Annotated in this window: 62 protein-coding genes, 2 tRNA genes and 1 other RNA gene (2 of these 65 running past the window's edge); 24 read left to right on the forward strand and 41 right to left on the reverse strand. The window is 54.1% G+C overall.

What is annotated here, in order from left to right:
• From leuA to rpsB, 23 genes are all read right to left on the reverse strand, one after another.
• Positions 1-585 carry the 5' end (the start) of a 2-isopropylmalate synthase gene (gene leuA / locus EUU23_RS04735; RefSeq protein ID WP_179956507.1) on the reverse strand. 1,089 nt of this gene lie to the left of the window's left edge, so only the first 585 of its 1,674 coding nucleotides appear in the window; its start codon is at positions 583-585; the stop codon falls past the left edge of the window.
• Positions 586-827: 242 nt separating this feature from the next.
• Positions 828-2,768, reverse strand: coding sequence for a potassium transporter Kup (locus tag EUU23_RS04740; protein WP_160352933.1), 1,941 nt, complete (start codon positions 2,766-2,768; stop codon positions 828-830).
• Positions 2,769-2,897: 129 nt separating this feature from the next.
• A complete protein-coding gene (locus EUU23_RS04745) occupies positions 2,898-3,557 on the reverse strand; it encodes a tetratricopeptide repeat protein (protein WP_160352934.1) in 660 nt (219 codons plus the stop codon).
• Positions 3,554-3,973: a cytochrome c-type biogenesis protein gene (locus EUU23_RS04750; RefSeq protein ID WP_343032677.1), complete on the reverse strand. Its 420-nt coding sequence runs from the start codon at positions 3,971-3,973 to the stop codon at positions 3,554-3,556. Before EUU23_RS04750 ends, EUU23_RS04745 begins: the two co-directional genes overlap by 4 nt.
• Positions 3,970-4,500 carry a redoxin family protein gene (locus EUU23_RS04755; RefSeq protein WP_160352935.1) on the reverse strand — a complete coding sequence of 177 codons (531 nt, stop codon included), beginning with the start codon at positions 4,498-4,500 and terminating at the stop codon, positions 3,970-3,972. Before EUU23_RS04755 ends, EUU23_RS04750 begins: the two co-directional genes overlap by 4 nt.
• Positions 4,497-6,425 (reverse strand): heme lyase CcmF/NrfE family subunit, encoded by a 1,929-nt coding sequence (locus EUU23_RS04760; protein WP_160352936.1) that lies wholly within the window; start codon positions 6,423-6,425, stop codon positions 4,497-4,499. Before EUU23_RS04760 ends, EUU23_RS04755 begins: the two co-directional genes overlap by 4 nt.
• The gene (gene ccmE / locus EUU23_RS04765; protein WP_160353541.1) at positions 6,422-6,871 is read right to left on the reverse strand and encodes a cytochrome c maturation protein CcmE; all 450 of its coding nucleotides are present in this window, start codon (positions 6,869-6,871) and stop codon (positions 6,422-6,424) included. The genes EUU23_RS04760 and ccmE overlap by 4 nt, the downstream gene beginning before the upstream one ends.
• A gap of 118 nt (positions 6,872-6,989) precedes the next feature.
• On the reverse strand, positions 6,990-7,121 hold the full coding sequence (locus tag EUU23_RS14270) for a hypothetical protein (protein ID WP_281346871.1): 132 nt from the start codon (positions 7,119-7,121) through the stop codon (positions 6,990-6,992).
• Positions 7,121-7,837 carry a heme ABC transporter permease CcmC gene (ccmC, locus tag EUU23_RS04770; protein WP_160352937.1) on the reverse strand — a complete coding sequence of 239 codons (717 nt, stop codon included), beginning with the start codon at positions 7,835-7,837 and terminating at the stop codon, positions 7,121-7,123. The genes EUU23_RS14270 and ccmC overlap by 1 nt, the downstream gene beginning before the upstream one ends.
• Before the next feature lie 50 nt (positions 7,838-7,887).
• Positions 7,888-8,919 (reverse strand): Glu/Leu/Phe/Val dehydrogenase family protein, encoded by a 1,032-nt coding sequence (locus EUU23_RS04775; protein WP_160352938.1) that lies wholly within the window; start codon positions 8,917-8,919, stop codon positions 7,888-7,890.
• A 111-nt stretch (positions 8,920-9,030) separates the two neighbouring features.
• Positions 9,031-9,107, reverse strand: a tRNA-His gene (locus EUU23_RS04780).
• 140 nt (positions 9,108-9,247) lie between these two features.
• A complete protein-coding gene (gene rpmE, locus EUU23_RS04785) occupies positions 9,248-9,475 on the reverse strand; it encodes a 50S ribosomal protein L31 (RefSeq protein ID WP_125230382.1) in 228 nt (75 codons plus the stop codon).
• A gap of 132 nt (positions 9,476-9,607) precedes the next feature.
• A complete protein-coding gene (gene fabZ / locus EUU23_RS04790; RefSeq protein WP_160352939.1) occupies positions 9,608-10,069 on the reverse strand; it encodes a 3-hydroxyacyl-ACP dehydratase FabZ in 462 nt (153 codons plus the stop codon).
• Positions 10,070-10,074: 5 nt separating this feature from the next.
• A complete protein-coding gene (locus EUU23_RS04795; protein ID WP_160352940.1) occupies positions 10,075-10,737 on the reverse strand; it encodes an OmpH family outer membrane protein in 663 nt (220 codons plus the stop codon).
• Between the two features lie 35 nt (positions 10,738-10,772).
• Positions 10,773-13,397, reverse strand: coding sequence for an outer membrane protein assembly factor BamA (gene bamA, locus EUU23_RS04800; RefSeq protein ID WP_246156098.1), 2,625 nt, complete (start codon positions 13,395-13,397; stop codon positions 10,773-10,775).
• A gap of 138 nt (positions 13,398-13,535) precedes the next feature.
• Positions 13,536-14,657 (reverse strand): RIP metalloprotease RseP, encoded by a 1,122-nt coding sequence (gene rseP / locus EUU23_RS04805; protein ID WP_160352941.1) that lies wholly within the window; start codon positions 14,655-14,657, stop codon positions 13,536-13,538.
• Positions 14,647-15,810, reverse strand: a complete 1,164-nt coding sequence (locus EUU23_RS04810) for a 1-deoxy-D-xylulose-5-phosphate reductoisomerase (RefSeq protein ID WP_160352942.1) — start codon at positions 15,808-15,810, stop codon at positions 14,647-14,649. Before EUU23_RS04810 ends, rseP begins: the two co-directional genes overlap by 11 nt.
• A complete protein-coding gene (locus tag EUU23_RS04815; RefSeq protein ID WP_160352943.1) occupies positions 15,810-16,502 on the reverse strand; it encodes a phosphatidate cytidylyltransferase in 693 nt (230 codons plus the stop codon). Before EUU23_RS04815 ends, EUU23_RS04810 begins: the two co-directional genes overlap by 1 nt.
• Entirely contained in the window at positions 16,499-17,167 is a 669-nt protein-coding gene (gene uppS / locus EUU23_RS04820; protein WP_160353543.1) for a polyprenyl diphosphate synthase, read from the reverse strand. Before uppS ends, EUU23_RS04815 begins: the two co-directional genes overlap by 4 nt.
• 171 nt (positions 17,168-17,338) lie before the next feature.
• A complete protein-coding gene (gene frr / locus EUU23_RS04825; protein WP_160352944.1) occupies positions 17,339-17,896 on the reverse strand; it encodes a ribosome recycling factor in 558 nt (185 codons plus the stop codon).
• A 3-nt stretch (positions 17,897-17,899) separates the two neighbouring features.
• Entirely contained in the window at positions 17,900-18,625 is a 726-nt protein-coding gene (gene pyrH / locus EUU23_RS04830; protein WP_160352945.1) for a UMP kinase, read from the reverse strand.
• A 378-nt stretch (positions 18,626-19,003) separates the two neighbouring features.
• Complete coding sequence (tsf, locus tag EUU23_RS04835) at positions 19,004-19,930, reverse strand: translation elongation factor Ts (RefSeq protein ID WP_160352946.1); 927 nt, start codon at positions 19,928-19,930, stop codon at positions 19,004-19,006.
• Between the two features lie 156 nt (positions 19,931-20,086).
• Positions 20,087-20,950: a 30S ribosomal protein S2 gene (gene rpsB / locus EUU23_RS04840; protein ID WP_160352947.1), complete on the reverse strand. Its 864-nt coding sequence runs from the start codon at positions 20,948-20,950 to the stop codon at positions 20,087-20,089.
• 207 nt (positions 20,951-21,157) lie between these two features.
• Between rpsB and EUU23_RS04845 the strand changes: the two genes are divergently transcribed.
• Together EUU23_RS04845 and EUU23_RS04850 are read left to right on the forward strand one after the other, a co-directional pair.
• Positions 21,158-21,562: a hypothetical protein gene (locus tag EUU23_RS04845; RefSeq protein ID WP_160352948.1), complete on the forward strand. Its 405-nt coding sequence runs from the start codon at positions 21,158-21,160 to the stop codon at positions 21,560-21,562.
• 178 nt (positions 21,563-21,740) lie between these two features.
• Complete coding sequence (locus EUU23_RS04850; RefSeq protein ID WP_160352949.1) at positions 21,741-21,989, forward strand: hypothetical protein; 249 nt, start codon at positions 21,741-21,743, stop codon at positions 21,987-21,989.
• 127 nt (positions 21,990-22,116) lie between these two features.
• Here the strand turns inward: EUU23_RS04850 and EUU23_RS04855 are convergent, their stop codons facing one another.
• The 5 genes from EUU23_RS04855 to ffs all read right to left on the reverse strand — a co-directional run bounded on the left by EUU23_RS04855 (position 22,117) and on the right by ffs (position 27,356).
• On the reverse strand, positions 22,117-22,389 hold the full coding sequence (locus EUU23_RS04855; protein WP_160352950.1) for an HU family DNA-binding protein: 273 nt from the start codon (positions 22,387-22,389) through the stop codon (positions 22,117-22,119).
• Positions 22,390-22,581: 192 nt separating this feature from the next.
• Positions 22,582-24,981, reverse strand: a complete 2,400-nt coding sequence (gene lon / locus EUU23_RS04860) for an endopeptidase La (protein ID WP_160352951.1) — start codon at positions 24,979-24,981, stop codon at positions 22,582-22,584.
• A gap of 154 nt (positions 24,982-25,135) precedes the next feature.
• The gene (locus EUU23_RS04865; protein ID WP_160352952.1) at positions 25,136-25,471 is read right to left on the reverse strand and encodes a YbaB/EbfC family nucleoid-associated protein; all 336 of its coding nucleotides are present in this window, start codon (positions 25,469-25,471) and stop codon (positions 25,136-25,138) included.
• Positions 25,468-27,111, reverse strand: a complete 1,644-nt coding sequence (locus EUU23_RS04870) for a DNA polymerase III subunit gamma/tau (RefSeq protein WP_246156289.1) — start codon at positions 27,109-27,111, stop codon at positions 25,468-25,470. Before EUU23_RS04870 ends, EUU23_RS04865 begins: the two co-directional genes overlap by 4 nt.
• 150 nt (positions 27,112-27,261) lie before the next feature.
• An RNA gene (gene ffs / locus EUU23_RS04875) (signal recognition particle sRNA small type) lies at positions 27,262-27,356 on the reverse strand.
• 136 nt (positions 27,357-27,492) lie between these two features.
• Between ffs and EUU23_RS04880 the strand changes: the two genes are divergently transcribed.
• A complete protein-coding gene (locus EUU23_RS04880; protein ID WP_246156100.1) occupies positions 27,493-27,843 on the forward strand; it encodes a PilZ domain-containing protein in 351 nt (116 codons plus the stop codon).
• A 2-nt stretch (positions 27,844-27,845) separates the two neighbouring features.
• Here the strand turns inward: EUU23_RS04880 and EUU23_RS04885 are convergent, their stop codons facing one another.
• From EUU23_RS04885 to EUU23_RS04920, 8 genes are all read right to left on the reverse strand, one after another.
• Entirely contained in the window at positions 27,846-29,252 is a 1,407-nt protein-coding gene (locus EUU23_RS04885; protein WP_343032678.1) for a glutamine synthetase family protein, read from the reverse strand.
• Positions 29,252-30,595 carry an aspartate aminotransferase family protein gene (locus tag EUU23_RS04890; RefSeq protein ID WP_343032679.1) on the reverse strand — a complete coding sequence of 448 codons (1,344 nt, stop codon included), beginning with the start codon at positions 30,593-30,595 and terminating at the stop codon, positions 29,252-29,254. Before EUU23_RS04890 ends, EUU23_RS04885 begins: the two co-directional genes overlap by 1 nt.
• Positions 30,592-31,818 (reverse strand): NAD(P)/FAD-dependent oxidoreductase, encoded by a 1,227-nt coding sequence (locus EUU23_RS04895; RefSeq protein ID WP_160352954.1) that lies wholly within the window; start codon positions 31,816-31,818, stop codon positions 30,592-30,594. Before EUU23_RS04895 ends, EUU23_RS04890 begins: the two co-directional genes overlap by 4 nt.
• A 15-nt stretch (positions 31,819-31,833) precedes the next feature.
• Positions 31,834-32,202 carry a cupin domain-containing protein gene (locus tag EUU23_RS14125; RefSeq protein WP_160352955.1) on the reverse strand — a complete coding sequence of 123 codons (369 nt, stop codon included), beginning with the start codon at positions 32,200-32,202 and terminating at the stop codon, positions 31,834-31,836.
• Between the two features lie 4 nt (positions 32,203-32,206).
• A complete protein-coding gene (locus EUU23_RS04905; RefSeq protein ID WP_160352956.1) occupies positions 32,207-33,553 on the reverse strand; it encodes a glutamine synthetase family protein in 1,347 nt (448 codons plus the stop codon).
• 98 nt (positions 33,554-33,651) lie between these two features.
• Positions 33,652-34,371 carry a TorF family putative porin gene (locus tag EUU23_RS04910; protein WP_160352957.1) on the reverse strand — a complete coding sequence of 240 codons (720 nt, stop codon included), beginning with the start codon at positions 34,369-34,371 and terminating at the stop codon, positions 33,652-33,654.
• Between the two features lie 359 nt (positions 34,372-34,730).
• Entirely contained in the window at positions 34,731-36,116 is a 1,386-nt protein-coding gene (locus EUU23_RS04915) for a vanadium-dependent haloperoxidase (protein ID WP_160352958.1), read from the reverse strand.
• Between the two features lie 267 nt (positions 36,117-36,383).
• Complete coding sequence (locus EUU23_RS04920) at positions 36,384-36,851, reverse strand: Lrp/AsnC family transcriptional regulator (RefSeq protein ID WP_160352959.1); 468 nt, start codon at positions 36,849-36,851, stop codon at positions 36,384-36,386.
• 133 nt (positions 36,852-36,984) lie between these two features.
• On the opposite strand from EUU23_RS04920, the gene ald reads away from it, so the two are divergent.
• Positions 36,985-38,112 carry an alanine dehydrogenase gene (gene ald / locus EUU23_RS04925; protein WP_160352960.1) on the forward strand — a complete coding sequence of 376 codons (1,128 nt, stop codon included), beginning with the start codon at positions 36,985-36,987 and terminating at the stop codon, positions 38,110-38,112.
• Positions 38,109-39,161, forward strand: a complete 1,053-nt coding sequence (locus tag EUU23_RS04930; RefSeq protein ID WP_160352961.1) for a substrate-binding domain-containing protein — start codon at positions 38,109-38,111, stop codon at positions 39,159-39,161. Before ald ends, EUU23_RS04930 begins: the two co-directional genes overlap by 4 nt.
• Before the next feature lie 20 nt (positions 39,162-39,181).
• On the opposite strand, the gene EUU23_RS04935 is transcribed toward EUU23_RS04930, so the two are convergent.
• A tRNA-Tyr gene (locus EUU23_RS04935) sits at positions 39,182-39,267 on the reverse strand.
• Positions 39,268-39,413: 146 nt separating this feature from the next.
• Between EUU23_RS04935 and rlmB the strand changes: the two genes are divergently transcribed.
• Genes rlmB through EUU23_RS04950 form a run of 3 tightly spaced genes read left to right on the forward strand, consistent with a single transcriptional unit; the run spans position 39,414 to position 41,926 of the window.
• Positions 39,414-40,172: a 23S rRNA (guanosine(2251)-2'-O)-methyltransferase RlmB gene (gene rlmB, locus EUU23_RS04940; protein ID WP_160352962.1), complete on the forward strand. Its 759-nt coding sequence runs from the start codon at positions 39,414-39,416 to the stop codon at positions 40,170-40,172.
• Between the two features lie 18 nt (positions 40,173-40,190).
• A complete protein-coding gene (locus EUU23_RS04945) occupies positions 40,191-41,303 on the forward strand; it encodes a hypothetical protein (RefSeq protein ID WP_160352963.1) in 1,113 nt (370 codons plus the stop codon).
• A complete protein-coding gene (locus EUU23_RS04950; RefSeq protein ID WP_160352964.1) occupies positions 41,303-41,926 on the forward strand; it encodes a DNA-3-methyladenine glycosylase family protein in 624 nt (207 codons plus the stop codon). The genes EUU23_RS04945 and EUU23_RS04950 overlap by 1 nt, the downstream gene beginning before the upstream one ends.
• Positions 41,927-41,935: 9 nt before the next feature.
• On the opposite strand, the gene EUU23_RS04955 is transcribed toward EUU23_RS04950, so the two are convergent.
• Complete coding sequence (locus tag EUU23_RS04955) at positions 41,936-42,445, reverse strand: hypothetical protein (RefSeq protein ID WP_160352965.1); 510 nt, start codon at positions 42,443-42,445, stop codon at positions 41,936-41,938.
• 115 nt (positions 42,446-42,560) lie between these two features.
• Between EUU23_RS04955 and EUU23_RS04960 the strand changes: the two genes are divergently transcribed.
• On the forward strand, positions 42,561-43,382 hold the full coding sequence (locus EUU23_RS04960; protein WP_160352966.1) for an SDR family oxidoreductase: 822 nt from the start codon (positions 42,561-42,563) through the stop codon (positions 43,380-43,382).
• On the opposite strand, the gene EUU23_RS04965 is transcribed toward EUU23_RS04960, so the two are convergent.
• Positions 43,369-43,662 (reverse strand): 4a-hydroxytetrahydrobiopterin dehydratase, encoded by a 294-nt coding sequence (locus EUU23_RS04965; RefSeq protein WP_160352967.1) that lies wholly within the window; start codon positions 43,660-43,662, stop codon positions 43,369-43,371. The two genes, EUU23_RS04960 and EUU23_RS04965, sit on opposite strands and share 14 nt — an antisense overlap.
• A 49-nt stretch (positions 43,663-43,711) precedes the next feature.
• Between EUU23_RS04965 and ccmA the strand changes: the two genes are divergently transcribed.
• Both ccmA and EUU23_RS04975 read left to right on the forward strand, forming a co-directional pair.
• Positions 43,712-44,323 (forward strand): heme ABC exporter ATP-binding protein CcmA, encoded by a 612-nt coding sequence (ccmA, locus tag EUU23_RS04970; protein ID WP_160352968.1) that lies wholly within the window; start codon positions 43,712-43,714, stop codon positions 44,321-44,323.
• On the forward strand, positions 44,320-44,967 hold the full coding sequence (locus EUU23_RS04975; protein ID WP_160352969.1) for a heme exporter protein CcmB: 648 nt from the start codon (positions 44,320-44,322) through the stop codon (positions 44,965-44,967). The genes ccmA and EUU23_RS04975 overlap by 4 nt, the downstream gene beginning before the upstream one ends.
• A gap of 14 nt (positions 44,968-44,981) precedes the next feature.
• On the opposite strand, the gene EUU23_RS04980 is transcribed toward EUU23_RS04975, so the two are convergent.
• The gene (locus EUU23_RS04980; RefSeq protein ID WP_160352970.1) at positions 44,982-45,815 is read right to left on the reverse strand and encodes an SDR family NAD(P)-dependent oxidoreductase; all 834 of its coding nucleotides are present in this window, start codon (positions 45,813-45,815) and stop codon (positions 44,982-44,984) included.
• Between the two features lie 99 nt (positions 45,816-45,914).
• Between EUU23_RS04980 and EUU23_RS04985 the strand changes: the two genes are divergently transcribed.
• The 12 genes from EUU23_RS04985 to EUU23_RS05040 all read left to right on the forward strand — a co-directional run bounded on the left by EUU23_RS04985 (position 45,915) and on the right by EUU23_RS05040 (position 54,459).
• Positions 45,915-46,490 carry a NifU family protein gene (locus EUU23_RS04985; RefSeq protein ID WP_160352971.1) on the forward strand — a complete coding sequence of 192 codons (576 nt, stop codon included), beginning with the start codon at positions 45,915-45,917 and terminating at the stop codon, positions 46,488-46,490.
• A 32-nt stretch (positions 46,491-46,522) separates the two neighbouring features.
• The gene (locus EUU23_RS04990; protein WP_160352972.1) at positions 46,523-47,113 is read left to right on the forward strand and encodes a malonic semialdehyde reductase; all 591 of its coding nucleotides are present in this window, start codon (positions 46,523-46,525) and stop codon (positions 47,111-47,113) included.
• Positions 47,114-47,130: 17 nt separating this feature from the next.
• Entirely contained in the window at positions 47,131-47,739 is a 609-nt protein-coding gene (gene tsaB / locus EUU23_RS04995) for a tRNA (adenosine(37)-N6)-threonylcarbamoyltransferase complex dimerization subunit type 1 TsaB (RefSeq protein WP_160352973.1), read from the forward strand.
• Positions 47,736-48,191, forward strand: coding sequence for a GNAT family N-acetyltransferase (locus tag EUU23_RS05000; protein ID WP_160352974.1), 456 nt, complete (start codon positions 47,736-47,738; stop codon positions 48,189-48,191). Before tsaB ends, EUU23_RS05000 begins: the two co-directional genes overlap by 4 nt.
• A gap of 78 nt (positions 48,192-48,269) precedes the next feature.
• Positions 48,270-48,704, forward strand: a complete 435-nt coding sequence (locus EUU23_RS05005; RefSeq protein WP_160352975.1) for a Ros/MucR family transcriptional regulator — start codon at positions 48,270-48,272, stop codon at positions 48,702-48,704.
• Positions 48,705-48,816: 112 nt separating this feature from the next.
• Positions 48,817-49,239 (forward strand): Fur family transcriptional regulator, encoded by a 423-nt coding sequence (locus EUU23_RS05010; RefSeq protein ID WP_160353547.1) that lies wholly within the window; start codon positions 48,817-48,819, stop codon positions 49,237-49,239.
• On the forward strand, positions 49,211-50,011 hold the full coding sequence (locus tag EUU23_RS05015) for a lysophospholipid acyltransferase family protein (protein ID WP_246156102.1): 801 nt from the start codon (positions 49,211-49,213) through the stop codon (positions 50,009-50,011). Before EUU23_RS05010 ends, EUU23_RS05015 begins: the two co-directional genes overlap by 29 nt.
• Before the next feature lie 9 nt (positions 50,012-50,020).
• Entirely contained in the window at positions 50,021-51,361 is a 1,341-nt protein-coding gene (gene miaB / locus EUU23_RS05020) for a tRNA (N6-isopentenyl adenosine(37)-C2)-methylthiotransferase MiaB (RefSeq protein ID WP_160352976.1), read from the forward strand.
• Positions 51,362-52,354 carry a PhoH family protein gene (locus EUU23_RS05025; protein ID WP_160352977.1) on the forward strand — a complete coding sequence of 331 codons (993 nt, stop codon included), beginning with the start codon at positions 51,362-51,364 and terminating at the stop codon, positions 52,352-52,354. It begins immediately after the preceding gene.
• Complete coding sequence (gene ybeY, locus EUU23_RS05030) at positions 52,351-52,935, forward strand: rRNA maturation RNase YbeY (RefSeq protein WP_160352978.1); 585 nt, start codon at positions 52,351-52,353, stop codon at positions 52,933-52,935. The genes EUU23_RS05025 and ybeY overlap by 4 nt, the downstream gene beginning before the upstream one ends.
• Before the next feature lie 31 nt (positions 52,936-52,966).
• The gene (locus EUU23_RS05035; RefSeq protein ID WP_160352979.1) at positions 52,967-53,905 is read left to right on the forward strand and encodes a hemolysin family protein; all 939 of its coding nucleotides are present in this window, start codon (positions 52,967-52,969) and stop codon (positions 53,903-53,905) included.
• Positions 53,906-53,985: 80 nt separating this feature from the next.
• On the forward strand, positions 53,986-54,459 hold the full coding sequence (locus tag EUU23_RS05040; protein ID WP_160352980.1) for a hypothetical protein: 474 nt from the start codon (positions 53,986-53,988) through the stop codon (positions 54,457-54,459).
• Between the two features lie 29 nt (positions 54,460-54,488).
• On the opposite strand, the gene EUU23_RS05045 is transcribed toward EUU23_RS05040, so the two are convergent.
• Positions 54,489-55,151 (reverse strand): MOSC domain-containing protein, encoded by a 663-nt coding sequence (locus tag EUU23_RS05045; protein ID WP_160352981.1) that lies wholly within the window; start codon positions 55,149-55,151, stop codon positions 54,489-54,491.
• A 102-nt stretch (positions 55,152-55,253) separates the two neighbouring features.
• Between EUU23_RS05045 and EUU23_RS05050 the strand changes: the two genes are divergently transcribed.
• Position 55,254, forward strand: a 1-nt sliver of a protein-coding gene (locus EUU23_RS05050; protein WP_160352982.1) for a glycosyltransferase family 4 protein. Its footprint extends 1,163 nt past the window's final position; a 1-nt sliver of its 1,164-nt coding sequence is all that appears in the window; the start codon is cut by the window's right edge — 1 of its three bases falls inside, at position 55,254; its stop codon lies beyond the right edge, outside the window.

A 55,254-nucleotide genomic window follows, 5' to 3' on the forward strand; every position in this document is an offset into this window, starting at 1 on the left:
CACCGCGCTGCACACCTCCAAACTAAAATCCAGTTCAGCAGTGGAGAAAGTTTCCGGGCTATATTCGAAATGCCAATCGGTATCGGGCTGTGCCGCTGCATTATCGCGCAGCAGCTTTGCTCCTTCAACCGCTATCTGTTTGATCTCAGGCATGGTCATGTTGAACACGATCTGTCGCCAGGCAGGCGACACCGCATTATAGAGGTGGACAATTGCCGCGCGTGCGCCGCGCAAGCTTTCAAAGCTGGTATCGATCAGGTCTTTGCGCGATTGGGTCAGCACCTGTACCATGACGTCATCAGGGACACGGCCCGACTGGACGAGGCCGGAAATAAAATCAAATTCGGTCGCACCCGCGCTCGGGAATCCGACTTCGATTTCCTTGACGCCAACTTTTACCAGCAAATCGAAAAAGCGTTGCTTCTTTTCCGCGCCCATCGGATCGATCAGTGCCTGGTTACCGTCACGCAGGTCTGTCGACAGCCAGCGCGGTGCCTTTGTGATTGTGCGGCCAGGCCATTGCCTATCAGGCAAGTCCACCTGCGGAAAGGGACGGTATTTTCGGCTTGGGTCGGATAACATCATGATTTGCAACTTCGCTAAGACACGCAAGTCTGCGTGCTGTGGGGTTTCTTGAGCTGGCTGTAAACCCTTAGGCGGGTTGTTCCGGGCAAGACCGGACTATCCACACGCCTAAGGGCGTGTAAGTCGTAGAAGAAGCAGGCAAGAAGCGGTCTTTGACATTATGTTGCGTCGATAGCCGTATTGCGTAACATTCGTCCAGACTTAATTTCGTAAACCGCTTATTTCCTTGCTCGGCCCGGCTGTTAAATCTCGACCTGACTGCCGAGTTCGACCACACGGTTGCTGGGGAGCTTGAAAAACTCCATCGCGTTAGCCGCGTTGCGAAGCATCCATGCGAAGACCTTTTCACGCCAGATCGCCATACCTGGAATTTTTGATGCGATCAGCGTCTGCCGCGACAGGAAGAAGCTGGTGTGCATCATCTCGAATTTTGGTCCGCACAGGTCAACCTTGTCCAACGTCGCGGGGACATCAGTTTCTTCAAGAAACCCAAAACGCAGTTTAACGCGGAAGAATCCCTCTCCCAAATCTTTGCAAAACACCCGATCAGCCGGCGAAACGAAAGGCATGTCTTCAATCTGTACCGTCAGGATCAGGACACGTTCGTGCAGGATCTTGTTATGCTTGATATTGTGCAGCAATGCCGACGGCACACCGCTGGCGGACGAAGCCATGAAGATGGCTGTCCCGGGAACACGGGTTGCGCTGTTTGCGGCGGATTTGATGAATATCTCCATAGGCATTGTGCTCTCTGCCATCCGGTCACGCATTAACGCGCGGCCCCGCGACCATGTTGTGAGCAAGGTGAAGATCACAAGCCCGATCAAAAGCGGAACCCAACCACCCGAAGGCACTTTCAGCAGATTCGCGCTGAAATAGGCAAAGTCGACAATGAAAAAGAGCGCCAGTATCGGCAGCGCTTTCCACTTTGGCCATTTCCAGAGCGTGATAAGCACGACTGCGATCAGGCAAGTATCGATGAACATCGCGCCCGTCACCGCAATTCCGTATGCGGCGGCGAGGTTGGACGATGACTGGAAGAACAGCACAAGCAGCAGGACCATGACCGCCAATCCCCAGTTGATCGCCGGAATGTAGATTTGGCCTGCGGCCTTCTCGCTGGTGTGCTGGATACTGAGTCGCGGCATGAACCCCAGTTGGATAGCCTGCTGCGTCAGGGAGAACGCGCCGGAAATAACCGCCTGGCTCGCAATAATCGCCGCAAGAATGGTAAGTATGATGACCGGCGTACTGATCATGTCCGGTACCATCAGGAAGAAGGGGTCGCGGATCGCCTCTTGCGCTTCGGCCGGCGTCATCGTCAGAATCATCGCGCCCTGCCCCATATAGTTCAGCATCAGCGCAGGCAGAACGAAGAACAGCCAGCTAAACTTAATTGGTCGACGCCCAAAATGCCCCATATCGGCATAGAGCGCTTCCGCCCCGGTGACCGCCAAAACGACCGTACCCATGGCCACAAAGGCAGTGAAGCCTTCTATATAAAAGAAATAAAGCGCGTTCAGCGGGTTGAGAACGTCGAGCACGATCAACGGCATTTTTGTCAAATGCAATATGCCGAGTCCAGCCAACACTGCAAAGTAAATCAGCATGATAGGGCCAAACCACTGGCCAACCTTGGCCGTACCGCGTGATTGAAAAGCAAACAGCGCAGCTATGATCGCGATAGAGATAGGTACAATCCACGGATCAAAACCTGAACTGACATATTTAAGACCTTCTGCGGCCGACAAGATCGACATGGCAGGGGTAATCATGGAATCGCCGTAAAACAGTGCAGTGGCAAAAACGCCCAGCATCACAATCGGAGCCGTCCATTTCGCGCCTGCCGTCTGCCGGTTGATCAGCGCGAGCAACGCAAGGCTGCCTCCTTCGCCTTTGTTATCGGCCTTCATGATGGTGAAGACATATTTGAACGTCACCACGATCATCATCGACCAGAATACAAGGCTCAATACGCCTTTGATATGCATGGGGTCGGGGTCTATGGGGTGGTGGCCGGCAAATGTTTCGCGGAACGCATAAATGGGACTGGTTCCGATGTCGCCAAAGACGACACCTACCGTTCCGACACATAATGCAAGAAGCGACCCTTGCGGAGCGTGACCATGATGTTGGCCGTCGTCTGTCTGACCAAAATCATCTGCGGCTTGCGAAGCGACCATTTCATACCCCTGACACAAGGCCCGTTAACTCTTTGAATATTCATCGACGGGCGGCGGGCGATAGCACGGCCTTAATCCCTTAACAACCACGCAATATCGATCAATTCTTCAATATAATATATCTATTTTTCAATTGGTTGCAGAATTAACTTCGGGGCGATTCATTGCTTGGGCCTGCAAGGCCTTCGCCGCTTGCAATTGCGACTCAAGCCTCGGCTTCCACATTGCTCTAGGAGTTGCAAGCGACACGGCCTTTTCCCACAGCAAAATCGCCGAATTCAAATCTCCGTCGAACAGGCGCGACAGACCGGCAAAATAATAGGGCGCCGGATAATTGGGCCGAATTTCCCTTGCTTTGTCGAACGCCAGTTGCGCGGGCGGGGACATCTGCCCTTGGCTTGCCAGCATCAGTTGCAGACCCAATGCCGACCAAAGATCGGGATCTTCCGGGTTCTGCCGCAAACCGGCCTGGATATAAGATGCCGAAAGCTGGTAATCCCCTTGCTTGGCAAAGGAATCCGCCGTCACCAGCCAGCGTTTTGCGCCGCCGAAACTCTGGTCCATATCCGCACGCATTTCGACCAACTGGACCGCGGCATCCTCTTTCCCGCCCAAGGATTTGGCAGGTGACGCAGGCACCGCGGGCCGCCCCTGCAAGGCATAGCCCGTCATCCCCAGCAAAATCGCTGCGGCCGCAATCTGCCATAATCCACCTTTAAACCGGCCGATGGCCAACAATGCGCCAAGGCTGAGGACCGCCAGCAGGCCAAGACTTACCCAACCACTCATGATTTCCTCCGGAACAGACCACGCGCCATAAACAGGCCGAGTAACAGCAAAAGCAATGGGGCCGCCCACAGCAGCAATCCCGATCCCTTCATATCAGGTTCAAAGCTGACCCACTCACCATAGCGTTCGATCATCCACTGGCGGATCGCATCGGGCTTCTTTCCATCCGCAATCTGCTGCCGAACTTCAGCACGCATCGTCGCCGCCATCGGCGCGTCGCTGTCGGCAATCGATTGGCCCTGACACTGGATACAGCGTAGCGCGTGCATCACTTGGGTTGCCGCCTTTTCCTGCGCGGGATTGGTTAGTTGACGATTGGCGAGCTCAGGCGTGGGACCACTGCCCTGTGCCATTGATTCTTGCGGAACCGCTGCCAAAAGCAGAACGCTGGCGAGGAGTAACAACCGCCACATCATTGCGCTTCCCGCAGTTTTTCAAGCAACATAGGCACATGCTCGGCGCGAATGTCGCCGATATGCTGGTACAATATTGTTCCGTCCCCGCCGATCACATAAGTCTCCGGCACACCCGACGAACCAAGTTTCAACTGGACCGCCATTTCATTGTCCGAACCGATCCGCCGGAACGGATTGCCGAACTCGGCAAGAAATGCGGCCACATCTTCAGGTTTGTCGCGAATGGCAATGGCGTCGATTTCCGCACCGGATTTCTTGAGCGCCTCGAGATAGGGAGCCTCCGCCTTGCAGGGGATGCACCAGCTGGCGAAAATATTCAGAAGTCGCGGTTTGCCATCCGCCAGATCACGGTTGGACAGCCCCGCCACCCCCACCGTCGCAGGCGGTAGCGCAAATTCAGGCAATTTGCGTCCGACCATCGCGCTGTGAACCATATCGTCTTTCGGCACGACCAAACCGTAAATGGCAAGGCCGCCTATGAAGGCGACCACGGCCAAGGGCAGCCAGAGGAGCCAGGTCCGGTTCATGCCTGCGCCCATTTATTGACAGCGGGCTTTTTCGGGCGGCGGAACATTCTTCCCAAAAGGGATATCGCGCCACCGAGCGCGACGAGTAATCCGCCGAACCAGATAAAGGTCACAAAAGGCTTCCACCAAAGGCGGACCTGCCAGCGGCCATCGCCATTTTCATCAGGCTGGGCGATGACGGCATATAGCTGCCCGTTCCAGCGTGTCAGCAGCGCCGCTTCGCTGGTCTGTTGTTCCGGGCGGTAAAATTGACGCGATTGCGGACGAAGAATAAACTTCTTGTCGCCATTACGGGCAATCAACTGCCCTTCAATCGCTACCCAATTGTCGCCCACGACAGGCCGGACATCATCCAGTTTGACCTGCCAATCGGCAACCTTGGCGCTTTCTCCAGGCGCGAGCGCGGTCAGGGTTTCACGGGAAAAGCCGGACTCGGCGGCCATACCAAACACGCTGACCGCAAGGCCGAAATGCGCGACTACCATACCAAAGACCGGCAATGGTGTCCGCAATAGCTTGCGACCTTTAAGCGGCACCCAAGCGGCGATGGCAAGGGCCAGCGACAAGGCCAATCCCAAAATCGGGAATACGCCCACGCCGGGCACAAAGCGCCAAATGGCAACCCCTGTCCACAGGCTGATCGCGAAAAATCCGACAAGCCAATATTTATGCCGCTTCAATTCGTCCCGCCGCCAGCGCAGCATCGGTCCCAACAACAATGCGACCATTAAAAGCAATGCAATCGGCGCGGTAGCCTTGTTGAAATAGGGCGGGCCAACCGAAATCTTGTCGCCCATTGTCTCGGCCGCCAATGGGTAGAGTGTACCGATGAGGACGATAGCCAATATGACACTCAGGAAGATGTTATTGGCGACAATGCCGCCCTCGCGGCTGACGATCTGGAATGGCTCTCCCTGCTTTACGGTGCCGATGCGGGTGGCAAAGACCAGGAACGCCAGACTGGTGTACATCAGCATCAGTGCAAGAATGAAGGACCCACGCTCAGGATCGACCGCAAAGGCGTGTACGCTCGTCAAGATACCCGACCGGACAAGGAAAGTACCTGCCATCGACATGGCGAACGCTACCAACGCCAGCATGATCGTCCACGCGCGCAATGCGTTGCGCGTGGCCAATACGCTGACCGAATGCAGCAGGGCTGTCGCGGCAAGCCACGGCATGAGTGAGGCATTTTCAACCGGATCCCAGAACCACCAGCCACCCCAGCCCAGTTCATAATAGGCCCAATAGCTACCTGCGGTGATACCGACGGTCAGGAATATCCACGCGCCCAGCACCCACGGCCGCATGGCGCGGGCAAAGGCAGGTCCAACCTGCCCGGTCAGCATTGCGGCGACGGCAAAGGAGAATGCAACCGAAAGCCCGACATAGCCAATGTAAAGCGTCGGCGGATGGAAGGCGAGGCCAATGTCCTGCAACAACGGGTTCAGACCTGCCCCCTCGACTGGCGCGGGAACCAGGCGCTCGAACGGATTGGACGAGAAAAGCAGAAAGGCGAAAAAGCCGAGCGCCACAAAGGCCTGCACCGCCAAGGTTGCGTTCAACGTGCGCGTGTCGATCCGCTTTTCCAGCAACGCAATGGCCGCACCCGACAGCGACAATACCGACACCCACAGCAACATCGAGCCTTCATGATTGCCCCATGTTCCGGCCAGCTTGAAAATCAGTGGCTTGTCGATATGGCTGTTGCTCGCGACCAGCAACACCGACAAGTCGGTGACATAGAATAGCCACATCAGCGATGCGAACGAAACCACACACAATGCGCCCTGCACAAGTGCGGCGGGCTTGATGAGCGGCGTCAACTTCCCTTCCCCGCGCAACAGAGTCAAACCGCCAACCAGTTGCAGCAGCGCCATCGCCGCCGCCAGCCAGAGCGCGGCCAATCCGGTTTCGGCGATCATTTCGAAAGGGTATCCTTGGTGTGCTCGGCGGTGTTCATATCGATATCAGCCAATTCCTTGGGCACGTAGTTTTCGTCATGTTTGGCCAACAGGCTGTCAGCTACAAAAACGCCGTCAGGGCGAAGTCGGCCATCGGCCACCACGCCCGATCCCTCAACAAACAGATCCGGCGTTATGCCGCGATAGGCGACCTTCTGCGTTGCGTCGCGATCCTGTACGATAAAGGTTATCGACACCCCGTCAGCGCCGCGCACGATCGATCCCTTTTGGACCATACCGCCCAGACGGACGGCTTTACCCGGCTCAATCTTCGCCTTGGCCATGGTGGCGGGGGTGTAAAAATAGGACGCCTCTTCCTTCAAGGCAGCAGCGGCGATAAAGCCCGCCCCGATTAAGGCGACGAAAGCCACAAGGGCCAGCACCAAACGCTGATGTTTGGGTTTCATGCCAAACCACCACCTCCCGTTCGTGTCGAGCGTAGTCGAGACACCTTTACGGTGCGCCATGCGTATGGACCTCTCGACTTCGCTCGAGGCGAACGGAATTTATATGGCGTTGCTGGTTTCATGGTTGCTGCCTCAAATCATCCGCCAAGGCCTCTGAACGGCGCATGGCAAGATAGCTCGACACGGTGAGCCACAGCATGCCGACACCCGTGACCGAAAAAGCGGCGATGATGAAAGGCAGATGGGGCATTAGTCGTCCGCCATGCGGCGCATTCGCGCATCAATACGCATTTCCGCGAGCGCTGCGCGCATCCGCATCAAAACCAACGCGCCGAACAACAGGCTGAAACCCGCCACAGCCACAAACAGGGGCGCAAGATACGCACCGTCGATGGATGATCCTCCTAGAGTTATGCTCGCCTTTTGATGCTGGCTTTCCCACCAGATGACCGAACGGTTGATGATCGGGATATTCACTGCACCGATGATACCGAAGACGGCAGCAACGCGGCTGGTATCGCCCTTTTCACTGCTCGCGTTGGCGAGCGCGATATAGCCGAGATACAGGAAAAACAGGACCAACATCGACGTCAACCGGCCATCCCAGACCCACCAGGTACCCCAAGTCGGACGACCCCAGATCGACCCCGTCATCAGGCAAATGGCGGCGAACGTCGCACCGGGGACAGCGATGGCACGCGCCGCGATTCCCGCAAGCGGATGGCGCCACACAAGCTGGACGAGACTGGCAATCGCAATCCCCATCCATCCCCCCATGCCGAGCCATGCGGAGGGAACATGGACGAAGATGATCTTAACCGTATCGCCCATCAGGCGTTCGGTCGGCACCGCGAACAGGCCCCATAAACAGGCCCCGAGCGCCAATAGAAGCCCCAGCCAGAACAGTGCAGGCGTCAGTGGCCTTGCAAGGCGCAGGAAACGGGCAGGATTAGCGAAGCGGTGCATATAATTCCCCGCCTCTAGCACCGCAAAAGCGTTACGCCAATGGATTCACATCAACGGCCAATAAGCTTTTGCGCCATTTTGTCAGCGACCTCCGCAGGTGTCGAACCGCTGGCATCACTTTCCTTCCAGATTTCCGAAAGTCGGCCCGGAATCGTGTCGATCCGACGGTTGATTTCTGCATCATCGGCGGCATCAATGTGCCGCAGGACATTGATGATCCCACCGGCATTGATGACATAGTCTGGAGCGTAAAGGATACCGCGGTCGGCCAACATCCGGCCTTCGGTTCCCTTTGCGAGCTGATTATTCGCGCCACCCGCGACTGCCTTAACCTTCAAACCCGCAACCGTATCTTCGGCTAGAACCGCACCCAGCGCACAAGGGCTGAAGATATCGGCCTCGACACTCATGATAGAATCGGCTGCAACCGATGCCCCCCCCAGTTCGGCGGCAAGTGCCGCAGCACGTGCGGCGTCCACATCCGCAAGCGTCAGTTTCGCACCCTGCTGCGCCAGATATCGGGCAAGTCCGCCCCCGACGCTGCCCACGCCCTGAATGGCCACATGCACACCATGCATATCGTCAGTGCCGAACACATGTTTTGCCGCTGCCTGTACGCCCAGATAAACGCCGCGCGCAGTATAGGGTCCGGGGTCGCCCCCTTGATTGGGCAGTCCTGCAACATGGGCGGTTGTTTTCGACAGGTGCACCATGTCAGCCTCGGACATGCCGACATCTTGCGCTGTCACATATTTCCCGCCGAGCGAATCAACCGCACGCGCAAAAGCGTCGAGCAGTTCCGCAGGCTTTGCCCGTGTCGGATTGGCGAGGATGACCGCCTTGCCACCACCAGCGGCAAGTCCTGCCATCGCATTTTTATAACTCATTCCACGCGACAGACGCAGCGCATCCGTGATTGCTGACTGGCTATCGGCGTAATGCCAGAAACGAGTGCCGCCCGCGGCAGGTCCCAAATGGGTGGAATGAACCGCAATGACAGCCTTAAGGCCGGTCGCGCGATCCTCGAAAAAATGCACGGCTTCGTGCGAATCAAAATCAGGCAAATCCCAAATTGCGGGCATCACTCATTCCCCTTGTGGTCGTACAGCCGGAGCCGAGAGACGGAATCAAATTGCGAAGCCGCGTAATAATATTACGCGAGCTGTTTGTCATCCTGAAATTGGAAGGAAAAATGGGGCGATCGAGGGGTCTTGAACCCCCGACCTCTGGTACCACAAACCAGCGCTCTAACCAACTGAGCTACGATCGCCATAGCGCCACTAAGGCAGGCGCGTTCCTTAGGGGTTGCTCCCGTCCGGCGTCAAGCCTTCAGGTGAGCGTCCCATTGGAGACCGTCCCTATTTGGACAGTCCCCTATAATTTGGTGTAGAGAACAATCCCCACCACCGCTTATTTCTTGAGGCTAAGCCCGCCAAAACGCTTGTTGAACTGGGCAACGCGGCCGCCGGTATCCAGCATACGACCTGAACCACCGGTCCATGCGGGGTGCGAGGTCGGATCTATGTCGAGCGCCAGCGTGTCGCCTTCCTTGCCCCAAGTAGAGCGGGTTTCGAAGACAGTGCCGTCGGTCATCTGCACTTTGATCATGTGATAATCGGGGTGAATATCGGCTTTCATGTGTAATTCCTTGGTTCAGCCGCCGGTTTCCGACCGGTAGCCCTAAAATTCGGAAGCGCCGCCCTTAGCGGCACGTGCTGCGCTTGGCAAGGTTGAAAAGCCCCGCCTCAGCGGAGTCTCTTTTCTTTGCTGTCAGGAAGGCGGGTCGGCGATCATCGCCATAAACTCTGCCTCGGCCGCGACCGTATCGCCCATAAGCGCACGCCCGGTAAATTTGCACACTCGTGGACGCTTTTGTGTGAAGGTTACGTCAAGATAAAGAAGGCAGCCAGGCTCCACCGGAGCGCGGAATTTGGCATTGTCGATGGCCATGAAATAGACCAGCTTGCCTGAACCGGCCAAGCCAAGGCTTTCCATCGCAAGGATACCGGCGGCTTGCGCTAAGGCTTCGACAATCAGCACGCCAGGCATGATCGGCCTTCCGGGGAAATGTCCCTGGAAAAAGCCTTCGTTGATTGTAACGGCTTTGACCGCGCGGATGCGCTCGTCAACGACAAGCTCCTCCACGCGGTCAACCAAGAGCATCGGATAGCGGTGCGGAAGCACCGCCATCACCCGGCGGACATCATAGGTACTGAAATCTGCCTCAGGCATTTGGCTTAGCGGCCGTCGGGCTGCGCTGCTGTTGGCGCCTTTGCGGCAGCTGGCTGGCTAGCAGCTTGTGCGGCTTGTACCCGAGCAGCATTTTCAAACAGCTGCTGGATTTGCTGGAACAATGCCGCGCCTTGACGCGAAGGACGCCAATCTGCTGGCGGTGTGGTTCCGACCGATGGAACCACCTTGTCAAGCTCAGCGGTAATGGCGCCTGTCACATCTACCGCATCCGGTGCCCAGACAAAAGCATCCGGCGCCAAAATGATGTTGATTTTCTTGGCGGTAATGACGGCCTGCTGTGCAGCTTCATATTTCAGGGCAATCTGTTCAACCGAATAGAGTTGCGCCTTGATAATTGGATCCTGAAGCTGAGTGATTTCCTTTTGCTTAGCTTCGACTTGTGCAATCAAAGGATTTTTCGCCTTAATTGCAGCATCCAATTCTGCTTGCGTCAGTTCCTTGTCTTTATTTGTATCAAGCTGTACGTTGATATCATTGATTTCTTTGCGTTTTTGCTGAATTTGCTGGGCATAAGTTGCATATTGCGTACCAATTGACTGATATGCTGCACCCAATGCCTTTGAACGAGCGATGGCAACAGATGTTTCTGCTGTTGCAATACCTGCAACCTGAGCAGCGGCAGGAGCCGCCAGAATGGCTGAGGTCATAAGTGCAACCGCAAATGCGGAATGGCGAATTTTCATTAGAATTGAGTCCCTACGTTGAATGTAAATAACTTGGTATCGTCGCCCGTCTGTTTGAGAAGTGCGCGGGCTATGTCGATCCTGAACGGACCAAATGGCGAGTTCCAGTTGACACCAAAGCCAACTGAAAGACGAGGTTTGAAGCTATCGCCAAAAAAGCGTTCTTCAAATTGCAACACGGGAGTACGCGCCGTTCCGTCGGCGTTGGTCGCAACAGTATCCTGCTGAAACACGCCATCAGTGACGACACCCGTGAAGAATAGGGGTGCATTAGGTACAGGAGCGGTCAATGCTGACCGCGCTTGAACGGACTGCAATATCGGTCTGGTAACATCGAACACAGAGCCGACATCCACGAATACAGATGGACGCAGACCCAGTTCTTTTGCCCCGGTGCCTAAAGGAATCTGCAATTCGGCCCGACCCAGATAGTAAAAACGCCCGCCGATCGCATCATCTTGAATTTTGTTACGATCAAATATCGGAACATTAACAACAACACCGTTCTGCAGTTCCTGACTGAAGGTGAGGCGTTGCACCCTCGGACCTACTCCACGAATGTCAAATCCGCGCATTTGCGGTTCGCCGAGGTAGAAACGATCCGTTAGACGCACATCGTCTACGCCGGCAATATTGCGATTTTCAAGTGAGTGGATATATCCACCTTCCAAAGCGACCGAGAAGATGAAATTGCTGCCACCGATGCGCCAATATTTATCAGCGTTAATACGCGTTTTTATATAACGCACGTCTCCGCCTAGACCTGCGAAATCCTGACTGATCCCAGCACTTTGACCCCGGGTCGGACGCACGCGATTGTCGCGATCATCATAAAGCAAGGTATAACCCAGCGACGAAGTCAGCCGGTTCCCGATTGCGTCGCATAAAAACCTTCCGGCAAGAAGTGGGTCACAGCTGGCTGGCAATGGCCCCGCGCCATCCGGATCAGAGAAGAACGAATTACGATCAAGCGTGATATCGTCCTGGCTCAGGCCGTAGCGGGCTTGAAAATAAACAAATTCGTTGATCGGCACGCCAACGCGAATCTGCAAACCGGTCGTTGCTTGTTGAAATGTTGTGTTGCGTTGATTGTTGAAGAAATTGAAACTGTTCAGATCGCGCCGAAAAATGTCCCCCGAAATAGCAATTGAGCGATCCAGCAAATAAGGCTCGGTAAACCCGATTTCAGCAGATTTCGAAAAGGAGGAATATGAAATATTTGTCCGAAGCTCTTGCCCCAAACCACGGAAGTTACGTTGTTTTATGGAACCTTGGAAAATGAAATTCTCAATCGAGGAGAAACCGGCGGAAAGGGATAGTTCGCCTGTTGCCTTCTCTTCGACATTGGTGGTCAACACGATACGGTCTGGCGCGCTGCCCTGCGCTTGTTCTACAGCCAGTTCCTCCTGGAAATATCCAAGCGACTTGATCCGGTCTGCGGTCCGCTTAACCTGAATGCTGTTAAACGCATCGCCTTCGTTTAGTCGGAATTCGCGGCGGACCACCTTGTCCTGCGTTAGTGTGTTGCCGTTTATGTCGATCCGCTCCACGAACACACGTTGACTTTCGGCAACATCAAAAGTGATGCCCATGGTCAGTGTTTCTTTGTCGCGAATGAAGTTCGGATTTACGTCTGCAAATGCATAGCCGAACAGGCCGGCGGTTTCGGACAGCCCTTCGACGGTATCTTCGACCATCTTCGCGTTATACCAATCGCCTTTTTTCATTCGCAAAGTGGAAGTCAGGCGCTCCGAATCAAAGTCGCGGATCTGGCTTTCGACCTTCACATCACCGAACTTGTAGCGCTCGCCTTCTTCAACCACATAGGTGATGATGAAATCCTGCTTGTCCGGCGTCAATTCTGCGACCGCCGACACCACTCGGAAATCGGCATAGCCCTGCGTCAGGTAAAATTGCCGCAGCTTTTGTTGGTCAAATGCCAACCGATCAGGGTCATAGCTGGTCCCGGAGCTGAAAAATGTATAGAAACGTGCCTGTTTCGTAACCATTTCACCGCGCAATTGGTTGTCGCTGAATTTATCGTTACCGATAATGTTAATCTGCTGAACCTTGGACTTTGGCCCTTCGGTAATTTCAAATACGATATCGACGCGGTTCTGGTCCAGTTGCACCAATTTGGGTTCAATAGACGCAGCGAACCTGCCTTGACGTTTGTAAAGTTCAATTATCCGCGCGACATCGGCCCGGACTTTTGACCGTGAATATATCTGTCGTGGCGCCAATTTAATTTCAGGCTCGATCTTGTCGTTTTTCAGGCGTTTATTGCCTTCCAGTATAATCCGGTTGACGACCGGATTTTCACGCACTTCAACAACAACAGCGCCGGCATTATTACGAATGGAAACATCGGCAAATAATTCAGTCGCATAAAGCTCTTTTAGAGCCTGGTCCCCCGCAACCTGGCTCCAATTTTGTCCAACACGAAGGCGCATATAAGACCGAACGGTGTCAGGTTCGAGACGTTGTGTCCCGACAACTGTTATGGACTGAATCTGGTCCGCCTGCACAACAGGAGCAGGCTGGGTCGCCGATGGCGCGGCCTGTGCGAACGCAGGCGTCACAAGTGCCATCGTTCCAGTCGCCGCCAACGCGGTTGAACCCATCAAATATATGCCAAGTGCTTTGAAATTCATTGTCATCCGATCTGATGCCCGGCCCCCACCGGTTATTGAGCCGATGGCCCGCTAGAGAAGTTGCGTCCCTGCCCCAAGCTGCGTCCGCAATCAAGTGTGCAGTGAACTCTATCCACCACCAAATAGGCCAAAGGAGGCAAGATCATTAAAGGTCACCATTATCATGAAGCCTACCAACATCGCAAATCCAGCCCGAAATGCCCATTCTTGCACCAGCGGTGTCGCCGGTCGCTTGCGGACCGCCTCAATCGCATAGAGCAGCAAATGACCGCCATCCAGCATGGGAATTGGCAGGAGGTTGATGAACCCCAAGTTAATCGAGATCAGCGCCGCAAGGCTTATAAAGGTCAAAATGCCCATGCTCATCGCTTCGCCGGAGACCTTCGCGATTTTCAGCGGACCACCCAATTCGGTAAGCGGACGTCGACCGGAAATAATCTGCCCCAAACCGATCATTTGTTGCCTCAGGACATTTCCGGTTTGCACTATTGCTGCCCAAGGCGCCTCGATGATACCAACCTTACGGACTTCTATCCCGGTAGCGCCAACGCCAATACGACCGACACGGTATTTATTCCCGAAACGGTCAGTTTCTTCAGCAACTGCGACGCGCGCGTTCTTCACTATAATCCGGTCGCCGCGCTTGATTTCAATCTTCGCCGTTTCGCCGGGAATCATAATGATCTCATTCGCCATTTCATCGAATGTTTCGATCGCGCGACCATTGAACGAGATGATTTGGTCTCCCGGTATCAAACCGGCAACGGCGGCAGGGCTGTTGGGTTGCACGATGTCGATAACCGGCGGCGTCACGGATTTTCCAAATGCCAGCAGAAAACCCATGGCGATAAGGATGGCGAGAATGAAATTAACCGCAGGCCCCGCAAAAACAATCAAAGCGCGCTGCCACAATGGCTTGGATTGGAATGTCTGGTTTCGCTCCACCTCCGGTAAGGATTTCCAGCTTTCATCAGCTTGACTGGACGGGTTCATATCGCCCGCAAACTGCACATATCCACCCAAGGGTAGCACGCCAACGCGCCATAATGTGCCACGCTTATCAGTCCGGCCATAGATTTGGGGACCAAAACCAATCGAAAATTTCTCGGCTTTTACCCCAAACCAGCGACCGACGAAATAGTGGCCTAGCTCATGGACCACAACAAGGGTCCCGATCAACGTCAAAAACGCAAGCAGGGTGATGATGATATTGGGCGATTCAACTGCCATATGCGACCTTTTCCATATATTCCAACGCGTACCGCCGTGCGTCTGCATCAATGCTGAACAAATCGTCCAAGGATAGAGGACTTTCGGGCACATACCCGTTCAATGTCATTTCCACCAGTGCGGCAATATCAAGAAAACCGATCGCACCTTTCAGAAACGCGGCAACCGCCACTTCGTTGGCAGCATTTAAAATTGCAGGTTTTGCGCCACCTTCACTGATCGCTGAGCGGGCAAGACGCAAGGACGGGAAGCGAATTACGTCAGGCTTTTCGAAACTTAATTGACCTATGCTGGCCAAATCAAGCGGCAAACAATTGGTTGCAAGACGTTCAGGCCACGCCAATGCGCTCGCAATTGGAATACGCATATCGGGTGAGCCGAGTTGGGCGAGCGTCGAACAATCACGATATTCAACCATCGAGTGGATGACTGACTGCGGATGAACGAGAATATCCAACCGATCAAGACCGACGGGAAACAGATGATATGCTTCGATCAACTCTAAGCCTTTATTCATCATCGTTGCCGAATCAACGCTGATTTTTGCGCCCATATCCCAATTGGGATGTGCAACGGCCTGTTTCGGCGTGACGCTGCCCATCTGGTCCAGGGTAAAATTCCGAAACGGACCGCCGCTTGCTGTAAGTGTGATCTTTCGGACCTGATCGATTTTTGCGCCATTCAGGCATTGGAATATCGCATTATGCTCGCTATCCACCGGCAATAATGTCGCGCCAGATCGTGCAACAGCGGCCATCATTATATCCCCTGCCGACACTAACGCTTCCTTGTTCGCCAATGCCACAGTCCTGCCCTGTTCAATCGCAGCCATAGTGGGAGGAAGTCCAGCGCAGCCTACAATGGAGGCCATCGTCCAATCAACATTGCGCTTTGCCGCCGCAACCAATGCCGCCGCGCCGGCAGCAGCTTCGATCTGCGTGCCTGCCAGAGCGGCCCGTAATGTTGAATAAGCATTCTCTTGCGCAACAACCGCGATTTCGGCGTCAAATTCCCGCGCCAGTTCGGCGAGCTTTTCCGCATTGCCGTTGGCGGTCAAGGCCACAATCTTAAAAGCCGAACGATGCTGACGAACCAGATCGAGTGTCGAAAGACCAACTGACCCTGTCGCGCCGAAAATCGAAATACGCCGCATCACCACTGGCCCGTTATTTGCAGGAAAAGCACCAATAGTGCCGTGGCACATAATACCGCAACCAAACCGTCCGCCCGGTCGAACAATCCGCCGTGACCGGGTATAAGTGTCCCTGAATCCTTGACCCCTGCCCGCCGCTTCATCCAGCTTTCAAAAAAATCCCCAGCCTGTGCAACGATGGCCAGCCCTGCACCCAGCAGCGGTTGCCACAAGGCAAAGCCTTCTGTAAAATGGCCCTCAATCCCAAGAAACAGGGCAGCCATTGCCATACCGCCACATAGTCCAGACCATGTTTTCGACGGGCTGATGGCCGGAGCTATTTTTGGACCACCAAATGCCCGCCCGGCAAAATAAGCCCCGGTATCGGTCGCAATGACCACCCCTATGATCCCTAACAATATATAGATCTCGGCAAATTCACGTAAAAAAACCAGAAATGCAGTGGCGACACCTATGTACACAAGGCCGGCGAATATCCAGACCAGCTTTCCGATTATGCCAGATGATAATTTCAGGACCAATCTGGTCCATTCAAACAAAAGACCAACGGTAATGGCGGCCGTAAACAGGGCAAAGATCGGCCCACCCAGCCAGATGGCACCGGCAGCCACGAGCATCATCACAACGCCCGATGCCGTGCGTATACCAAGATCGGAACGAGGTTTGGCCAACGGCGCGCTGTTGTCGTTCATCTGCCGCCAAAGCGCCTTTCACGTTCGGCAAATTCATGAAGCGCCCGCGCCAATTCCGCCTTATCGAAATCCGGCCAGAGTGTGTCGGTGAACCAGAATTCGGCATAAGCTGCCTGCCACAGCATAAAATTGGACAGCCTCTGTTCACCCGAAGTCCGGATTAAAAGATCCAGCGGCGGCATGTCGGCAGTATCGAGATTTGCCTCAATCGACTCCGCCGTTATCGCCCCCTGCGCTGCGGCTGCCCGTGCTGCACGAACCAGCTCATCCTGTGCGCCATAGTTTAGCGCAACGGCCAATGTGGTGCGGCTATTATGTGCCGTCCGGTCCAACGCTTCATCAAGCATTTCTACAATATCAGGCGCAAGTGCCTTATAATTCCCGATTATTTTCAAACGGACGTCATTGGCAGTGAATTCGTCAATGTCGGATTTGATGAAACTCCGCATCAGCCCCATCAAATCGCTGATTTCGTCCTCGGGCCGTTTCCAGTTTTCACTGGAAAATGCGTATAGGCTCAACGCTTCGAGCCCGAGATCGCCTGCTGCGCGCACGATGTTGCGGACAGTCTCGACCCCCTTTTTATGCCCCATGGCACGCGGTAACAATCGCTTCTTTGCCCATCGGCCGTTACCATCCATGATGATCGCAACGTGGCGAGGCATCTGTCCGGTGCCTGATTCAATTCGGGTAGCAGGCTGAGCAGCAACCATCACAAAATCACCAGGACCCGTTCGTGTCGAGCGTCGTTGCGACACTGTGGGTACGCGCATGCCCTATAGGTGCCTCGACTGCGCTCGACACGAACGGATTTGGGAAAGCGGTTTGCGCCAAAATCACTGGCTCATGATTTCCTTTTCCTTATGCGCCGCCGCGTCATCGACAGCCTTAATCATCTCGTCGGTCATTTTCTGCACTTCGGTTTCAAGGCGCTTACGATCATCTTCGCTGATTTCTTTTTTATTTTCATCAGTTTTCAGCCCGTCATTAGCATCACGGCGCACGTTCCGAATGGCGATTTTTGCTTTCTCCGCATATTGCCCGGCCAATTTTGCCAGCTCTTTGCGCCGCTCTTCGGTAAGGTCGGGAATAGGAAGGCGAAGCATCTGTCCATCGGTAATCGGGTTCAATCCCAAGCCTGCAGAACGAATCGCCTTTTCAACTGGCGTCACGTTGGATCTATCCCATACTTGCACCGACAACATACGCGGTTCCGGCGCGCTAACAGTGGCCACCTGATTCAACGGCATGTTGGAACCATAGACTTCGACCACAACCGGATCGAGCAAAGTCACATTGGCACGACCGGTGCGTAAACCGCTCAGATCGCTTTTGAACGAATCCACAGCGCCCTTCATGCGACGTTCGACATCAGCTTTGTCATATTGCGGCATGATTTAATTCCCTTCACTTTCAACCACAGTAAAGGTGCCGCTACCATCAAGCACCTTCAAAATATTGCCTTGTTCGCGGATCGAAAATACCACGATAGGGATATCATTATCCCTGCAAAGCGCCACGGCACTGGCGTCCATTACCTTCAGATTGTCCGACAATACTCGATCATAGGACAATCGTTCATAGCGCGTTGCAGAGGCGACTTTCTTCGGGTCGGCGTCATAAACACCGTCTACCGAAGTTCCCTTGAACAAAGCATCGCACTTCATTTCAGCGGCACGCAGCGCAGCGCCGCTATCGGTGGTAAAATAGGGTGCGCCGACGCCTGCTGCAAAAATGACAATCCGGCCCTTTTCAAGATGGCGTTCGGCCCGTCGGCGAATGACGGGTTCGCACACCTTGTCCATTTCGATGGCCGACTGCACTCGCGTAGGTACTCCGAGCTGTTCGAGAGCATTCTGCATGGCGAGCGCATTCATGACGGTGGCGAGCATGCCCATATAATCGGCCTGCGCCCGGTCCATGCCCTTGGCTGCCCCGGCCATACCGCGGAAGATATTCCCCCCGCCAATGACGAGGCACAGTTGCAGGCCGGTATCTTTCGCGGCCTTCACTTCTTCAGCGACACGGGCAACGGTATCGGGGTCAATGCCGAATGATTGCTCCCCCATCAACACTTCGCCAGATAGTTTCAGCAGGATACGGCGATAGCCGGTTGTGCCCATATAATCCTCAATCCCCGATGCAATTATGGCGCACAGCTATAGGAGCCGCACGCCATATCGCCAAGTGCATAAACTGCACTAGGGTCAGGACCTATTAAATACACTTGCGAGGCGTCAAAATGGCGAAGATATCGGAGCAAAATGCGCGCCGCCGATAGTCATTTTATCGGCAAGCGTATTTTGGTTCGAGATCAAAGCCATTTTGACGTCCGAAGGATTTGACCCATTTTGCCCATGGTTGCGTCAGAAAGCCTTGAGATATATCTATATCCCTGCGGCTTCCTTCCTTGCCCTGTGCAAAATGGCCTCAAACCTCGCAAGTGTATTTAATAGGTCCTGACCCTAGGTCGTGAACTGTCTCTGGAGAGTCAGTTCGCCTTAAGCGCCAACCGCTGCGGCCACTTCGGCTGCGAAGTCGGATACTTCCTTTTCGATACCTTCGCCAAGCTGAAAACGGACATAGTCCTTCAGCACGATCTGCTTGCCCGCTTCCTTGCCGGCTGCCGCAACGACATCGGCAATCGCGGTCTTGCCGTCCATGACGAACAACTGGCTGAGCAGCGCGTTTTCTTTTGCGAATTTCTTCACCGCGCCCTCAACCATCTTTTCGACGATATCGGCAGGCTTACCACTTTCGGACGCCTTTTCACGCGCAATACCCCGCTCCCGTTCCAGCGTGTCAGCATCAAGGCCGCTTTCATCAAGTGACAGCGGAAAGGCTGCCGCGATATGCATGGCAAGCTGCTTGCCCAAACCATCTAGCGTTGCCGCATCAGCTTCGCTTTCCAGTGCGACAAGCACACCGATCCCGCCCATGCCGGGCGCTGCTGCGTTGTGGACATATGACACGACACGGCCATTGCTGACGGACAAGGACTTGGCGCGACGGATCAGCATATTCTCACCGATGGTGGCAATATTGTTCGTCAGTTTTTCCTGAACCGTTTCGCCATTGCCATAAGGCGCGGCCAAAATGGATTCAGCATCATTCGCCGCCAGCTTCAAGGCAACGCCGGTCACGGTCGTTACAAATTCCTGAAACTGTTCGTTCTTGGCCACAAAGTCGGTCTGGCTATTGACTTCAACAGCCGTTCCCATGGTGCCGTCAACCGCGACGCCGACCAGCCCTTCGGCTGCAGTCCGGCTTGATTTCTTGGCTGCTGTCGCAAGCCCCTTTGCACGCAAAAGATCGACCGCGGCTTCCATGTCACCATTGGTTTCTTCCAGCGCTTTTTTAGCATCCATCATTCCGGCACCGGAAAGCTCACGCAATTCCTTGACGGCTGAAGCTGTAATTGCAGACATGAATTTGTCCTTTCGAATTTGGTTGGCGAGAGGCAGGCCCCTCTCTGCTCTAAACAGTGTCATCCCCACTTTGCCGGGGTCCATGGTCAGCACTGTCCGTTTAAACCGACAGTTCAGGCCATGGATCGCCGCTTGGGCGGGAATGACAAAATATTGTTACGCTTCTGCGGCAGGTGTTTCGTCCGCAGCGACTTCAGCAACCGGCGCCTCTTCCGCTCCGACGGCTTCTTCCATCGTTGCAGGCGCATCTTCTGCTACCGGAGCAGCTTCGGTCAACGCAGGTTCCGCTGCCGGCTCAATTTCGGCACCAAGATCGACGCCCTTGGCAACCTTGGCACTGACATTGCCCTTGCTCGATGCCGTCGCAATAGCGTCGCAATACAGGCGAATGGCACGCGCCGCGTCGTCGTTGGCAGGAACAGGGAACGCGATGCCGTCGGGCGAAACGTTCGAATCGAGGATTGCGATCACAGGAATGCCGAGAACGTTGGCTTCCTTGATGGCAAGTTCTTCCTTGTTGGCGTCGATCACAAACATTACGTCCGGAATGCCACCCATATCGCGAATACCACCCAAGCTCATTTCAAGCTTGTCACGTTCGCGGGTCATCTGAAGGATTTCCTTCTTGGTGAAGCCGTGCGTGTCACCCGAAAGCTGCTCTTCGAGGGTTTTCAGTTTTTTGATCGAGTTCGAAATGGTCTTCCAGTTGGTGAGCATGCCGCCCAACCAGCGGTGGTTGACGAAATGCTGACCCGAAGCGCGTGCTGCGTCCGCGATCGGACCCTGCGCCTGGCGCTTGGTGCCTACAAACAGAACCTTGCCGCCCGAAGCGACGGTCTGGGCAACGAAGTCGAGCGCGCGTGCGAACAAAGGCACGGACTGCGACAGGTCAAGAATGTGGATGCCGTTGCGCGCGCCGAAGATATACGGCTTCATACGCGGGTTCCAACGGTGTGTTTGGTGGCCGAAATGGGCCCCAGCTTCAAGCAATTGCTGCATGGTAACGACAGGTGCCGCCATGGTACTTCTCCTTCCGGTTGAGCCTCTGGGAAACTAGAACGTCACACAGCCCTGAAAGGGAGCGATCCGCACCGGTATGTGTGTTTCCCATGTGGAATGAGCGGGCCGTTAGAGAGCAATGCAGGATTCGTCAAGCGGTAAAGCCGATTAATAGGAGGTTCACCACCCGTAGCTACCTCCGGTTACTCCACCTTCAGGAGAATCGCGATGGCCGTTTTAAAGTCCCTTCTAATGGCCAGTGTTTTCCTGTCTTCAAGTCATGCCCTCGCGCAAGACGAAGTCGTCCCGTCACCTTCGGAAATGCCAGAGCGGATCTCGTTTCTGGTCGCCATCGGGGAAGAAAAGTGCCGCGAACCTGAAGGTGACGAAATTGTCGTCTGTGCCACGGTGCCGGAAAACGAACGGTACCGCATACCGGTCGCGCTACGAAAGAAGGAACGAGTCGTGACTGACCGGTCCTGGTCTTCTGCCGTCGATACGCTCGATTCGTTCGCCGCAGACCTGCGTCCCAACAGCTGTTCGGTTAATGGATCGGGTGGCTTTACCGGCTGTACACAAAAAATGTTGCAGCAGTGGTTTGCCGAGCGGCGGTCCAAACAGAGCGCGAATTGAACTTTTTCCGCCGAGCCAAGTTATCCACAGGCATTCCACACCCTATCCCTGAGTATTGCCGGGATATAATAGAGCTTGACATAAAAGAACATATATAGAACATAGAGTGCAAGTCGTTCATAAAACCACAAGCTAACCCCCTTTATAGACGACATGGGGGATAGAAAGGACCAGTGCCATGACCTTCATTGCTTCTCTCCTCTTTGCTATCGCCCTTATTGCGTCGGTAGCCGTAATCGCCCTCACCTTTTCAAATGCAATGCCGCGTATTATTGAAGTGATCGATATGGAATTTGCCCCGGCGGTTGCTGTCGAACGCCGTATCACATTCGGTGAAATCAGGGGCCGTAAGCCACAGCCAGTTGCCGAGGTTATTGTCTTTCCACGCAAAGCCACCGCACCATCGGATTTTCTTCTCGCCGCCTGATCGGATATAATTCGGTTCTTAAAAGAAGCGCCTTGGGGCGCTTTTTTGTGCTCTCGCGCTGCGGCACCATAAAGAAAAGGGCGAAAGCTTGCGCCCCGCCCTCTTCTCCAAAAACAGAGAGTGAACTTTAGTTCACTGCGTCCTTAAGCGCCTTGCCAGCCTTAAACTTAGGCTGTGTCGACGCTTTAATGGTCATTGGTTCACCTGTACGTGGATTACGACCGGTCGATGCCTTACGCTTTGCTACACCAAAAGTGCCGAAACCAACCAAGCGGACTTCACCGCCCTTTTTCAATGTTCCGGTTATGGCTTCAAAAGTAGCTTCAACAGCTTTACCCGCATCTGCCTTTGTCAAGCCACTTGCATCCGCAACTGCATTGACGAGATCTTGTTTGTTCATATTGGGAACCCCCCTCTGAAAAAAATATATGAGACTCATTTATTGTTTAATTGAGTCGCGGCTTAGGCCGGTGGCGGGATAATGATGAGAATGTGCGCGCTGTCAAAGGAAATATCGGCATAAAACCGTCATTTTCTGTGAAAAACACGACGTATTGCACTTACATCCACCAAACATTCCCATCTTGACGGGCTAATGCGTTACCGAAGTGCTACTTTCATTACCCATTGAAGGTGGCAGAGCAGCCGCTAACTCATCAGCTTCTGACCATTCGACGGGGATCAACGGCGAGACCAATGCGCGTGCCAAGACCTGATCGACATGGCTAACCGGAATGATTTCCAATCCTTCCTTGATGTTAGCTGGAATCTCAGCAAGATCTTTTTCGTTATCCTGAGGGATCAAAACGGTCTTGATACCTCCACGAAGGGCGGCGAGCAGTTTTTCCTTTAACCCGCCAATTGGCAACACACGCCCGCGTAAAGTCACCTCGCCCGTCATCGCCACATCACGATGTACCGCAATTCCGGTCAGCGTGGAAACGATGCACGTTACCATTCCAACACCAGCAGATGGGCCGTCCTTTGGCACTGCGCCTTCAGGCAAATGAATATGGACGTCTTTCCGGCCAAACAGGCTAGGTTTGATGCCATAGCTGGGCGCACGCGCCTTCACATAGCTCAGCGCGGCCTGAATCGATTCCCCCATGACTTCGCCAAGCTTGCCCGTCGTTTTGATCTGTCCCTTGCCCGGAACAGTAACCGCTTCAATAGTCAGCAATTCGCCGCCCACTTCGGTCCATGCCAGTCCGGTAACCGCGCCAATCTGATTTTCTTCCTCACCCATATCATGGCGATATTTGCGGACGCCTGAAAAATCAGAGAGATTTTCTGGCGTTATCGCAACGCTTTGCGTCTTACCTTCCAGAATCCGGCGCAGAGCCTTACGCGCCAGCTTTGCGATTTCCCGTTCCAATGTCCGAACGCCCGCCTCGCGCGTATAATAGCGGATGAGATCGCGTAACGCATCATCGGAAACCGAGAATTCCTCCGGCTTCAAACCATGCGCCTCAACCTGCTTTTCGAACAAGTGGCGCTTTGCGATTTCCAGCTTTTCATCTTCGGTGTAGCCTTCAAGACGGATAATCTCCATCCGGTCCAACAAAGCCTGTGGCAAATTCATGCTGTTTGCCGTGGTCACAAACATGACGTCTGACAAATCCAAGTCGATTTCGAGATAATGGTCGTTAAACTTGTTATTCTGCTCAGGATCTAACACCTCAAGCAGCGCAGAAGCCGGATCACCTCGGAAATCCTGACCCAATTTGTCGATCTCATCGAGCAGGAAAAGCGGATTCATCGTCCCTGCCTTTTTCAGATTCGCGGCCACCTTGCCCGGCATGGAACCAATATAGGTCCGCCGATGTCCGCGTATCTCGGCTTCGTCACGTACACCGCCCAGCGACTGGCGAATAAATTCGCGCCCCGTAGCCTTGGCAATCGATTTGCCCAGCGAAGTTTTGCCGACCCCCGGGGGGCCGACCAGACAAAGAATGGGACCCTTTAACTTATTGGTCCGCGCCTGTACCGCCAGATATTCGACTATTCTATCTTTGACCTTTTCCAGCGCAAAATGATCAGAGTCTAGGACTTCTTGCGCCTTGGCAATATCGCGCTTCAGCTTGGACTTTTTGCCCCATGGTATGCCTAGCAAAGTATCCAGATAGTTACGAACAACCGTGGCTTCAGCAGACATGGGTGCCATGCCGCGCAGTTTCTTCAACTCCGCATTGGCCTTGGCCTTGGCTTCTTTCGACAGTTTCATTGTGTCGATTTTGGTTTGCAGTTCGGCAACTTCGTCGCCACCCTCGCCATCATCATTGCCAAGTTCGCGTTGTATGGCTTTCATCTGCTCATTCAAATAATATTCACGCTGCGTCTTTTCCATTTGGCGCTTAACCCGCCCGCGGATTTTCTTTTCGACCTGAAGCACGCCCAATTCGCCTTCCATAAAGGCAAAGGCCATCTCAAGCCGACGCATTGGATTGGGTTCGACCAGCAAGGACTGCTTGTCCGACACTTTCAGCTGGATATTGGCAGCAACGGCATCGGCCAGCGCAGCGGGTGTTGCAATTTCTGTCAATTGAACCGCTGTTTCGGCGGGCATTTTTTTGTTGAGCTTCGAATAATTTTCAAACTGCTCGGTCACTGACCGCATCATGGCGGTCGCTTCTGGCCCTTCAATGGTCTGCTCATCGATCAGTTTTACAGCGACCTCTACATAATCGCTGCCATGATCGACCAGATCGCGCAATTCCGCGCGTTGCTTTCCTTCAACCAGCACGCGAACCGTTCCATCCGGCAATTTTAGCAATTGCATGATCGTCGCGGTTACACCGATATCATATAAATCGTCTTTTTCAGGATCATCCTCGGCAGGGTCTAACTGTGCGACCAGGAAAATTTCCTTGTTGGCTGACATAGCCCTTTCCAGCGCAACAACAGATTTATCGCGACCTACAAAAAGCGGCACAATCATTCCGGGGAAAACTACAATATCGCGCAATGGCAAAAGCGGAAGGTTCAATTCCATATATACTCCAACTGGCGGCCCATGAAACGGTGCCGACCCTATTGTGCCTCAATATGTGTGCTTTTGCGCCTCTTTCAATGAAATTACGTAAAGTACCCTGCTTTTGTTGGGGAAAAGCCGGGTCTATCAACACCCGGCCTTTCTCTATTCACTCTTAAAAAGGCAGTTTGAACCCTGCCGGCAAGGGCAATCCACTCGACATTTTGCTCATTTCGGCGTTGCTCGCAGCGTCGGCCTTTTCGCGCGCATCGTTAAAAGCGGCGGTAATCAGATCTTCGAGCATTCCCTTGTCGTCGGGAACGATCAGGCCGTCGTCGATCGACACGCCCAAAATCCGACCTTTGGCAGTTGCTCGTACTTTGACAAGACCTCCGCCCGACACGCCTTCCACTTCTATTGTATCAAGTGTAACCTGTGCTTGCTCCATCTGCTTTTGGATGTTCTGGGCGGCTTCCTGTGCAGCCTTGATCATCTCTTCCATGCTCTTCATGCACGTTTACTCCATTTGGTTTCTTCAGTATCGCTGTCGAGCAGCTCAGCCTCAGGAAAAGCGGCAAAAGCTGCCTTTACAAGAGGTGATTCCATTATTGCGTGGCGGTCGGCATCTGCTTGGGCGCGCTCCTTTTCCAAGAGGCTTGGCTGTGCCGGGCCCTCGCGTTCCTCAACGTCCCAGCGCGTTCCAGTTATTTTTGCCAACGCGTCGCGCAACTCCGCCACAAAATCAGGCACGACCGGCCCCGCCAATTGATAGGCGAGCAACGGCGGAGAATATTCGACCAAACGCACGACGTCACGCAATGTCATTTCCAAACTGACATAGCCTTCACGCGACAAGCGCTCGAGTAAGGCGTCGAAATTGGCCGGCATCAGGGTCTGGACAGTTGTTGGCGGGGGGATGTCTAATGCGGTCGGCGCCGATGTTGGTGACGCTGCATTAAAACTGCCCTGCGCGATCATTTTTGCCAACTTACCGGGGTCAGGCAAGCTTGCTGCGTGAATAACGCGCAGCAGCGCCATGTCAGCCGCATCAAGCGGAACCAATGCACGGCCGACTTCTTCCTGTCCCTTTAACAACAATTGCCATAGACGATGAAGATTGGAAAAAGACAATTGATCGGCAAAATCATCGACCACCGTCGCCGCTGCTGCATCAAGCGCACCGTCGCGCGGTGCACCAATCTTGGCAAGCGTCAGGCGATGCACTTCGGACAATAGCCCGGCAAACATGGCCAACGGTTCTACGCCAAGATTATATTGGCTCTTGGCCTCCGCCAGCATCGCCTGCGCGTCACCAGCCAGTATCAGGCCGAACAAGCGCCGAATCGCTCCACGATCGGATAAGCCCAGCATGTCGCGCACCTGTGAAGCCGTGACCGTGCCATCGCCTTCCATGTCGGCATGGGCTATTGCTTGATCGAGGATAGACAGGCCATCGCGAACCGACCCCTCAGCAGCCTGTGCCACCAAAGTCAGAGCTTCCTCTTCTGCACCAACCGCCTCTTTGGCTGCGATATCAGCAAAGTGCCTAGCCAGAAGTTCGGTCGAAATCCGTTTCAAGTCAAACCGCTGGCACCGCGACAGAACCGTGATCGGAACTTTGTTCACTTCTGTTGTAGCAAAAAGAAACTTCACATGGCCCGGCGGTTCTTCCAAAGTTTTCAATAATGCGTTGAAAGCGTTTTTGGACAGCATATGCACTTCATCGATAATGTAGATTTTATATCGAGCAGACACCGCAGAATAGCGGACAGCCTCAATAATTTCGCGCACATCATCAACGCCTGTATGGCTTGCGGCATCCATTTCGATGACATCAATATGCCGCCCCTCGGCAATGGCGACGCACGGTTCGCATAGACCGCAAGGATCGATGGTCGGGCCGCCCTGCCCGTCTGGCCCGATACAGTTTAACGCCTTGGCAATCAGCCGTGCTGTGGAGGTTTTACCGACCCCGCGAACACCCGTCATCAAGAAAGCATGAGCCAGACGGTCGCGCTTAATCGCATTACCGAGCGTCTGCACCATTGCGCCCTGCCCGATCAATTCGGCAAAAGTTTGGGGACGATATTTACGCGCCAATACGCGATATGCCGCTCCGCCTGCGGCGACCGGCTTTGCCTGCTGCGGCATATCCAGACCAAGTCCCAGCGCATCATCCGGCATATCCGGGTCGCGCTCGGCGCTTATTATTTCAGGTGAATCGTCCATCGTTACCATGTTAGGCCGCGTCAATACCAATGTCGAAGATGTTTTCTTGCCGCATGAGCCCGCAGCAGAAATAAATTAGGAGCCGAATGACCCGCAGCGAATTCGTTGTGGCTGCTTCCGTCAGGATCTGACCAGGTTGGCGAGTGCCACGTCCATCCGACTCCCGCCGCGCATATGGAGAGAGACGCGCCAAAAAGCAAGCGCTGCATAATTGGGTATTTGGTAAACAGGCCCTTTACCCTAAGATGACATAAATCATTCATTTAGATAAGTTATCCCATCTTATTCATGTTGGGAGTATCGATGATGATCATCTCGCAAAATTTGGAACGAACTTATATGCGGTATGAAGACGCCGCGCAGGAAGATCGCTGTGCGCCACGCGTAAAGCTGCATATTCCCGCGCAAATGCGGCCATCGGGCTCACCGTCTTTTTCCGTTGTGGTCAAAGATCTATCACTTTCCGGCGTGGCATGTGAGGCACTTACCGGCATGACGGCTGGGACGCGCGTCTGGCTGACCCTGCCCGGTCTTTCGGCGCTTCAGGCGAAGATCGTGTGGAATGACGGCACGATGGTCGGTTGCGAATTTGACACATTGCTTAACCTTGCGGTCATGGAAAATGTCCTTGCCCGCTTCCCAGTGCAGGCATAAAATCAAGCGTTCCGTAAATACCAGTCATAGTCGATTGATGGCACGTGACCGAAATAGCGATCCTGTTCGACGCGCTTCACAATAGTAAACATGTCGACAAAGCGTTCACCCAGATAATCCCGCATCAGGCCTGATGCGTGGAACCTGTCGACCGCTGCAAACCAGTTACTGGGCGGCTTATCGTCGCCTGAACTGTCCCGATCATAGCCGTTGCCAACCACGGCCGAGCCGGGATCAATCTGTTTAACGATGCCATGGTGCATGCCCGCCAATACGCCTGCGACCGCCAAATAGGGGTTTGCATCGGCACCACAGGCGCGATGTTCGACATGGCGACTTGCCGGTGGTCCTGCCGGAATGCGGAAAGATACTGTACGATTATTGACCCCCCAGGTCGGTGCGACCGGGGCATAGCTGTTGGCCTTGAACCGGCGATAGCTGTTGGCATGCGGCGCAAAAAGCGCAAAACAGTCGCCAATCGAAGAAATCATGCCGCCTATGGCATGGCGCAGCATTGGCGTGCCTTCCGGATTTTCATCGGCAAACAGGTTTTTGCCATCGGCATCATTCATCGACACATGGATATGCATGCCCGATCCAGCTTGCTCGGCAAAAGGCTTGGCCATGAATGTTGCCTCCAATCCATGCGCCTGCGCCACCGCCTTGACGACGCGCTTGTACATGATGGCATCATCGCACGCGCGCAGAACGTCGGGTTTGTAGCGCAACGTCAACTCGCACTGTCCAGGCGCAAATTCCGAAATGGCGGATTCGAGCGGAATGCCCTGAATATCGCAGGCTTCGTAAAGCTCGTCGAAAAATGGCCGAAAATCGTCCAGCTCGCGCAAGCCATAAACCTCCACCATTTGTGGCGTCGTGCCGCTATATTCCGGACGCGCCGGACGCACCGAGCCATCCCTCGCCCTTTTAGGGTCAAGCAGGTAAAATTCGAGTTCCACCGCTAACGCAGGAGTCAGGCCCATTTCGGCAAAACGGTCGACGACAAGACCAAGCACATGACGGGGGTCCAGATCGTGGGGCTGGCCATCCAGCTCATAGAAATCGACCATGAATTGTGCGGCATTATCGCCCGCCCAAGGCGTTTTGACCAAAGTGCCCGGAATCGGCTTCATTGACCGGTCAGCATCTCCATCTTCCCAGACAAGGCCGGTTTCAACAGTATCCTGACCGGTGATATCAACCACCGTAATCGAACCCGGAAAGAAACGGCCGATTTCATACACCGACAACACCTCATGTTGCCGCAAACGCTTACCGCGCGGGACGCCGCCGAAATCGGTGTAGATCATTTCGACAGAATCGATATCCGGATTGGCGGCAAAAAAAGCCTCGGCCTCGCTGCGTGGCGCGATGGTTGCAGATGATTTGGCGCGTCTAATCATATTCATTACTCCAAAAGCTCGCCTACACAGGAATCAAGCGCTTGCAAGAGGCGATCAATCTGCGCCTCCTGCGTCACGGGGCTGAGCAGCATCATATTGTGGAACGGCGCGAGCAATATGCCGCGATTGGTAAGGTACAGGTGGACCATGCTTTCAAGGGAATGATCCATTGCCGCCCGCGCTTCGGTGCCGTTAGCGGGTGGACGCGGGGCGCAGACAAATTCGACGCGCGCACCCACATGGCTGACATGCCACGGCAACCGATGAGTCTCTATGACCTTGTTGAGCCCCAAAACCAGACTGTCCGCCATGGCCAGCATATGATCATACGCTTCCCGTGTGATGACCTGCCCCAGCATGGCATGCATCGCTGTAATCGCCAGCGCATTGGCCGACAGGGTCGTCCCGATGCCGCTATGTCCCGCAGGACGCGCCTTGTTCAGTGCCTCCATTCGGACCGAAATTTCTGCGGAAAAGCCATAGACCGCGCAGGGTACACCTCCGCCGATGGACTTGCCTATGACCATGACATCCGGCATCGGCCCATATCTGTTGCTATGCCCGCCAAAGCCGGACGAGATTGTGTGCGTCTCGTCAAAAACCAGCAATGTCCCGGTTTCGCTGCACAAGCGGCGCAGTGTTTCCAAATAGCCCGGCGCGTCCCGGACCATGCCGATATTGGTCATTACCGGTTCCGCCAGTACGCACGCAATATCGCCGCCCCGCAACGCGCTTTCCAGCGCCGCCACATCATTGAACTCGATAGCGACCGTGGTCGGCAGCAAATCCTGCACCTGCCCGATCAGGCTCGGCCTGTTGGCCGCAACACCATCTCGCAAATCGACAAACACATCATCGACCGCGCCATGATAACAGCCATTGAAAATAAGGATTTTGCTACGTCCCGTTAAACCGCGGCACCAGCGAATGACTGCACGGTTTGCCTCGCTGGCGGTTGTAGTCACCTGCCAATTGGGCAAGCCGAACATCCCGGCCAACATATCGCCCAATTCCGCCCCCTTGGTCGTAGGCAGCATATAGCTTAGCCCATGCCCTGCTTGCTCGGCCAACGCAACGGCAAGTGCCGACGGGGAATGGCCAAACATGCTGGCGGTGTCGCCAAGGCAAAAATCGTCGAATATCTGTCCGTCTAGGCCGGTTAGGGTGGCGCCTTGTGCGCTGGCCGCGACGATCGGAAAGGGGCTTGGCCAGTCCAGCATCCAGTGGAACGGCACATGCTGGAACCAGCCATTGGAGTTATCGAAGCAGCTTTTGGACTTCGGGTTGGCCGCGATGAAACGGGCGACTTCCCGTGCGCGCAGTGCGGATAATATGTTCGGATCAATCACAGCCGGTCTCGCAAGGCATAATAAAGCAGACCCAGGGTCGCGATTGGCCGGGCAAGCCATTTGCCGCCGGGAAAGGGCCGGTGCGGTAGATTGGCAAAGACATCAAATCGCTCCATTGTCCCTGTCACTGCCTCCGCCAACAACTCACCCGCCAGCGTTGTAACCAAGGCCCCATGGCCGGAAAAGCCGTGGGCGAAAAATACATTGCCCTCGCGGCCCATATGCGGGAGACGGTTCATCGTAACGCCCACTGCCCCACCCCACGCATAATCGATGGGCGTGTTGGCAAGCGAGGGAAACACCTCGACAATATGCTTGCGGACAAAGCCGGCGATATCAGACGGCGGCGTCTGCACATATTTCTCGCCTCCGCCAAAGATGAGGCGTTTGTCGGCGGACAGACGGAAATAGTTGAGCACAAAGCGACTGTCCGCCACCGCCGCATCGCTGGGAAGCAATTCCGCGGCATCCGGCAAGGGGGCGGTAGCAATATTATAATTCATGATCGGGATCGTGTATCGGCCAAGCCTGTCGTCGAGGTCGTGAATCCAACTGTCGGTCGCCAAAATCACATTGCGGGCATTCACGTCTTCCGGCCGCACAAAACTATTCTCAAAAAGGGTCACACCAGCCGTTCGAGCTGCCGTCGCAAGCCCCAAGGCATAATTCAACGGATGAAAATGCCCACCCCGGGAATCGTAAATGCCGCCATGATATCCGTCGCCATTGATATGCTGCCCCATATCCTTCGGCTGCACAATTTCGCTTTCCCAGCCAAATTGCTTTTCCAGATATTCGGCATCGCGCTGCATCGCATCAAAATGGGCGGGCTTGTAGGCGGCCTCCAGATGTCCGCTCTTCAAGTCACATTGAATATCATGTCGGGCGATCCGACTTTTCACCAGATCAACCGCACCATAGGCCAAATCGAAAATCGCCTGCGCCCGTTCGCGTCCGAATTCTTCATCCAGCTCTCGCATCGACCAGCGCAGGCCGGGGATCAGTTGCCCGCCATTCCGCCCCGATGCGCCGTAGCCGATAGTCTTGGCTTCTAGCAGAGTAACCTTCAGCCCCTTTTCCGCGCAGGCAAGTGCGGCTGATAGCCCTGTATATCCACCTCCAATGACCGCAACGTCATAATCCCCCTCGCCTATGAAGGCGGGCTGCGCCTCCCACGCATTGGCGGTGGCACGATAATAGCTGTTGTTAAGAGCGTCAGTCATCAAAGAATGGCGGACCTAGTCCGTGCCCACTGCGGGTGAAGCGAGATCGATGACATAGAGTTTTCGGACCGGGGTCAGATTTTCCCACATGCCTTCGAAGCCGGGTTCGATGACCAAATTACCATCCGGACCTGCTTCGACAACAGTGCCGTCATCGCCGGTCAATCGCACTTGGCCTTCCAATATGCGGCAATATTCCCATTCCGAATAGGACACACGCCAGGCCCCCTCCCCGCAGCTCCATTCGCCGAAATATTTACGTCCATCGGCAGATTCATAAGCGTTACGGGTTTCGCCGCGTGGACTTCCGCGAACTACCCTGTCCGATGCAGGCGCAAAATCCTCTGCGTGCGCTGTTTCGATTTGGATGCGACGCGCCGTCACCGGACTATACCCGCAACAACAAATGCTCGCGTTCCCAGCTACTCACAACTGATTGGTAGTTGAACAGCTCATAATCTTTGACCGCATAGAAAATCTCGAAGAAATCTTCGCCGAGCAAATTTCGAACCGGCTTGCAGGCCGAAAATCGGTCAAGCGCCGCCTCCAGGGTGCGCGGCAATGTGCGCGCGCGGTTATAGGCGCTGCCGGTAATGGCTTTGGCTGGCACCATGCGCTCGACCATACCGATATAGCCGCAGACGAGCGACGCTGCCATCGCCAGATAAGGGTTGGAATCCGCACCCGGCAGCCGATTTTCAACACGGCGGTTGGCCTTGTCCGAAATCGGAACGCGAAAGCCACAACTGCGGTTATCTTCGCCCCATTGGACATTGATCGGTGCGGCGCTGTCAGGACGCATCCGCCGGAAGCTGTTGACGTTGGGGGCCCATAATGGCGAAATCTGCGGCATGAATTTCACAAGTCCCGCAATATAGCTGCGGAACATCGCGCTATCCTTGCCATTGGCGTTCGAAAAAAGATTCTTGCCCGTTCCTGCATCGACCACCGATTGGTGAATGTGCATCGCGCTGCCCGGTTGTCCGGCCATCGGGTTGGCCATGAATGTCGCATAAACTCCATGCTGCTTGGCAACGGCGCGCACGACCCGTTTGAACAGGAAGACCTGATCGGCGAGTTTGAGCGGGTCGCCGTGGATGAAGTTCACTTCCAACTGGGCGGCGCCCATTTCGTGGATCATCGTATCGATATCCAGACCCATCAGTTCACAATTGTCGTAAATATGGTCGATAATATCTTCATATTCATTCATCGCCTCCAGCCCGTAAGGCTGGCTTGCGGTTTCCGCGCGGCCGCTTGAACCTGTGGGCGGGACGAGCGGGAAATCGGGATCGGTGTTTTGCGACACAAGATAGAACTCGACCTCGGGCGCGATGATCGGTTTCCAGCCTTTGGCCGCATAAAGGCCAAGCACCTTCTTCAAGATTGTTCGTGGGGCCAAGTCAACCTCGGTCCCATCGCCATTAAAGGCATCGGCAATGACAAAGGCGGTAGGCGATTTGAAGCCGGGGGCGACGCAAATCGTGTCCGGGTCGGCAATCAATATCTTGTCGGGATCCTTGTCCCAAACATCCTCGATATCTTCAGGATAGTGGCCATCGATGGTGCAGATAAACACGCTGCCGGGAATTCGCAGCGATTTATCGCGAACAGACGACAGGAATTTTTTGGCAGGCAATACCTTGCCGCGTTGAACACCATTTATGTCAGGAACGATGCACTCGACTTCGTCGATTTTATGCTCTGCGATCCAACTCGCAAGATTGACAGACATTGTTTTTCACCAGCTTTCTGTAAGCTGGATAAGGACATGCCAGGCTTGAAAGGTCAAGCCCGGCATGCGAAATTTTGCGAAGAACCTGAAAAACTAACTTAGAAAGCGTAGTTCAAAGAGAAAACAACACCCGCTTTTGAGTCTTCAGCGGCGAAAATCGAACGGCGGTTTGTGTCAACATACGAAGCGCCCAGGGTAAAGCCAGACACTTCCGCCGTCAGACCGAGCGACCAATCGACCTTTTCATTACCGGCCGTAAATGCGCCGTCCTCGACACCAATAGAACCGACTACCGAAATAGGCGAATCAGGCAAGGCGATGGATGCATTGGTGCCATAATAGATGTTATCGCTGTTGCCTGTATTGTCCTGACTTGGAACGTAAGACAATTGTACGCCGACCGTAGCCGGACCGAAGGTTGATCCCAACTTTCCGGTGAACTCAACATAATTTAGGCTGGAAACTCCGGGGTACAAATAATAGGTCGCGCCGATATCATAGGTCAGTTCTTCTCCACCCGCAAAACCGGCGTAAAGGTCTATTTCAACATCGTCGCCCGTGTTTTCAGATAGATTTGAACCCCATGCGCCAACGTAAAATCCAGATTCATGGCTAATAGTAATGGTCGGTTGCACCGCAAAATCCTTGTCCGACAAAGACACCCCGCGGAAGCGGTAGTCCGACACAACAGTGACGCCGCCTGAAATGGTGATCGGACCGGACTCTTCCTCGGCCTCTTGCGCGAACGCTGGTGCAGCAGTTGCAAATGCGCTAATAGCGACGCTCACCAAGGCCATTTTCAAAATCGAGTTACCCATAAAATACCCCTTCTTAGGTGCGTTATAAAATAGCCGGAAGCAGGTTCAAAAACCGCCACCGACAGATGCCGTGCTCTTCCCGCTAAATCTATTGCCCGCGCTATGATTGATTTTTATTTGTCAGCGCCCATTGTGCAACTGCACACAAACATCAAAAGAACTTGCGATCAAGCAATTTAGTGTCTGCGCTGATGTCCTTTTTAACCAATGTGACAATTTCGTCACAGTTTAAACATTGCTTAAACCACCCTGGCGTAAAGCGTCGTCGAAAACGCGAAGACGTGCGCCGATTTTCGCGACACACGTCTTCAAACTCAGAAAAATTGGGCAGTTGTTGCCAGCATGTACGCCCAATAAAGTTAGGCGGGACCTCCTAAAGAGGTACCGGAATTGAAGAAGTCATGTACTTCTTTTCCTATCGCTAAGCCCAAGGGGACCCCGCCAATATTGTCGGCAGCATTGCGCGGCAGTCCGTCAAAGCGCCAATGCACGCCTAAAAAGATACGGCTAACGGAATTCTCCCAAATCGGGCGGGCAAAATTGCTGAAGCTTATTGGAACCTTTTGACGAACAGAGCTATTGGAATCAAAAGCAATGCCGTCCAACTCATCAGACACAAAGGTGAAGCTTTCACTCGCTTCAACTGGCCCTGCACCATTTTCTTCAGCCATAACATCGGCAGTTGTTAAAGGGTTTGCGGATGGGTTTAATGCCAGCCGTAGCGACTGGAACAATGCCGCGCCAAATGTCGCGTGTCCGGATGGATAAGCTGGAAAAGGCGGGGTAAATGTGGACCTGCCAGTCACATTGGTTTGTGGTGCGCCCAAAGGCGACCAAAACGGATCGCCATAAGGTGCTGCCTCCGCCCTGATACCGACAACAGGACGCCATAAATCATAAAGATATTTATAATGCCATGCATCAATCCCGGCATCGGCCATTGCAACATTCAGTTGTGCAAATATCTCGGCTGTGCGGGCGACGCTGAGCGATTTATTCAAAACAATCTTTCGGGCAATTTGGTTATACAATCGGGGAGGAACGCCCAAGTTCATAACTCCATCATAGGCCCAGTAGACCCCCATGCGTTCCTGCTCGGCGGTTCTGCTACGACGCTCTGCCGCGCCATATTGCATGACTTCATCATAGTCGGCTTTATAACCGGGGTCAGTCAGTAAGTTTGCCAATCCCTGCCCTGGATATGGATCCAAGGGCTTGTGTGCATTACCCGTAAATCGGGTCACATTGCCCCACGCCAGACCAAGCCTGGGTTGACCAGGCATGAACGGGTCAGCGCGATGTTGGCCGTAAACAGGCGAAACCACTTGTGGCGGCGTCAACATAACGTCTGATCCGTCATTTACCCGCGCGGCCAGCAACGCATTGGCGATCTCTTCACCATAGTTGAACCGGGCATTGTTGCCACCATCATAGCTGTCATCGACAAAATCCGCATAACGTGGATACATTGCCTTCAACGTTGTCACGGCCGCACCCGCCACAACATCATCTAAAGCGCCAGCAGGCGGCGCAGCGACGGTATGCGGAATGCCTTTCTTGTTCAGATAGGCAGCACCGGGAATGCCATTTTTAAAAGCAATGGCATCGTGAATGGCGAGATGGACAATCGCCATCGCCCGCGATGTGCGAATCGGCCCGGGTTGCTGGCTATTTGCATAACCACGGGTAAAGTCACGGCGTGAACATTCAAGTAATACGCCATTCCAGAAAAGAACAATATTCATGATATTCTCCAAAGCGGGATCGGCAACATAGCCACGCGCCCGCATATCACGCGTCGCGACCCGTGATTTCAGTGAATAAATTTCAATTATTTTCTGTATATTCTATCGCTTCAACGTATCTATTTTGAACAGCGATGACATCTTATTACATGTAGCTTCTTACATTTCATTGGACGTATTTATCATCAACGAAATGTTAACGACATTTTACCGATAAATTTGCATTATTCACCGCGAAATACTTCGAAATGCGCTAGAACACCGGTTCTATTCCAGTAATCTTGGCGGGACGGTGCGGTTGATCACTTCGCGCAGCGCAAATGCTGTTTCAATACGTGCGACCCGAGGTAAGCGGGCGATTTCCTGGCGGTGGATTATTTCATAATCCTCGATCGATGCCGCCCGCACAACCAGAAGATAATCGTTACGGCCGCTCATAAGGTGACAGCGGATGATCGAAGGGCTTTCGGCCACCGCCGCTTCAAACGCACCCATTGCTTCCTCGCTTTGGCTATCCAGCGTGATGGTGACCATCACCGTCGCGCCCATGCCCAACTTGCGTAGATTCACATCTGCGCGATATCCCCGCAAGATGCCCGCATCTTCCAAAGCCTTTTGCCGCCGTGCCGCCGCACTTGGCGACAGCCCTGCCGCGTCCCCCAACTCCTGCTGGGTCGCCCGGCCATTTGCGACCAAAGCGCGGAGTAATTTGCGGTCGGCGCGATCAAGTTGCATATCATCTTCATCCTATTAAATTTTAGCGCAGAATATATGCGTCATATAACACATCCTGTCGAATCTTTGCGGATTAACCGCAGAAGTACAGTGCTATTTCTCCAGCACAGAGACTCAATTCAGGAGAAGAGAAATGCGTGTCGGCGTTCCCAGCGAGATCAAGGTTCACGAATATCGGGTCGGCCTCACCCCCGGTGCGGTGCGCGAATATGTTGCCCGTGGCCATCAGGTTGTCGTCCAATCGGGTGCAGGCGCTGGCATTATGGCAACGGATGACGCCTATCGCGCCGCGGGTGCCGAGATAGCCAGCACGGCTGCCGAAATCTTCGCAGGGTGCGATATGATCGTAAAGGTTAAGGAACCTCAGCCTTCGGAATGGGTGCAGCTTCGCCCAGACCAACTTCTTTTCACCTATCTCCACCTCGCACCCGATCCTGAACAAGCAAAGGGCCTGATCGCCAGCGGCTGCACAGCCATCGCCTATGAAACCGTGACCGACGACAAGGGCACCCTGCCGTTGCTCGCACCGATGAGCGAAGTTGCAGGCCGCCTCGCTATCGAAGCCGCTGGCGAAGCGATGCGGCGCAGCGAAGGCGGTGCAGGCATCCTGTTGGGCGGCGTTCCCGGAGTGCCCGCAGGCCGCGTCTGTGTGATCGGTGGCGGCGTTGTTGGCACCCATGCGGCGCGTATGGCCGTCGGCCTTGGCGCGGAAGTCACCATTGTAGACCGTTCCATCCCCCGCCTGCGCGAACTGGACGAACTATTCCAGGGCCGCGTCCGCACACGCTATTCAACGCTGGAAACCATTGACCATGAAATCAGCATTGCCGATGCGGTTGTCGGCGCGGTCTTGATCCCCGGTGCCAGCGCACCGAAACTCGTCACTCGTGCCATGTTGAAACATATGAAGCCGGGCTCGGTCCTCGTCGACGTTGCCATCGACCAAGGCGGTTGCTTTGAAACATCAAAGGCCACCACCCATGCAGAGCCTACCTATGTTGTCGACGGCATCATCCATTATTGCGTCGCCAACATGCCCGGCGCCGTGCCGCAAACCAGCGCTGCGGCATTGAATAACGCTACTTTGCCCTATGGCCTTGCGCTGGCCGACAAGGGTGTGGGCGCGCTGCACGCCTTGTCCGAAACCGGGCGCGGCCTGCTCGCGGGGCTCAATGTCCACAAGGGCAAGGTGACCAGCAAAGCCGTTGCCGACAGCCTCAATCTGGAATTTGTCGCACCGGAAACCGCGCTGGCCGCGTGACTCCGGCGCGCCTTGGTGCTAACCGGCGCGGCATGGGCAAAGAGGGGCGGATTACAGCGCATCAGATCGCAGCGATGCTGGGGGTATCACAACCCACAGTGTCGCGCGCGCTGCGTGGCGACAAAAAAGTCAACGAAGACACCCGCGCGCGGATCGTGGCCTTGGCGAAGGAACTCAATTATTCGGTTGACCACAATGCCCTGCGCCTCCGCACGCAGCAGACCTTTTCCATCGCCCTTGTCATCCTGTGTCGCCGGGGGGAGAATAAGGCGAACATCAACCCCTTCTACCTCTCGCTGCTCGGCTGTATCGCCGCATCGGCGTCGGAGCGTGGTTATAATCTGATTGTCTCTTTTCAGGATTCTCCCGCCAATTTCTTCGCCAATTATACGGGCAGCCGCCAGTCCGACGGCCTGATCGTCATCGGCAGCGGGCAAAATGTCGAAGGCTGGCAATATTTCGGAGAATATGCCCGGCATAACACGCCCATGATCTGCTGGGGCGCGAGCAAGGAAGATCTTGTTTCCATCAAAAGCGACAATGTGATGGGCACAAGGCTTGCCATCGACCACTTGCGCGCAAAGGGATGCCGCAACATCGCATATATTGGCCCGATGAATAGCGAACAGCCGCAATTTCAGGACCGGATCAACACCTATAAGGATCTCACGCACGAACATGACCTGCCCATCATTTGCCCCACCCTGCCGGAAAATGCGGTGCGGGAGGACCAGGGTTATGCCGCAGTCAAAGCGCTGCTGCGCGACAAGACCAGCTTTGACGGCCTGTTCTGCGCCAACGACTTCATAGCACTTGGTGCTCTGCGCGCGCTGGATGAAGCGGGCATAGCTGTCGGCAAGGATGTCTGCGTCATCGGCTTCGACGGCATAGCCACCGGCGCATATGCCCAGCCACCTCTAACCACCATCGAGCAGGATTACTACAAGGCAGGTGAAATGCTTGTCGAAGCGCTTATCGCGCTATTAAAGGGTGCCACACCAGATACAACGCCGGTACCTGTCCGGTTGTTGTTGCGGGAGAGTGCTTGAGGGGTTAGCGCAAAATATATTGGTGGACAGGGCTGGATTCGAACCAGCGTACGGAAAACCGGGCAGATTTACAGTCTGCTGCCTTTAACCACTCGGCCACCTGTCCACGTCTTTAGCGGGTCTTAATGCATAAACATAAGGGCCGGTTCCGCTAAGGAAGCAGCCCAATGGCGAAACGGTACTTGCCTGTCAATGCCTCAAGTGGGAAAGGGACTGCAATCAACGCATTTTCTTTTGGATTGAACGCAAATCATGTCTTCTCATAAAAGCCATCGCCGCCGTGGCGCAGCTCCCACCAGTGGCAATCCGAAATTTTACGGCCGTCACGCTGTTTATGCCGCGCTGGACAATCCCGAAAGGCGACTGATCAAGCTTTGGGGAACGCGTGAGGAAATTGACAAGATCGTCATTCCCGATGGTTTATCCGTACAGTTTGCTGAGGTCGCAGACCTTGCCCGTTTCGTGCCCAAAGATGCCCCGCATCAGGGACTGGTGCTTGAGGTGGCGCCGCTTGAGGATGTATGGCTTACCGACATACTTGCGGTGGATGAGGGCGATACGCGGCCATTATTGATTCTGGATCAGGTTACCGACCCGCATAATGTGGGTGCAATATTCCGCACGGCCGCGGCATTCAACGCCGTCGCTGTGGTGACGCAGGATCGTCATGCCCCACCCGAATCCGGTGCATTGGCCAAGGCGGCATCGGGCGGAATTGAAATCACCCCTTGGGTGCGGGTCGTTAATCTGGCGCGGGCGCTCGAAGAAATTGCCGAAGCCGGTTTTTGGCGCATTGGCCTGTCCGGCCATGCAACTGCTACTCTGGATCAGGCATTGACGCCGGGCCGCAATGCGCTGGTCCTAGGCGCGGAAGGCGATGGTATGCGCCACAATATCGAGGAGCATTGCGACCAACTGGCAAAGCTGCCAATCAGCGAACAGATGGAATCGCTTAATGTATCCAATGCCGCAGCCATAGCGCTATATGCGGCAACGGTGAGGCGGGGATAGAAGCGAAGGGGAATCGCGATGCAAAAAAGGCTGGTCACGACATGGGCAAAGTTAGCGGTCGCTTCGCTTGCCTGTTTTTCATTGTGCGGATGCCTTATCCTACCCGGAGAATTTGAGTCTGCGATGACGGTCCGCAAAAATGGTGATTTCAGCTTCACGTATAAAGGGCAGATCCAACTGGTCGGCCTCGCCAATCTGCTAAACAGCGATTTTCTCGGCAAGGAAGGCAAAGCCGAGTTCAAGGCCATGTGCTGGAACGATAAGATCGAACCGGTGGTAGAGAATAGCGAGACGTTGGAACTTGAACTTAAGCAAGACGATGTCGTTGCGGTCGGTGGTCCGATTTTTAGTGCGGTTCCGGCGTCGAACTGGCGCGCGAATCTGCTGGGCTTTCAGGACGAGCAGAACCCTACCGAAGAAGAAATAAACGCCGCTGCGGCAGACGCGGCCGCCGCAGCAGCCGAAGCCGCTGGAGCGGCCGCAGCCAATGCTGATTCATGGAACAGCAACGAACGCGAATGTACGCCTGACGAAATCAAGCAGCAAAAGGCAGCGTGGGACACCGAACAGGCAGAAAAGAAAAAGCGCGACGAACAAGGCCGCAAAATGGCCGAAATGATGCTGGGCGGAATCGACCCGGAAAATCCCGAAACCATCAAACGCTTTACCCGCGAAGTGGAGCGCTTGTCCGCCTGGCACAAGGTCGAACATATCGGCAAGGGGGTGTTCATGGTGGACTATGGCACCAGTGGAAAGCTGGCCGATGATTATGCCTTCCCTGTCATTCCGCGTTATGCCCTTGGCGAACCGATGATCCATATCACCCGATGGGATAATGGCAGACTTCGCGTGGAGGCGCCTGCTTTCCGGTCCGATCCTGAAATGTCGCTAAGCTCCCTAATAGGCATGGGTAGCATGGCTGCCGGATTTCTTGGAAAAAGCGGGACAGAAAAAATGCCTGCCGAACCCATTGCGATAAAGGGAAGCTTTACATTGACAACCGATGCAAAAATCCTCGCCAATAATAGCGAGGACGGCCCCGAAGATGCGGCTGGAATGCAAATATTGCGCTGGGACATTGGTCCTGCATTATATGGTGCGCCAATGGCGCTTTTGAAGTTGGTCGGATAATGGGTATTTCCGCAACCGGGCTGAAAAGCGCACTTGACGCGCTGGCCTTGATCGAGCCGCGCTTTGCCGATGCGATAACGGCGACAGGATATCCCGATGCGCGTATTCGGGACCCTGGCTACACAACATTGCTAAGCACCATCGTAGGCCAGCAGGTTAGCGTCGCCGCGGCGGCATCTGTCTGGAACAAGCTCGAGACTTTGCTGGGTGAAGGATGTGCCCCGGACAAATTGATCGAGCAGGATTTTGATGCCTTGCGCGCATGCGGACTTAGCCGACAAAAACAAGGCTATGCCCGTTCGCTGGCCGAATTGGTTGTGTCGGGAGAACTTCCGCTCGATGCTTTGCCGCTGGATGACGAAGAAGCCATCACCTATCTCACCAAGGTTAAAGGTATTGGCCGATGGTCCGCTGAAATCTATCTGCTGTTCGCCGAGGGCCGCGTCGACATCTGGCCGGCAGGTGATCTTGCTGTTCAAGAAGGTGTTGGACGCCTGCTAAAGCTGGATGCCCGCCCGTCGGAAAAAGAAGTGCGTCTGATCGCCGAAAAATGGCGCCCCCATCGCGGAGCGGCGGCGATTTTTACATGGCATATCTACGCCAAAGGTTTTCAGGTCATCTAGGCCGTGATCCTAAGGTTTCAAACCGGGGTTCAGTTTCATCATTTCTAATATAAAACTTTTCGGTTTTTTGAAGAATTTGCTTTTTCTGTTGATGTTCAGGCCAAGCAAAGCTGCCGCCTCCATGGCGAAATGCACGCAATTGCGGCTGTTCAGATTGTAGCTTTTGCCCGGCATGTTCCGCCATTTGTCTACGAATGTGATGAGCTTGGCATATTCAGAATCCGACAGGCGCAGCGAAAAATGCCGGTTGCTGCTGGCGATATACTTATCGCCTTTGGTTTCGATCATGCCTTTGACCGACCCCATCAATATGGCGGGCGAAACGCTGACTGCGGTAAAGCCATAATTGGTATCGACCCTTTCCCCCGTGGAATCCACCTTACCTTCCAATTTGACGAATGCATGCGGGAAATGATCGCCAAAATCGTGGCTGTAGAAAGTCGCTACGACCTCGGCATAGGCCGAGCCCGAACTTAGGCATGCGCACAGAGCAGCAAATAGCGTAAAATACCGAAACATTTGGACTCCTTGGTTGGTGCCGATTTATCCAGCCTTGTTGATAGTCGCAAGAAACAGTTGACGTTCACGTCAAATTGATGTGGCTGACACTTATGTAAACGGGAGAGTCGCCAAAATGGCTGAAAAACAAAAAAGCATGTTTGTAACCGGTGCTGCATCCGGTCTTGGTCGCGAAGTCGCGCGATATTTCGCCAATGTGGGGTGGTTCATTGGCCTTGCCGATGTCGACACTGCGGGACTTGCCGAAACTGCAAAAATGCTGCCACCCGGCATGTCATCAGTACACAAGCTTGACGTCACTGACCGGGCGCAATGGAAAAAGGCGGTGGCCGAATTTGGCAAACATACCGGCGGCCAAATGACCGTGTTGTTTAACAATGCAGGAATTGGAACGGGCGGGCCGATACAGGAAATGACCGACGAAGACATTGACAGGATGATCGCCATCAACCTGACCGGCGTCATAAGCGGCACACGCGCTTGCTTTGAATTTTTGAAAAACACACCCGATTCCTGCGTGCTTTACACCAGTTCGGCGGCGGGCATTTATGGGTCGGCGGGGCTGAGTGTCTATAGCGCTACAAAATTCGCCGTGCGCGGTCTTGCCGAGGCCCATGACATTGAATGGCGCAAATTAGGCATCAAATCCCGCAGCTTGATGCCCGGCTTCATTGACACCAACATCATCGGCGCCGTTGACGCAGGCAGCAATATGACCGGCAAAGAAAAGCTGCAGTCCGTGGGCATCGAAGTCAGCCCTGTTTCGGTCATCGGCCCTGCTGCCTGGAATGCCATTCATGGCGAACAGGTACATACAACCGTAAACAAGATGGCCAAACAGCTCGCATTTTCAGCAAGGTGGTTTCCAAACCGCCTCCGCAAATCCCTTGGATTGATGGAAGGGTTGGGAAATATAGTGCAGGCTAAGCCGTCATAGCATCGATGGCATTCGCCATTTCGACATCGCGTTGAGATAAGCCGCCGGCATCATGGGTCGTCAGGTGAATTTCAACGCGATTATAAACATTGAACCATTCAGGGTGATGATCAGCCTTTTCGGCCAAAATGGCGATGCGTGTCATAAAGCCGAAAGCCTGGGCGAAATCCTCAAATTTCAGCGTGCGTCGGATACCACCGGAGTCACTATCATATGTCCATTTCGGCAAATGGTTCAGCGCCGTCGCCCTATCTTCATCGTTCAACTTTGACACCGCCATATATATTTCCCGATTTTGCAATTCACCAAAATCATGCCTATGTCGCCGCATGACTGCACGTCAAGCCTATGCCCCTTTTATACGGCTCGAAAATGTCGCGATAAACCGCGGTAACCGGAGGGTATTGTCAGGCATGATGTTGGATGCAAATGCCGGTGACCTTATTTGGGTTAGAGGTGCAAATGGGTGCGGAAAGTCGACATTATTGCGAACAATTGCCGGATTGCTCGACATCACGTCGGGCCGGGCGGAGGTCGAGGGACGGGTAGCGCTGTCTGATGAGAATCTCGCGCTTGAACCCAATATGACCGTCGGCCATGCGCTTAAATTCTGGGCTGATCTGGACGGCGGGACGCCTGCCGATTGTGACTCGGCGCTTTCAGAAATGGATTTGCTTTCTCTTTGCGATGTTCCGGTGCGCTATCTGTCGACAGGGCAAAAAAAGCGGGCAGGTCTGGCACGGGTGTTGTCATCAAATGCTGCAATCTGGTTGCTGGATGAACCCTATAATGGCCTTGATAGTGCCAGCAGCGCGCATTTGGATCGTGCCATTTTAAGGCATTTGGCGGCCGGTGGCCTAACCCTTCTCGCCGCGCACCAATCCCCGTCGATCAACATCACGCAAAGCCTGTTGCTGGACAGTTCAGGCCAGATGGCATGAGGCATTTTCTGACCCTTGTCAGACGGGAAATCCGTTTGGCCTTGACGGGCGGTGGCATCTGGTTGCCCGTTATTTTCTATTTGGCGGTTGCAACGCTTTTCCCCTTTGTCACGGGTCCGGACAAGATGTTGCTTGCTCGCACCGGCGGCGGTATTTTGTGGATTGCGGCTTTGCTTTCAACGATATTGCCTATCGAACGTCTCATTTTGCCAGACCGCCAATCGGGCATGCTTGACCAATTGGCTATTCGTGGCTGGTCCGAAGAAGTGGTCGCTACTGTCAAGATCGTCGGTCAATTGGTCGCTTTTGCCATGCCCCTTTTGCTGGCGTCCATCATTGCATCGGCGTTGATAGGGCTGCCGGAAACAAAAGTTTTGACCCTGCTCACCGGCCTTGCCATTGCGATGCCAGCGCTGTCGGGACTTTCTGTGACCATCTCCGCACTGACTGCGGGTCTTAACGGGGCGAGCGCACTGGGTGGCCTTTTACTTGTCCCGCTTGCCGTTCCGATTCTGATATTTGGTGCCGGAACATTGTCGGATACCCCCGGAAACGCCATGCAATTGCTTGCAGCCACATCAATTGTTATTGCCGTCCTATCACCTTTCGCCGCAGGGGCTGCGTTGCGCGCTGGGCGAAGTTAGGGTCAGGGCCGTCGTCATTGCGATGACGGCACCGCCAGTTTTTGGGCATATCCGCTGGCGACCATAGCTTCAACCATATCGAAAAGCCGATCGGGATATTGGGCTCTAAGAATCGGGATGTTCGCCTCCATTCCCTCGGCGATGACAATTTCCCGCTTCTTTTCGGCAACTGCGGTCCAGATCATATTGGCCACCACGGCCGGATCTATACCATTATCAATAGCCGCGTCGCTGCTACCTCGCACAGAACCGTCTGCGTTCAGTGCATTGCGCGAAACATTGGTGCGAACCGAGCCGGGTGCCACAACAAGCACCCCGACCCCCTGCCCTGCAATTTCACTTCTCAGCGCGTCGCTATAACCGACCAGTCCATGTTTCGCCGCGCAATACGCAGTACGTAACGGAACGCCTGCTTTTCCGGCAACGCTCGATATCATCACAAGCTGACCCGATCCACGCTCCAGCATATGCCGCAGCACCGCCTGCGTAAGCGCAATCGGCGCCAGCAGGTCGACCGCGATGATCCGGTCGTAAACCGAAAAATCCGTATCGATTGCCAAAGACCGTTGCGAAATGCCCGCATTATTCACCAAGACATCGATAGCGCCGCGAAACGCCACGGCCGCCTCCACCATTTTGGGCAATTTATCAAAATCCAACGTGTCGAATGGCAAGATGTGACACCTGTCAGGTGCACCGGACTCGCTTGCAACACGTTCCAGCTCAGGCAGATTCCGGCCCGATAAAATTGCCGAACCACCATCAGCGACAAAGGCTTTGACCAAAGCCTCCCCAATGCCAGAAGAGGCGCCGGTGACCCATGCTGTTTTTTCGTGCTGGTTCGTCATTTCCATTCTCCCAAATCTGTCGTTCGGGATGACAGTTGCTTGTCCCCTGTCAAGGAAAACTCGCTTGCACTTTGCCCGCGCCGGCACCACATATGGCGGATGCTCATAGAAACCGAACTGACACCCAACCCTGCCACCATTAAATTTCTGCCCGGGCAGATCGTGATGGAAAATGGCACTCGTGATTTTGCCGACCCCGAAGAGGCGTCTGCATCGCCGCTGGCGGAGGCGCTTTTCGGACTGGGTGACGTGACCGGGGTATTTTTCGGGCGCGAATTTATTTCGGTAACGGCCGCACCGGGTGTTGAATGGGCAGTTTTGAAACCGGATGTTCTTGGCATATTGCTTGACCATTTCAGCGCCAACATGCCTTTATTTCATGCACCTGCCGCTGGTTTTTCGGTTCCGTCCGCGCAAGCAGACTATCCACTTGATGACCCGGCAGATGAAGATATTGTTGTCCAGATCAAGGAACTTATCGAAACCCGTGTCCGACCTGCGGTCGCCAATGATGGCGGTGACATCGTATATCGCGGATTTCAGAAAGGTGTTGTCTTCCTTCAAATGCAGGGCGCCTGTTCGGGCTGCCCTTCATCTTCGGCTACTCTGAAAAATGGCATTGAACAGCTTTTGAAACATTATGTGCCAGAAGTAACTGAAGTACGCGCCGCCTGATTTTGCCGAAATATGGAAAGCATCCTGAAATAATGACAGCCCCTTTGAACAATGCCGCTTTGGACCAGTTATTTAGTAAAGCGCGAACCTATAACGGCTATTTGGACAAGGCGGTCAGCAAGGATCAATTGACCGCTATTTGGGACTTGATGAAATTTGGTCCAACCTCAGCCAACTGCCTTCCTGCCCGCATTGTCTGGTGTGTCAGTCAAGAGGCGAAGGAAAAACTTGCGGCCCTGTCGGTGCCAGCCAATGGCGAGAAAATCTTAAAAGCACCCGTTTCCGTTATCATCGGTATGGACATGGAATTCTATGAACAATTACCTGAATTATTCCCGCATACCGATGCCCGCAGTTGGTTTGTTGGCAATGATGACTTGATCGCAAAAACCGCATTCCGCAATTCAAGCCTGCAAGGGGGCTATTTCATAATGGCGGCGCGTGCTCTCGGCCTTGATACTGGCCCGATGTCGGGTTTCAACAATGACGCGGTTGATGAGGCCTTTTTTGCCGACAGTCAGGTTAAGTCCAATTTCATATCGACGCTGGGCTATGGCGACCCTGCCAGCATATTTGAACGCAGCCCGCGGCCGGAATTTGATCGTTTCAATAAAATCGCCTGATTGGTCTGGTCCGGTTCATGCGTACTCTTGTCATTGATACCGCGACAAAGGCTTGTTCCGTCGCTTTATTCCATGGCCAAAGCCTGTTGGCCGCCAGCTATGACGTAATTGGCAGAGGTCACGCCGAACACCTGTTGCCACTGATCGCCGCGTTGCCCGAACGTGGCCGGGCCGACCAGATCATGGTTGATGTCGGACCCGGCAGCTTTACTGGCATCAGAATTGGCGTTGCGGCTGCAAAAGCGCTGGGCCTTGCCTGGGAGGTTCCTGTAAATGGCTATGGATGCCTGTCTTTAGTGGCGGCAATGGCGCTCGAAAAATGCCCCGATGCCACGGCGGTCGATATTGTAATGACAGGCGGGCATGGTGAATATTTCTTTGGTAGTTTTAACGCGACCGCTAGTTCCATTTCGCCGACTATATCAATCAAGCCGGATGCCATCTCAGCCAAGTCCCGCGCGCCCCTTATCAGTGGAGATTTTGATCCGAAAATCTTAGGGAAATCATGGATCGATCTTTTACCGGATGCGAAAAAATGGCATTTGATAACTGATTTGCCCATGCTTATGCCCACCCCTGTCTATGGCCGCGCACCGGATGCAAAGCCCCTAATGGTGCCGGCATGATCGAAATCGTCGAGGGCGATGCTGCGGACATTGCATCCATCATGCCCATAATGGGGGATGCGTTCGACCCTTCTTTCGGGGAAGCGTGGACCGCGGCGCAGTGCCTTTCCGCGCTGGCTATGCCGGATTGCCAAATGTTGGTTGCAAAATCCGGAACATCCATTCTTGGTTTCTCGATAAGTCGGTGGGTTTTGGACACGGAAGAACTGCTGATGATTGGTGTTGCACAAAATTGGCAACGGCAGAAAATAGGTAGCTTGTTACTGCAAGAAACCATAAAAAAGGCCTTGATCGGAAATAGAACTCAATTATTTCTTGAATGCCGCGAAGGAAATAACGCGATGGCGTTTTACAGCAACATCGGTTTTGAACCTATTGGCCGTCGTCAAAAATATTATAACAGCATTGAAGGGCAAAGGCCCGATGCAATTACAATGGCTTACAAACTATAGTATTATTGACTTGATGTGACATCGCCTATAACTCGTTTTTTGCTAGTAAAAACAAAAATGGGGTCAAGGAGATTTTAGATGTCACAAGAAAGTATCGATGCAGCGGAATTGCTCATCACTTTAACCGCCGATATAGTTGCGGCACATGTAAGTAATAACAGCGTAGCAGTTTCGGACGTGCCGACATTGATCGGAAATGTACACGCCGCACTCGCCGGATTATCGGCCGAGGTAGTGGTTGCCGAAGCTGCTTTGGAACCTGCTGTACCAATCCGTACTTCAATCAAGAAAGATTATATCGTTTGTCTTGAAGACGGCAAAAAACTGAAAATGCTGAAGCGGCACCTTATGACGCATTATGGCATGACGCCTGAAGATTATCGCGCAAAATGGGGTCTGGCCGCGGACTATCCGATGGTGGCCCCCGCCTACGCCGAACAACGCCGTGTTTTGGCAAAGGCAATTGGACTTGGCCGGGCACCCGGATCGGGCCGCAAGAAAAAGGTAAAATAATAAATACGCTGCCAATAGCAACGTCTTCATTATGAAGAAAAAGTTGAAGGCCGGGTTTTAGCCCGGCCTTTTTCTTTGACGAATCGCGGGGCCGCACTAAACATCGTCAATGATGGACACGAAAATCGATATTGAGGCATTGTGCCAGGAACGCGGCCTCCGCATAACAGACCAACGTCGCGTGATCGCCCGTGTGATATCAGACGCCGTCGACCATCCCGACGTCGAAGAACTTTATCGGCGGTCATCGGCCATCGACCCCAAAATCTCGATCGCAACAGTGTATCGAACGGTGCGCCTGTTCGAAGAAGCAGGGATATTGGATCGCCATGATTTTGGCGATGGCCGCGCGCGTTATGAAGCCTCACCCGAAGCGCATCATGACCATTTAATCGATGTAGAAACCGGCAAAGTTGTCGAATTTGTCGACCCCGAACTTGAGGCACTTCAAAAAATCATTGCCGAACGGCTTGGCTATCGCCTGGTCGATCACCGGATGGAGCTTTATGGCGTCGCCATCGACCGTAAGGATTGATCGGCGTAATCTTGCCGCTTTGATCGCGGGCCAGTTTATGTTCCTTTTCAGGCTTCTGCTGATGATCGGCAGCTTGATCGTCGGCCTTTTGTTACACAATATATGGCGTTTGTTCCGGCAAGATTCGCCTTGGCCGCGGCTTTTTTTGCTCTCGATCAGTTGGACCAGTGGAATAGCCACGGCGACAACCGGTACGCGAATTCGAAGAAACGTCTTTTACGCGGCGAATCATCACAGCTGGATAGATATTCCGGTCATGTCCGGGGTGACCGGCTGCACTTTTGTCGCCAATGATGGTATCGAAAGCTGGCCATTGATCGGCTGGCTTTGCAAAATCAACAATACTATTTTTGTCAGTCGCGAAAACAGGTTAAGCGTTGGCGACCAGGTTGATGAATTGCGTTCAGCCATGACAAGTGACCAGCCGGTAACGATTTTCCCGGAAGGTACCACCCATGACGGCACGGGACTTTTGCCGTTTAAGCCTTCTCTTTTCGCGGCACTTGTCCCTCCTCCCCCCGGCATGTTGGTACAGCCTGTCTATATCAACTATGGTCTCCATACCCGGCGCATCGCGTGGATCGGCGACGAAAAGGTGACCGATAATTTCTGGCGGCTTCTATCCTATCTCAAGCCGATAACCGCGACCCTCCATTTTCTCGACCCTTTTGATCCAGCCCATTATCCTGACCGCAAAGCCATTTCGGCAGAGGTTCGTGCACGTATCGGTTCGGCGATGGAGGCTGGCGGCCCCCTATCGCGCTATGTATAGGCGCTCGTCATGAGCATGAATTCACCCAAAACCTACTCGATCAAAAATTACGGCTGCCAGATGAATGTTTATGATGGCGAGCGGATGGCCGAATTGTTCGATGCACAAGGCATGATCGCGGCCGATGACAAAAATGACGCAGATCTGGTCGTGCTGAACACCTGCCATATTCGCGAAAAAGCGGCTGAGAAGGTCTATTCTGAAATCGGAAGGCTCGGCAAAACGAGCCGAAACCCCGGCGGCCCAATGATCGCAATCGCCGGGTGCGTCGCCCAGGCCGAAGGAAGTGAGATCAGCCGACGTGCCCCAACGGTCGACATTGTTGTGGGACCACAGGCCTATCATAACTTACCGCAAATGATTGCTGATGCCGCCGCCGGTAAAAAGGCGGTGGACCTCGATCTGCCCGGCCTCGACAAATTTTCGCAGCTTCCTTCTTTACGAAAAACAGGGGCATCGGCGTTTTTGACTGTACAGGAAGGCTGCGACAAATTCTGTACCTATTGCGTCGTGCCCTATACCCGCGGCGCCGAAGTATCGCGTAGCTGGCGCGCGCTGATCGACGAGGCCAAGGCACTGGTCGACGGCGGCGCAAAGGAAATCACATTGCTCGGGCAAAATGTGAATGCGTGGACCGGGGAAGATGACACAGGCAAAATGCAGGGGCTGGACGGGCTGATCCGGGCACTGGACCGGGTGGAGGGTATCAAACGGATACGGTACATGACCAGCCACCCCAATGACATGACGGACGGTTTGATTGCGGCGCATGGCGATGTCGAAAAGCTTATGCCTTTCCTGCACCTACCGGTACAGTCAGGGTCAGACCCCATTTTAAAAGCCATGAATCGCAGCCACAGTCGCGATAGCTATCTTGTAATTCTGGACAGGGTCCGGTCCATTCGTCCCGACATCGCGCTTTCGGGAGATTTTATTGTCGGCTTCCCCGGCGAAAGTGACGCGGACTTCGCCGACACACTTAGCCTAGTCAAAACAGTTGGCTACGCACAGGCATTCTCTTTCAAATACAGCCCACGGCCCGGAACACCGGCGGCAGATATGATCGACCAGATACCTTCGGATGTCATGGACCAGCGCCTGCAGCAGTTACAGGCCCAGTTGATGGCAGATCAATCAGCCTTCAACGCCAAAATGGCAGGAACGACCTGTGAAGTGTTGCTTGAAAGACCGGGAAAATTGCCCGGACAATTAATTGGTAAATCTCCGTGGATGCAATCGGTGCATGTGCTTGCGCCAGAGCTTGGTATCGGCGATATTGTGACCGTCGACATTACCGAGTCTGGACCATTAAGTTTGAAAGGCGAACCCGATATGAGAGCAGCGGCCTGAATGGCAAAAAGGGCACAAGCGCAAGCTGGTGATATGTCGCGGCTCGAAATGAGCTTTGACAAACCCCATCTCATCAATTCCGTTTTCGGAGAATTTGACCGAAATCTGGTGACAATTGAAAATCGTTTGGGGGTATATATCTCCGCACGGGGCAACCGCGTGCAGATTGAGGGCGAAGCAGGGGCAACGGCGCGAACCCGCGACATTCTCAACGATATTTATTCAAGAGTGCTTCGAGGTGAAAATATCGATGCAGAAGCCGTTCAGTCGATTATTGCAATGACAGCGGAACCGACGCTGGAAGGCATTGTCCGCAAGGAAGTGTCCGACGCACCCGGAATTATGATCCGCACCCGAAAGAAAACACTCGTTCCCCGTTCCGCAAATCAAGTTCCCTATATGGAAGCCTTGGCCCGCGACGAGATTATCTTTGCACTTGGGCCAGCCGGGACCGGTAAAACATATCTAGCTGTCGCGCAGGCTGTGGCCATGTTGATTACCGGCGCCGTCCAGCGCCTGGTGCTTTCACGTCCTGCCGTCGAAGCAGGCGAACGGCTGGGCTTTTTACCGGGCGATATGAAAGAGAAGGTCGATCCCTATCTGCGTCCTATTTACGACGCTCTCTATGATTGCCTGCCTGCCGAACAGGTCGAAAGGCGAATTGCATCAGGTGAAATCGAAATCGCCCCCATTGCCTTTATGCGCGGTCGCACCTTGGCCGATGCCTTCATCATATTGGATGAGGCGCAGAATACCACGGCGGCACAAATGAAAATGTTTCTTACCCGTTTTGGTATGAACAGCCGGATGGTGATTTGTGGAGACCCTCATCAGGTGGATATTCCCGGCGGTGAACGTATGTCCGGCCTTAACGACGCAGTGCAGCGTCTGGAAGGCGTCGATGGCATTCAAACCATAAGGTTCAACAGCAGCGACGTTGTCCGCCATCCATTGGTCGGACGCATTGTCGATGCTTATGAGGGGCGGGAATGATTGATGTCGAATTGGACATCGGGCTGGAGTGGCGCAACAGCGGGTTCGGACAAGTAGAAGTTGAAAAGGCGGTGGATGCGGCGGTAAAATTTGCCGGGTTACCGGGGCTTTCGGATTATCCTTCGCCAATCGAGGTGAGCATCAAGCTGTCGGACAATGACGAGGTCCACGCCCTTAATCGCGAATGGCGCGATAAGGATAAGCCGACCAATGTCCTGAGCTTTCCCACGTTGGATGACGGTGAATTGAATTCTCTCCGTCACCCTGAACTCGTTTCAGGGTCCATCGCACCTCAAAGACCGGATGGTGAGGCGGCCCAATGGACCCTGAAACAAGTTCAGGGTGACGAGCCGGAGATGGAGTTGCTATTGGGCGACATCATCTTGGCTTATGGCGTTTGCGAGGCCGAAGCCGCCGAAAAGAACATCCCCATTGCCGACCATGCCACACATTTGGTCATACATGGTATGCTACACTTACTTGGTCACGACCATATCGAGGATGACGACGCAGAGGCGATGGAGGCTTTGGAAGTAAAAGCGCTTGCATCAATGGGCCTCCCCAATCCATATAGCGTTTAGCACAGGTAATAAGAGGCACCGATTTTCCCCAATGTCAGAGGGTGACAGTTTTAGCGGTGCAAAAACCGCAACCGACGACGATAGCGACGGACGAATATGGCAGCGGCTAAAAACGATGTTTTTTGGCCGCAATCACGAACCGACGTTACGCGAACAGCTTGAAGAAGCGATCGCCGAACATGAAGAAGATGACGAGGAAAGCCGCCAGTCCGATCAGGACGGCGACCTGACCGCAGTCGAGCGCACGATGCTGCGAAACCTGCTCCATTTCAGCGAACACCGCGTCGACGACGTTATGGTGCCACGCAGTGACATTATCGCCATCGATGAAAGCGCAAGCTTTGCCGAATGCGTTGCCTCGTTCGCCGAACACGGCCACAGCCGCCTGCCCGTCTACTGCGAGACGCTCGATAGAATTACGGGAATGATTCACATCAAGGATATATTCGCGGTGTTGGCGGAAGGCCGGGAAGCGCCAAAAAGCCTTGAAGCCTTCATCCGCCAGCCGCGTTTTGTCCCCCAAAATATGAGCGTCCTCGCACTCCTGGACGAAATGCGCCGCACCCGCACGCACCTCGCCATCGTACTGGACGAATATTCAGGCACCGAAGGTCTCGTCACCATCGAGGACCTGGTCGAGGAAATCGTCGGTGAAATCGAAGACGAACATGATGACGAACCCGAGACCCTGTTCACGCAACTAAGCCCCGAAATGTGGGAAGCCGACGCGCGCGCCGAACTCGACGACTTGGCCGAAGCCATCGACCCGAAACTGGCGCTGATCGACGAGGATGTCGATACTTTAGGTGGGCTGGCGTTCGTAATTGCTGGTCAGGTACCGAATGTCGGCCAGATGCTGCGCCACGAAGCCAGCGGTTGGCGGTTGGAGATACTCGAAGCAGACGAGAAGCGGGTGACGAAGATAAGGCTGTTCGCCCCGGTGCCGGATTTGGACGAAGAGGGCGAGTGATGGGGTTTGGATCAGTGCAATGAACTAAAGACCGCTCTATATCGAAATGCACAAATTTGGTCATTCATGGAGGTCTTTTGATGGCAATGGATCTAGCACGCCAGCTCTTCGAAACAGGCCGATCCCACGCATTGGCATCTGATCTTTTATACAGGTCTGCAATCTTGGATGGTCAAGACAGGCAGTTACCCGATCCGGAACATTTTGCGTTTAACGGTACCTATTCGCTGTCCACGCACTATCTTCTTGGGCTCGGGTTGGAGTTAATGCTCAAGGCCGCAATTGTCGGGTGGGGCGGTGCACAAGACGAGAAGCCTCTGCGAGATATAGGGCACGACCTAATCAAGGCTCTTGATTTAGCGGAAGCAGCAGGTTTCAAGTCCGAAGCGCCAAATCTTCGTGACATTCTAGTTGTCCTGAACGAGCCGTTCAAGCTGCACTGGTTCCGATACGGCCGACCTGACCAATTTGCGCTGCCCGGTAACTTTACGCATATCGTAGCGGCACTTGAGGTTCTTGATGATGAACTTCAAGAGCGTCTTTGGACAGACTAGTTTGGAAGAATGCTACAACACAGCTCTAATCACGCCACCAACTTAACCGCCCTACCCCGCCAGCTTTCGGCGAGCGTTTCAAGTTCCGCCAACGCCTTTAAATCCGCGTTTGCGCCATCCCCCCGATGGCCGCCGCCGATCAGCAGTTTGAATACCCGTGCTATCGCCCAATCATGGCCTGCCTGTTCGACCTGCTCGATCTGGTCCCCTGGCGCGACCTCGCCTTCTTCGATCACGCGGAAGTAACCGCCGCAGCGGCCGGTTTTGATGACCGCGCCCGTCAAGCCATGTACCCCGAAATGATGGTCGATTTTCCAGCAAGGTTGCCGCCCTTGCGCGACCTCGACCAGTGCCTTGCCGATACGGAAACGGTCGCCGATGCGGACTTTATCCTCAGTCAGGCCCGTTGCGCTGATATTCTCACCAAAGGCTCCAGCGGAATCAAGCAGCGGATGCGATATGCCCTCACCTGCAAAATGCGCTATCCATTTTGGGTAATGTTCCACAGGATAAAAATGCACCGCCTTGTCTACGCCGCCATGCACAGTTGGGTCGGCAACCTCATCACCTTCAAATCCTAGCGTTCGCAGCATAACTGGTCGGTGTACAGGGTCGCGCGCCATCGCGCTCATTGTGCCATCGGCGCGGAAAGGCTTTGGACCGCCGATTAGGAGGTTGTCTAAACGAGTCATAATCATAAAGATCCCCTTACCCGTTCGTGTCGAGCGAAGTCGAGACACGCATTCCTTCCATTCTCATTGGCAATCCGCCCTCCGCTGTCTAAAAGCCTATCCA

The organism is Sphingorhabdus profundilacus, assembly GCF_009769755.1.
GTDB lineage: Bacteria > Pseudomonadota > Alphaproteobacteria > Sphingomonadales > Sphingomonadaceae > Sphingorhabdus_B > Sphingorhabdus_B profundilacus.

Bases quoted from the DNA above. Each gene is read 5' to 3' on its own strand.
- EUU23_RS04760 (WP_160352936.1), bottom strand. From the start codon at position 6,425: ATGATCGCCGAAACCGGATTGGCCGCGCTCTGGCTGGCGGCGGCGATG.
- EUU23_RS05025 (WP_160352977.1), top strand. From the start codon at position 51,362: ATGGCAAAAAGGGCACAAGCGCAAGCTGGTGATATGTCGCGGCTCGAA.
- EUU23_RS04915 (WP_160352958.1), bottom strand. From the start codon at position 36,116: ATGAATATTGTTCTTTTCTGGAATGGCGTATTACTTGAATGTTCACGC.
- EUU23_RS05035 (WP_160352979.1), top strand. From the start codon at position 52,967: ATGTCAGAGGGTGACAGTTTTAGCGGTGCAAAAACCGCAACCGACGAC.
- EUU23_RS04895 (WP_160352954.1), bottom strand. From the start codon at position 31,818: ATGACTGACGCTCTTAACAACAGCTATTATCGTGCCACCGCCAATGCG.
- EUU23_RS04910 (WP_160352957.1), bottom strand. From the start codon at position 34,371: ATGGGTAACTCGATTTTGAAAATGGCCTTGGTGAGCGTCGCTATTAGC.
- ybeY (WP_160352978.1), top strand. From the start codon at position 52,351: ATGATTGATGTCGAATTGGACATCGGGCTGGAGTGGCGCAACAGCGGG.
- ccmA (WP_160352968.1), top strand. From the start codon at position 43,712: ATGACTGCACGTCAAGCCTATGCCCCTTTTATACGGCTCGAAAATGTC.
- EUU23_RS04965 (WP_160352967.1), bottom strand. From the start codon at position 43,662: ATGGCGGTGTCAAAGTTGAACGATGAAGATAGGGCGACGGCGCTGAAC.
- EUU23_RS04750 (WP_343032677.1), bottom strand. From the start codon at position 3,973: ATGATGTGGCGGTTGTTACTCCTCGCCAGCGTTCTGCTTTTGGCAGCG.
- uppS (WP_160353543.1), bottom strand. From the start codon at position 17,167: ATGCCTCGCCACGTTGCGATCATCATGGATGGTAACGGCCGATGGGCA.
- EUU23_RS04810 (WP_160352942.1), bottom strand. From the start codon at position 15,810: ATGCGGCGTATTTCGATTTTCGGCGCGACAGGGTCAGTTGGTCTTTCG.
- EUU23_RS04950 (WP_160352964.1), top strand. From the start codon at position 41,303: ATGGGTATTTCCGCAACCGGGCTGAAAAGCGCACTTGACGCGCTGGCC.
- EUU23_RS04885 (WP_343032678.1), bottom strand. From the start codon at position 29,252: ATGAATATGATTAGACGCGCCAAATCATCTGCAACCATCGCGCCACGC.
- rpmE (WP_125230382.1), bottom strand. From the start codon at position 9,475: ATGAAAGCCGATATTCACCCCGATTATCACATGATCAAAGTGCAGATG.
- EUU23_RS04870 (WP_246156289.1), bottom strand. From the start codon at position 27,111: ATGCCGCAGCAGGCAAAGCCGGTCGCCGCAGGCGGAGCGGCATATCGC.
- EUU23_RS04845 (WP_160352948.1), top strand. From the start codon at position 21,158: ATGGCCGTTTTAAAGTCCCTTCTAATGGCCAGTGTTTTCCTGTCTTCA.
- EUU23_RS04745 (WP_160352934.1), bottom strand. From the start codon at position 3,557: ATGAGTGGTTGGGTAAGTCTTGGCCTGCTGGCGGTCCTCAGCCTTGGC.
- pyrH (WP_160352945.1), bottom strand. From the start codon at position 18,625: ATGGGCACAACCGGCTATCGCCGTATCCTGCTGAAACTATCTGGCGAA.
- ccmE (WP_160353541.1), bottom strand. From the start codon at position 6,871: ATGAAACCCAAACATCAGCGTTTGGTGCTGGCCCTTGTGGCTTTCGTC.
- EUU23_RS04865 (WP_160352952.1), bottom strand. From the start codon at position 25,471: ATGAAGAGCATGGAAGAGATGATCAAGGCTGCACAGGAAGCCGCCCAG.
- EUU23_RS04905 (WP_160352956.1), bottom strand. From the start codon at position 33,553: ATGTCTGTCAATCTTGCGAGTTGGATCGCAGAGCATAAAATCGACGAA.
- EUU23_RS04880 (WP_246156100.1), top strand. From the start codon at position 27,493: ATGATGATCATCTCGCAAAATTTGGAACGAACTTATATGCGGTATGAA.
- tsf (WP_160352946.1), bottom strand. From the start codon at position 19,930: ATGTCTGCAATTACAGCTTCAGCCGTCAAGGAATTGCGTGAGCTTTCC.
- EUU23_RS04990 (WP_160352972.1), top strand. From the start codon at position 46,523: ATGACAGCCCCTTTGAACAATGCCGCTTTGGACCAGTTATTTAGTAAA.
- ald (WP_160352960.1), top strand. From the start codon at position 36,985: ATGCGTGTCGGCGTTCCCAGCGAGATCAAGGTTCACGAATATCGGGTC.
- EUU23_RS04795 (WP_160352940.1), bottom strand. From the start codon at position 10,737: ATGACCTCAGCCATTCTGGCGGCTCCTGCCGCTGCTCAGGTTGCAGGT.
- lon (WP_160352951.1), bottom strand. From the start codon at position 24,981: ATGGAATTGAACCTTCCGCTTTTGCCATTGCGCGATATTGTAGTTTTC.
- EUU23_RS04945 (WP_160352963.1), top strand. From the start codon at position 40,191: ATGCAAAAAAGGCTGGTCACGACATGGGCAAAGTTAGCGGTCGCTTCG.
- EUU23_RS05015 (WP_246156102.1), top strand. From the start codon at position 49,211: ATGGCGTCGCCATCGACCGTAAGGATTGATCGGCGTAATCTTGCCGCT.
- rlmB (WP_160352962.1), top strand. From the start codon at position 39,414: ATGTCTTCTCATAAAAGCCATCGCCGCCGTGGCGCAGCTCCCACCAGT.
- tsaB (WP_160352973.1), top strand. From the start codon at position 47,131: ATGCGTACTCTTGTCATTGATACCGCGACAAAGGCTTGTTCCGTCGCT.
- bamA (WP_246156098.1), bottom strand. From the start codon at position 13,397: ATGGGTTCAACCGCGTTGGCGGCGACTGGAACGATGGCACTTGTGACG.
- EUU23_RS05010 (WP_160353547.1), top strand. From the start codon at position 48,817: ATGGACACGAAAATCGATATTGAGGCATTGTGCCAGGAACGCGGCCTC.
- EUU23_RS04975 (WP_160352969.1), top strand. From the start codon at position 44,320: ATGAGGCATTTTCTGACCCTTGTCAGACGGGAAATCCGTTTGGCCTTG.
- EUU23_RS04850 (WP_160352949.1), top strand. From the start codon at position 21,741: ATGACCTTCATTGCTTCTCTCCTCTTTGCTATCGCCCTTATTGCGTCG.
- EUU23_RS05045 (WP_160352981.1), bottom strand. From the start codon at position 55,151: ATGACTCGTTTAGACAACCTCCTAATCGGCGGTCCAAAGCCTTTCCGC.
- rpsB (WP_160352947.1), bottom strand. From the start codon at position 20,950: ATGGCGGCACCTGTCGTTACCATGCAGCAATTGCTTGAAGCTGGGGCC.
- frr (WP_160352944.1), bottom strand. From the start codon at position 17,896: ATGCCGCAATATGACAAAGCTGATGTCGAACGTCGCATGAAGGGCGCT.
- EUU23_RS05005 (WP_160352975.1), top strand. From the start codon at position 48,270: ATGTCACAAGAAAGTATCGATGCAGCGGAATTGCTCATCACTTTAACC.
- EUU23_RS05000 (WP_160352974.1), top strand. From the start codon at position 47,736: ATGATCGAAATCGTCGAGGGCGATGCTGCGGACATTGCATCCATCATG.
- EUU23_RS04815 (WP_160352943.1), bottom strand. From the start codon at position 16,502: ATGAACGACAACAGCGCGCCGTTGGCCAAACCTCGTTCCGATCTTGGT.
- EUU23_RS04955 (WP_160352965.1), bottom strand. From the start codon at position 42,445: ATGTTTCGGTATTTTACGCTATTTGCTGCTCTGTGCGCATGCCTAAGT.
- EUU23_RS14270 (WP_281346871.1), bottom strand. From the start codon at position 7,121: ATGCCCCATCTGCCTTTCATCATCGCCGCTTTTTCGGTCACGGGTGTC.
- EUU23_RS05040 (WP_160352980.1), top strand. From the start codon at position 53,986: ATGGCAATGGATCTAGCACGCCAGCTCTTCGAAACAGGCCGATCCCAC.
- EUU23_RS04775 (WP_160352938.1), bottom strand. From the start codon at position 8,919: ATGCCCGCAATTTGGGATTTGCCTGATTTTGATTCGCACGAAGCCGTG.
- EUU23_RS04740 (WP_160352933.1), bottom strand. From the start codon at position 2,768: ATGGTCGCTTCGCAAGCCGCAGATGATTTTGGTCAGACAGACGACGGC.
- fabZ (WP_160352939.1), bottom strand. From the start codon at position 10,069: ATGCCTGAGGCAGATTTCAGTACCTATGATGTCCGCCGGGTGATGGCG.
- EUU23_RS04755 (WP_160352935.1), bottom strand. From the start codon at position 4,500: ATGAACCGGACCTGGCTCCTCTGGCTGCCCTTGGCCGTGGTCGCCTTC.
- miaB (WP_160352976.1), top strand. From the start codon at position 50,021: ATGAGCATGAATTCACCCAAAACCTACTCGATCAAAAATTACGGCTGC.
- ccmC (WP_160352937.1), bottom strand. From the start codon at position 7,837: ATGCACCGCTTCGCTAATCCTGCCCGTTTCCTGCGCCTTGCAAGGCCA.
- EUU23_RS04960 (WP_160352966.1), top strand. From the start codon at position 42,561: ATGGCTGAAAAACAAAAAAGCATGTTTGTAACCGGTGCTGCATCCGGT.
- rseP (WP_160352941.1), bottom strand. From the start codon at position 14,657: ATGGCAGTTGAATCGCCCAATATCATCATCACCCTGCTTGCGTTTTTG.
- EUU23_RS04980 (WP_160352970.1), bottom strand. From the start codon at position 45,815: ATGACGAACCAGCACGAAAAAACAGCATGGGTCACCGGCGCCTCTTCT.
- EUU23_RS04855 (WP_160352950.1), bottom strand. From the start codon at position 22,389: ATGAACAAACAAGATCTCGTCAATGCAGTTGCGGATGCAAGTGGCTTG.
- EUU23_RS04920 (WP_160352959.1), bottom strand. From the start codon at position 36,851: ATGCAACTTGATCGCGCCGACCGCAAATTACTCCGCGCTTTGGTCGCA.
- EUU23_RS04985 (WP_160352971.1), top strand. From the start codon at position 45,915: ATGCTCATAGAAACCGAACTGACACCCAACCCTGCCACCATTAAATTT.